The organism is Streptomyces sp. AC550_RSS872 (genome assembly GCF_019049285.1).
Lineage (GTDB): Bacteria > Actinomycetota > Actinomycetes > Streptomycetales > Streptomycetaceae > Streptomyces.
On sequence record NZ_JAGMUL010000061.1, the window covers coordinates 1 to 41,558 of the forward strand.

The window sequence follows — 41,558 nt, forward strand, 5'->3', positions numbered from 1 at the left end:
CCCCCATCCCCCCGCCCACCCTTCCCGTCGGCGTCGGCGTCGGCGTCGGCGTCGGCTGTCAGTGGCCCATGCCATGCTTGTCGCGATGGCCAGGAAGAGTGCGAACGACGACCCCCTCGCCCCCGTGACCCTCGCCGTGGGTCAGGAGGAGCTGCTGCTCGACCGTGCCGTGCGGGAGGTGGTGGTTGCCGCCCGGGCCGCCGACGCCGACACGGATGTGCGGGAGCTGACCTCGGACCAGTTGCAGCCCGGCACGCTGGCGGAGTTGACCAGTCCCTCGCTGTTCGCGGAGCGCAAGGTCGTGGTCGTGCGGGGTGCGCAGGATCTGTCGGCCGACACGATCAAGGACGTGACGGCGTATCTGGGGGCGCCCGCCGAGGAGATCACCCTCGTGCTGGTGCATGCCGGTGGGGTCAAGGGCAAGAAGCTGCTCGACGCCGCGCGCAAGGCGGGGGCGCGGGAGGTGGAGTGCCCGAAGATGACCAAGCCGGCGGACCGGCTGGCGTTCGTGCGGAGCGAGTTCCGGGCGACCGGGCGGTCCGCGACGCCGGAGGCCTGTCAGGCGCTGGTCGATGCCATCGGGAGCGATCTGCGGGAGCTTGCGTCCGCGGTGAGTCAGCTGGTCGCGGATGTCGAGGGGACCATCGACGAGGCCGTGGTGGGGCGGTACTACACGGGCCGTGCCGAGGCGTCGAGCTTCACCGTGGCCGACCGGGCGGTCGAGGGGCGGGCCGCGGAGGCGCTGGAGGCACTGCGGTGGTCGTTGGCGACGGGCGTGGCGCCCGTCCTGATCACCAGTGCGCTCGCCCAGGGCGTCCGGGCCATCGGGAAGCTCTCCTCCGCGCGCGGCGGCCGCCCCGCCGACCTGGCGCGTGAGCTCGGCATGCCGCCCTGGAAGATCGACCGCGTACGGCAGCAGATGCGCGGGTGGACGCCGGACGCAGTGGCGGTGGCGCTGCGGGCGGTCGCCGAGGCCGACGCCGGGGTGAAGGGCGGCGGGGACGACCCCGAGTACGCGTTGGAGAAGGCGGTCGTCACCATCGCACGCGCGGCTCGGTCCAGGGGGCGTTCCTAGGCCCTGCCATTGGAATCACGCCGCGTCGTCGGTCCGGCAGGCACCGCACCACCTCGGGCGACGTGGGCGTCCCGGAGCGATCCCCCTGCTCCAGAAGACGCCCCCAGGACAACAGGGGACAATCGGGCATATCAGTCGTACAGCGTCGGATTGGGAAGGTGGCGACCGTCATGGCTGAACACCCGCACGCTGCTCTCGTCCGCAAGGGCTACGAAGCCTTTCAGCGCGGGGACATGGACACCCTGCGCGGAATGATGACCGGGGACTGTAAGCATCATGTGCCCGGTTCTCACCCGCTCTCGGGGGACTTCAAGGGGATCGACTCGATCCTCGACGGGTACTACGGCCGGCTCTACTCGGAGACGGGCGGGTCGTTCCGGGTCGAGCTGCGTGACATCTTCGTCGACGGCCGTGGGCACGCCGTGTCCGTGCACCGTTTCACCGCTGACCGAGGCTCCAAGCACATCGAGGAGAACGGCGGCATCGTCTTCCGGATCGTCGGCGACAAGATCACCGATCTCGACGAGTGTGTCGCCGACATCGACATGGCCAACGACTTCTGGTCGTGACCCAGGCCTGGACGCGGACACGGATGTGGACGTGGGCATGGGCGAAGGCCCCGGCGCCCGCCCTGGGGAAGGGCGAGGCGCCGGGGCCTTCGGATCAAGCTGCTGGATCCGCACCCGCGTGGCGAACGCAGGCCGCGTGCGGATCCGGGGTGCCGGACGGGAGCGGATGAGAGAGGGCCCGCTCGATTCCCTCCGGCGGTCAGATCAGAAAGGTGTCAGCCCTTGAGGGAGCCGACCTTCGAAGCAAGCGCCGACTTCTTGTTGGCGGCCTGGTTCTTGTGGATGACGCCCTTGGAGACGGCCTTGTCGAGCTGACGCGCGGCAGCGCGCTGGTACTCGGTGGCCTTCTCGACGTCACCCGCGGCAGCGGCCTCACGGGCCTTGCGGATCGCGGTCTTCAGGGAGGACTTGACGGCCTTGTTGCGCAGCCGGGCCTTCTCGTTGGTCTTGATCCGCTTGATCTGGGACTTGATGTTCGCCACGAATGAGCCTTTTCAGGTTCAGGCACGGGGCCAGGAGCCTCACGAGGAGACCGGGTCCCGTACCAGGTGATTTCTTGAGGATGTGCCTCGCGCTGAGAGGGCATGAGACACAGCCACCCAGACTACCAGTGGGCCGGCGGACGGCCCAAAACGGTCCCCGGTCGCTGCCCGTGGGACCATGGAACCTACGTATCGATCCGACCCGAGGCATAAGGCGCCTCAAGAGACAGGACCCTGCGTGCCCGCGACCCCAAACAATGTGCCCGAGCCGAGCCGTACCGACCCGGCTCTGATCCGCAATTTCTGCATCATCGCGCACATCGACCACGGCAAGTCCACGCTCGCCGACCGGATGCTCCAGCTGACCGGTGTGGTCGAGCAGCGGCAGATGCGTGCTCAGTACCTCGACCGGATGGACATCGAGCGCGAGCGCGGCATCACGATCAAGTCCCAGGCGGTGCGGCTGCCGTGGGCTCCCACCCACGAACCCGGCAACACGCACATCCTCAACATGATCGACACCCCGGGGCACGTCGACTTCACCTACGAGGTCTCGCGGTCGCTCGCCGCCTGCGAGGGCACCATCCTCCTCGTCGACGCCGCCCAGGGCATCGAGGCCCAGACCCTCGCCAACCTCTACCTGGCGATGGAGAACGACCTCACGATCATCCCCGTACTGAACAAGATCGACCTGCCGGCCGCGCAGCCCGAGAAGTTCGCCGAGGAGCTCGCCAACCTGGTCGGCTGCGATCCGAGCGACGTGCTGCGGGTCTCCGCCAAGACGGGTGTCGGCGTCGACGCCCTGCTCGACCGGGTGGTCAAGGAGGTCCCCGCGCCGGTCGGCGTCAAGGACGCCCCCGCCCGCGCCATGATCTTCGACTCCGTCTACGACTCCTACCGGGGCGTGGTCACCTACGTCCGTGTCATCGACGGCCAGCTCAACAAGCGCGAGCGCATCAAGATGATGTCGACGGGTGCCACGCACGAGCTGCTGGAGATCGGGACGAACTCGCCCGAGATGCTGAGCGCCGACGGCCTCGGTGTCGGTGAGGTGGGTTACCTCATCACCGGCGTGAAGGACGTCCGCCAGTCCAAGGTCGGTGACACCGTCACCAGCCAGCAGAAGGGGGCGACGGAGGCCCTCGGCGGGTACAAGGACCCGAAGCCGATGGTCTTCTCCGGGCTCTATCCGCTGGACGGCTCCGACTACCCCGAGCTGCGCGAGGCCCTCGACAAGCTCCAGCTCAACGACGCCGCGCTGGTCTACGAGCCGGAGACCTCCGCCGCGCTCGGCTTCGGCTTCCGCGTCGGCTTCCTGGGGCTCCTGCACCTCGACGTGATCCGTGAGCGCCTGGAGCGCGAGTTCGGGCTCGACCTGATCGCGACCGCGCCCAACGTGGTCTACCGGGTCGTGATGGAGGACGGCACCGAGCACACCGTCACCAACCCGAGCGAGTTCCCCGAGGGCAAGATCAACGAGGTGTACGAGCCCGTCGTACGCGCCACCATCCTCGCCCCGACCGAGTTCATCGGCTCGATCATGGAGCTGTGCCAGACCCGGCGCGGCACCCTGCTCGGTATGGACTACCTGTCCGAGGACCGGGTCGAGATCCGCTACACGCTGCCGCTCGCGGAGATCGTCTTCGACTTCTTCGACCAGCTGAAGTCCAAGACCCGCGGCTACGCCTCGCTCGACTACGAGCCCACCGGCGAGCAGACCTCCAGCCTGGTCAAGGTCGACATCCTGCTGCACGGCGACAAGGTGGACGCCTTCTCCGCCATCACCCACAAGGACGCGGCCTACGCGTACGGCGTACGGCTCGTCGCCAAGCTGCGCGAGCTCATCCCGCGGCAGGCCTTCGAGGTGCCGATCCAGGCCGCCATCGGCTCCCGGGTGATCGCCCGCGAGACCATCCGCGCCATCCGCAAGGACGTCCTCGCCAAGTGCTACGGCGGCGACATCTCCCGTAAGCGCAAGCTGCTGGAGAAGCAGAAGGAAGGCAAGAAGCGGATGAAGATGGTGGGTTCCGTGGAGGTTCCGCAGGAGGCCTTCATCGCGGTGCTCTCCAGCGATGACAGCGCGGGGTCGGGCAAGGGCAAGAAGTAACCGCCGGTAACAGGCGGTGACCCGGCAAACCGGTGCAACAGGGGCTCGTCGTACGCAAGTGCGGCGGGCCTCTGCGCGTACGGGCTCGTACCGGCGGGACTCTCTGGTGGAAGTGACAGGCCGCGGACCCTTACGCGTCGGCCGGTCGGCCTTTACTCTGATCCCTGCTCGATAGTTACTCGCGAGTTAAACAACGGCACGCGAGTGAAGACCGCCGTAATGAGCCGGCCGCACCAGCCGGCTGTTGAGCCAGCCGCACAGTCGCGGGCCCCCGGAGGATGTCGTGAGCGACACACAGACACTGATCGAGAACCGTCCGCCGAGCGTGGCGGCCCTCTTCCTGGAGCGTGTGGCGGCCACACCGGACGCCGAGGCATATCGCCATCCCGTGGCCCCGGTCTCGGGCGAGGGCCCGGACGACTGGAAGTCGCTGAGCTGGGCGCAGGCCGCCGAGCGGGTCTATGCCATCGCGGCCGGGCTCATCGAGCTGGGGGTCCAGCCCGAACAGCGCGTCGCCCTCGCCTCCTCGACCCGGATCGAGTGGATACTGGCCGACCTGGGCATCATGTGCGCCGGCGCGGCCACCACCACCGTCTATCCGCAGACCAACGCCGAGGAGTCGGCGTTCATCCTCTCCGACTCCGAGAGCCGGGTACTGATCGCCGAGGACGCGGCCCAGCTGGCCAAGGCGGTCGAGAAGCGCGCAGAGCTGCCGAACCTCACCCATGTCGTCGTCATCGACCCGGCCGGCGTCGAGACCGCCGACTGGATCCTCACCCTCGACGAGCTGGAGAAGCGCGGCGCGGCCCGGCTGGAGAAGGACCCGGAGCTGATCGAGCAGCGGGTCGGCGCGATCACCAGGGACCAGCTGGCCACCCTGATCTACACCTCCGGCACCACCGGCCGCCCCAAGGGCGTACGGCTGCCGCACGACAACTGGGCGTACATGGCGAAGGCCATCGCCGCGACCGGCCTGGTCGGCCCGGACGACGTGCAGTACCTGTGGCTGCCGCTCGCGCACGTCTTCGGCAAGGTGCTCACCTCCGGGCAGATCGAGGTCGGTCACGTCACCGCCGTCGACGGCCGCGTCGACAAGATCATCGAGAATCTGCCGGTCGTGCAGCCGACGTACATGGCGGCCGTCCCGCGCATCTTCGAGAAGGTCTACAACGGGGTGGCCGCCAAGGCCCGTGCGGCCGGCGGCGCCAAGTACAAGATCTTCCAGTGGGCCGCCGAGGTCTCCCGCGAGTACGCCAAGGTCACCCAGGAAAACTTCCGGCGCACCGGCACCCACTCCGCGCCCTTCGGCCTCGCCGCCAAGCACAAGGTCGCCGACACGCTCGTGTACGCCAAGATCCGCGAGGCCTTCGGCGGCAACCTGCGCGCCTGCGTCTCGGGCAGCGCCGCGCTCGCCCCCGAGATCGGCTACTTCTTCGCGGGTGCCGGCATCCACATCCTCGAGGGCTACGGCCTCACCGAGTCCTCGGCCGCGTCGTTCGTGAACCCGGGCGAGGCCTACCGCACCGGCACGGTCGGCAAGCCGCTGCCCGGCACGGAGGTGCGTATCGCGGACGACGGGGAGATCCTGCTGCGCGGCCCCGGCATCATGGAGGGCTACCACGGGCTGCCCGACAAGACCGCCGAGGTGCTGGAGTCGGACGGCTGGTTCCACACCGGTGACATCGGTGAGCTGTCGCCCGACGGGTACCTGCGTATCACCGATCGCAAGAAGGACCTGATCAAAACGTCGGGCGGCAAGTACATCGCGCCGGCCGAGGTCGAGGGGCAGTTCAAGGCGGTGTGCCCGTACGTCTCCAACATCCTGGTGCACGGCGCCGACCGGAACTTCTGCACGGCGCTGATCGCGCTGGACGAGGTCGCGATTGTCGCCTGGGCCGAGGAGAACGGGCTCTCCGGGAAGTCGTACGCGGAGATCGTGGCGGCGCCGCAGACGGTCGAGATGGTCGACGGGTATGTGAAGAAGCTCAACGAGGGGCTTCAGAAGTGGCAGACCATCAAGAAGTTCCGGTTGCTGCCCCGGGATCTCGATGTGGAGCACGGGGAGATCACGCCGAGTCTGAAGTTGAAGCGGCCGGTTGTGGAGCGGGAGTACAAGGGGCTTATTGAGGAGATGTACGCCGGTACGCGGGAGGCGTAGCGCCGTAGGGGAGGGTGGCGGGGACTGCTGGCGGCTGCGGGTGGTACGTGGTTGCTCGCGCAGTTCCCCGCGCCCCTTGGGGTTGGTCGGCTCACCCTTTGCCGATAAGTCGACGTATCTCGTGGACCCTTGCGCGGAGGTCCGTCAGGTCCGGGGGGACGTCATCGGAGAGTCGCTCCTCAAGGGATGCCACCTGCGCACTCAGCTCCTTGCTGTGGACGTGCTCGCGGCTCAGCAGGTGCTCCAACTGCCTGTTCTTGCGGTACAGGTCCAGGAAAACCGTCACCTTCGCGCGTAACACCCACGGATCGAACGGCTTGGTCAAGTAGTCCGCGGCGCCGGTCGCGTAGCCGCGGAAGGCATAGGCCGGCTCGTCCTCCGCGCCGGTCAGGAAGATGATCGGGACGTCCTTGGTCTGGTCGAGCCGTTTGATGTTGGTGGCGGTCTCGAAGCCGTCCATGCCCGGCATGCGGACATCGAGCAGGACCAGGGCGAAGCGTTGCCGGAGCAGCGCCTTCATCGCCTCCTCGCCCGAACGCGCGCGGACGAGCGGTTCGTTGAGGGACCCCAGGACGGCCTCCAGCGCGATCAGGTTGTCCTCCATGTCGTCGACCAGGAGGATGCCGGCACGCTCGTCGGTCGTTGCCTCAGCGCTCATGATGAAGTGGCCTCATTCGGTGATGGTCGGCGGGACCTCTTCCCCCTCGGAAGCGTCCGGTCCCGGTCCTACGGTGTTCTTCGGCTCCGCGGCCTCGGGGTCCAGGAGGTCGCAGACGACGGTCAGCAGCTGATCCACGTCCACCGGTTTCGGTACGTAGTCGTTGGCGCCCCGCGCGATGGACTTCTCCCGGTCGCCGGGCATGGCCTTCGCGGTCAGGGCGACGATGGGAAGGTCAGCCCAGCGCGGGGTGCGGCGGATGGCGGAGATCGTCTCGTAGCCGTCCATCTCCGGCATCATGATGTCCATCAGGACGAGTTCGACGTCCGGGTTGCGCTCCAGGGTCTCGATGCCCTCGCGGCCGTTCTCCGCGTACAGGACCGGCATGCCGACCCGGCCGAGGACATGGGTGAGCGCGAAGACGTTGCGGATGTCGTCGTCCACTATCAGCACCCGTCGGCCCGGCAGGACCTGGCCCGCCCGGCCCGTCTGCCACGCCTCCAGCTTGGTCGGCGTCGGCCATGACTCGTCGGCGTCGTGCGCGGCCGGGTACGTCTCGGCCGACAGCTGCTCCGGCACCGGCAGCGGACGGCCCTCGGGCGTCGGGCCGGTGGCCGCGTGGCCGGGGCTGACGACCGGGACGTACAGCGTGAACGTGGAGCCCTCGCCGGGCTCGCTCTCGGCGACGATACGGCCGCCCAGCAGGCCCGCGATCTCGCGGCTGATGGACAGGCCGAGGCCGGTGCCGCCGTACTTGCGGTTGGTCGTGCCGTCGGCCTGCTGGAACGCCTCGAAGATCACCGGGAGCTTCTCCGCCGCGATGCCGATGCCGGTGTCGGACACCGCGAACGCGATCACCTCGTCGCTCTCGCGGACGTAGTGGTGCTCGGGGTCCTTCACCCGGTTCACGCGCAGCTCGACCCTGCCGGTCGCGGTGAACTTGATCGCGTTGGAGAGGAGGTTGCGCAGGATCTGCTGGAGGCGCTGTTCGTCCGAGTACATCTCGCGCGGCACGTCCTCGCCGACCGCCACCTCGAAGGCGAGCCCCCGGTCCAGGGTGAGCGGGCGGAACGTGGCGTGGACGTAGTCGAGCAGCTTGATGAGAGGCAGCTTCTTCGGGCGTACGTCCATCCGGCCGGCCTCGATCTTCGACAGGTCCAGGATGTCGTTGATCAGCTGGAGCAGGTCCGAGCCCGAGCGGTGGATCGTCGCCGCGAACTGGACCTCCTGGTCGGTGAGGTGGCCGTCCGGGTTGTCCGACAGCAGTCTCGCCAGGATCAGCAGGGAGTTCAGCGGGGTGCGGAGTTCGTGGGACATGTTCGCCAGGAACTCCGACTTGTACTGGGAGGAGGTCGCCAACAGGGCCGCCTTCTCCTCCAGTTCCGCGTTCGAGCGCTGTAGCTCCGCCTGCTGCATCTGGAGTTCGTCCGAGCGTTCCTGGAGCTGCATGGCCAGGCGCTGGGACTCGCCGAGCAGGGACTCCGTACGGGAGTTGGCGATGATCGTGTTGATGGCGACGGCGATGGTGTTCACGAACTGGTCGAAGAACGCCAGATGCACATCGGAGAAGCGGGAGAACGACGCCAGCTCGATCACGCCGAGGAGCTTGTCCTCGAAGAGGATCGGGATGATGACGACGCTCGTGGGCGCCGCCTCGCCCAGCCCGCTGTTGATCTTGATGTAGTCCGGCGGGGCCTCCTCGACCAGGATCCGCTTCTTTTCGCGGGCCGCCTGCCGGACCAGTCCGTGCACCGGAAGGCCACCGGTCTCGACGGTCGCGCCCTGCGCCGAGCCGTACCCGGCGATGAAGGCCAGCCCCTTCGCGGGAACCGTGGTGCGCAGCGCGGCGCTCTCCTCGTCCGGGTCGGCCAGGAAGAACGCGCCGTACTGGGCGTTGACCAGTGGTGTCAGCTCGCGCAGCAGCAGGTCGGCGACCTCCATCAGATCGCGGTGGCCCTGCATCAGCGCGGCCAGGCGGGCCAGGTTGGACTCCAGCCAGTCCTTGGCTCGGGTCGTCTCGCGCAGGTTGGCCACCATCAGGTTGATGTTGTCCTTCAGCTCGGCGACCTCTCCGCGCGTCTCCACGGTGATCGAGCGGGACATGTCGCCCTGGGCCACGGCTGAGGCGACCTCGGCGATGGCGCGGACCTGGGTGGTCAGGTTCGACGCCAGCTCGTTCACGTTCGTCGTCAGGCGCTTCCAGGTGCCGTACACGCCCTCCACCCGCGCCTGGCCGCCCAGCTGACCCTCGGAACCCACCTCGCGGGCCACCCGGGTCACCTCGGAGGAGAAGGAGGACAGCGTGTCGACCATCGTGTTGATGGCGGTCTTCAGCTCCAGGATCTCGCCGCGCGCGTCCACGTCGATCTTCTTGGAGAGGTCGCCGTTGGCGACAGCCGTGGTGACCTGGGCGATGTTGCGCACCTGTGAGGTGAGGTTGTCGGCCATGTAGTTGACGTTGTCCGTCAGGTCCCGCCAGACGCCGGAGACGCCCAGTACCTGCGCCCGGCCGCCGAGCCGTCCGTCGGTGCCGACCTCGCGGGCGACGCGGGTGACCTCGTCGGCGAAGGCGCGCAGCTGCTGCACCATCGTGTTGACGGTGTCCTTGAGTTCGAGGATCTCGCCGCGTGCGTCGACGGTGATCTTCTTCGACAGATCGCCGTTCGCCACGGCCGTCGTCACCTGGGCGATGTTGCGGACCTGGGAGGTCAGGTTCAGCGCCATGAAGTTGACGTTGTCGGTGAGGTCCTTCCAGACGCCGCTGACGCCGCGCACCTGGGCCTGACCGCCGAGGTTTCCCTCGGTGCCGACCTCGCGGGCGACGCGCGTGACCTCGTCGGCGAAGGCGGAGAGCTGGTCGACCATCGTGTTGATCGTCGACTTCAGCTCCAGGATCTCTCCCTTCGCCTCGACCGTGATCTTCTTGCCGAGGTCGCCCTGGGCGACGGCGGTGGAGACGAGGGCGATGTTGCGGACCTGGGAGGTCAGGTTGTCCGCCATGAAGTTGACGTTGTCGGTGAGGTCCTTCCAGACGCCGGAGACGCCGCGCACCTGGGCCCGCCCGCCCAGGTTTCCTTCCGTACCGACCTCGCGGGCGACGCGCGTGACCTCGTCGGCGAAGGCGGAGAGCTGGTCGACCATCGTGTTGATCGTCGACTTCAGCTCCAGAATCTCTCCCTGGGCGTCGACGGTGATCTTCTGGCTCAGGTCGCCGTTGGCGACGGCCGTGGTCACCTGGGCGATGTTGCGGACCTGGGAGGTCAGGTTCGACGCCATGAAGTTGACGTTGTCGGTGAGGTCCTTCCAGACGCCGGACACGCCCCGCACCTGGGCGCGGCCACCCAGCTGGCCTTCCGTACCGACCTCGCGGGCGACCCGCGTCACCTCGTCGGCGAAGGCGGAGAGCTGGTCGACCATCGTGTTGACGGTCAGCTTGAGTTCGAGGAGTTCGCCGGTCGCCTCGACGGTGACCGTGCGGGTCAGGTCGCCGCGGGCCACCGCCGTGGTCACCAGGGCGATGTCGCGGACCTGGGCGGTCAGCCGGGCCGCCATCGTGTTGACGGCCTCGGTCACGTCCCGCCAACTGCCGGACAGGCCCTGCACCTTGGCCCGCCCGCCGAGCCTGCCCTCGGTACCCACCTCACGGGCCACACGGGTGACCTCGCCGGTGAACAGGGAGAGCTGGTCGACCATCTTGTTCACGGCCCGGCCGAGTCGGCGCAGGTCACCGCGTAACTGACGGCTGCCGTCGTGCAGGTCGACGCGCTGGGTGAGGTCGCCGCCGGCCACCGCGTCCAGCACGCGCGTCGCGTTCGCCGCCGGGGCCACCAGGGCGTCGAGCACCTGGTTGACGTCGTTGACCCGGGTCGTCCAGTCGCCCTGCCCCGGGCTCGCCGAGAGCCGCTCGTCGAGGCGGCCGTGGCGCACCAACTCCCTTTTGACCCGCTGCACTTCACCGTTGAAGTGGGTGCTGCGGTCCATGATCTGGTTGAAGACGGCCGTCAGCTCGGCCACCACTCCCTCACCGGTCTCCGGGAGCCTGCGGAAGTCGCCATCCCGGGCCGCGGTCATCGCGGCGAGCAGGGGGCGCAGTTCCGATGCTCGAATCTGAACGATTTTCTGTCCGTCTTCGAGCACACGCGTAGCACTGTTCTCACTCATGGCGGCCCACTTCGGTAACTCGGTGCTTATGGGCGTGGCCAGTCTGTCACTCTGTCGGCGTCGACTGAGGCGTATTCGTCCGAACCGTTCGGGGAGCTGTCCATGGGGGCCATTCCGGCGCAACGGGAGACCGTTACCCGTGCCTCTGGTGTGCCTGTGCACGGGGGCGTGGGCGCGGAAACCCGCACCACCCTCCCCGGCAGCGCGCTCTCCCCGGGCTCCGCACGCTCCGTCGTGCGCGGGGCCCTCACCGAATGGGCCGCCTCCGGTCTCCCCGGCACCGAACACCTCACCGACCGTCTCGTCGACGACGCCGTCGTGGTCGTCAGCGAACTCGTCACCAACGCCGTCGTGCACGCCGGTACCGATGTCGAGCTCGCCTGCCGGCTGGAGGACGGGACCGGCGACCTGCTCGTCGAGGTCCTGGACCACCACCCCTCGCGCGCCCCGCGCGACGGCGAGGTCGAGGCGCCGTACGAGACGCCGGAGTACGGCCGCGGCCTGCGCCTGGTGTCCCGGCTCGCCGAGTCCTGGGGCGTCACCTATCGCACCGGCTCCAAGACCGTCTGGGCGCGGCTGCCCGCAGAAGACCCCATGGTGGCGGCCAGGGACGACATCGAGGCGTACGCGCAGGAGTGCGCGCTGGAGCGCGGGCTGCGCGTCGCCGAGATCCTCGCGCCCGAGCCCCAGCGCGCCGAGCGGGATCGGGACTGGCTCAACCGGGGCGCCCTGTCGTTCCTCGCCGAGGCCTCCGACCTGCTCGCCGGACAGCTCGACGAGAACCTGGTCGCCGCGCTCGCCGGCCAGCTGATCGTGCCGCGGCTGGCGGACTGGTGCGCGGTGTGGCTGGAGGACGAGGTCGCCGGGCGCTGGGGATACCCGCGATCGGGCGAGGCGGAGGGCGGCTGGGCGGTCGACGGCACCGCGGGCACGGGGCCCCGGCTGGCCCGCGTCTGGCACGGCTCCGAGAACCTCATCGAGGAACTGCGCCGCGCCCTGGAGAAGGAGCCGCCGCTTCCGCCCGAAACCCACCGCACCGGACCCGTCCCCTACCCCTGGCCCGGTGAGGCGCTCGGCGCGCGCGGGGTGCACGGCACGGCACTCGCGTACCGCCTGATCGCCGGCGGCCGCCCGCTGGGCACGCTGGTCATCGGGCGGGCCGACCTCATGCGCTTCCCCGACGAGGTCACCGGGCTCGTCGAGGACCTCAGCCGCCGGGTGGCCCTCGCCATCGGCGCCGCCCGCCAGTACGCCCGGCAGGCCACCATCAGCCGGGTCCTGCAACGCGGACTGCTGCCCGGCGCGGTCGCGGAGATCCCCGGGGTGGTCAGCGCCCTGGTGTACGAGCCGTGCGACAAGGGCGGCCCGAGCGGCGACTTCTACGACCTCTTCCCGGCCGGTGACGGCCGCTGGTGCTTCGCCATCGGCGACGTCCAGGGCAAGGGCCCCGAGGCGGCCGTGGTGATCGGCATCGCCCGCCCCTGGCTACGGCTCCTCGCCCGCGAGGGCTACCGCGTCGCCGACGTCCTCGACCGGCTCAACCAGCTCCTCCTCGACGACGCCACGGAGGCCGCCGACGCCGCCGCCCGCGCCCTCGTCGGCCCGGTCGCCCCCGGCGACGGCCCTCAGACCCGCTTCCTGTCCCTCCTCTACGGCGAGCTCACCCCCTTCGACGGCGGCATCCGCTGCACCCTCGCCTCCGCCGGCCACCCGCTGCCCCTGCTGCTGGGCGCGGGCGGCGAGGTCCACACCGCCGCGCACCCGCAGACCCTCCTCGGGGTCATCGAGGACGCCACGTACACCTCCGAGACCTTCGAACTGCGCTCCGGCGACACCCTGCTCTGCGTCACCGACGGGGTCACGGAGCGGCGCAGCGGCTCCCGCCAGTTCGACGACGGCGACGGCCTCGCGACCGCCCTCGCCGGGTGCGCGGGGCTGAACGCCCAGCTGATCGCGGAACGGATCCGCAGGCTGGTGCACGAGTTCAGCGGCCGCCCGCCGGAGGACGACCTGGCGCTGCTGGTGCTCCAGGCCGAGTAGCGAGTTCCGGGTTCCGGGGAGTACGCGCGCGTGCTGGACAATAGAACCCATGCCCTCCGCACTCCCCGACGGCGAACCCGTCCCCACCGACGGCGCGCTCCCCGCGTCCGCACTCGCCGCCGCGGCCGACCGCCCCCTCGGCTTCTACCTGCACGTCCCGTACTGCGCGACCCGCTGCGGCTACTGCGACTTCAACACCTACACCGCGACCGAGCTGCGCGGCACGGGCGGAGTACTGGCGTCCCGCGACAACTACGCCGAGACCCTCGTCGACGAGATCCGCCTCGCCCGCAAGGTCCTCGGCGACGACCCGCGCCAGGTCCGCACGGTCTTCGTCGGCGGCGGTACGCCCACCCTGCTGGCCGCCGACGATCTCGTACGGATGCTGGGGGCGATCCGCGCCGAGTTCGGACTGGCGCCGGACGCGGAGATCACCACGGAGGCGAACCCGGAGTCGGTCGACCCGGCCTATCTGGCCACGCTCCGCGAGGGCGGCTTCAACCGGATCTCCTTCGGCATGCAGAGCGCCAAGCAGCACGTACTGAAGATCCTCGACCGCACGCACACCCCCGGCCGCCCCGAGGCCTGCGTCGCGGAGGCCCGCGCGGCGGGCTTCGAGCACGTCAACCTGGACCTGATCTACGGCACCCCCGGCGAGTCGGACGACGACTGGCGGGCCTCGCTGGAGGCGGCGATCGGCGCCGGACCCGACCATGTGTCTGCGTACGCCCTCATCGTCGAGGAAGGCACCCAGCTGGCCCGCCGGATCCGCCGGGGCGAGGTCCCGATGACGGACGACGACGTCCACGCGGACCGGTACCTGATCGCCGAGGAGACGTTCACGGCGGCCGGTTTCGACTGGTACGAGGTCTCCAACTGGGCGACCTCGGAGGCCGCCCGCTGTCTGCACAACGAGCTGTACTGGCGGGGTGCCGACTGGTGGGGCGCGGGGCCGGGAGCCCACTCGCACGTGGGCGGGGTGCGCTGGTGGAACGTGAAGCATCCGGGGGCGTATGCGGGGGCGCTGGCGGCGGGGAAGTCGCCGGGGGCGGGGCGCGAGCTGTTGTCGGAGGAGGACCGGAGGGTCGAGCGGATCCTGCTGGAGCTGCGGCTTCGGGAGGGCGTGCCGCTGGAGCTGCTGCGGGAGGAGGGGCTCGCGGCTTCTCGGCGTGCGCTGGGGGAGGGACTGCTTCAGGAGGGGCCGTATGCGGAGGGGCGTGCGCTGCTGACGTTGCGGGGGCGGTTGCTGGCGGATGCCGTGGTCAGGGATTTGGTGGACTGATCACTCGGGCGGGTGAATCGGTGCGGAACGCCGGTTCGATCCCTAACCTGATTCGTAGGCTGCCCCCGTAATTGCACGGTGGCGGAAACCGGAGGGTTGCGGAGATGACCGCTGTGGACGACCGACCGATGACCACCGGCATGGTGAAGATCTTCGAGGAACTTGAGCCTCCTGAGGGCGTCAAGATGGAGCTCCTCCGGGGGGTAATCGTGATGATGGCCAGCCCTGACATCGTGCACAACATGATCGTTGCCGATGTGCAGGACCAGATCCCGCGACAGCGCTGGTCTCGCCTTCAGACCCAGGACGTGGACATCCTGGACGAGGCCAGCGAGCCGGTACCGGACCTAGTGGTAGTGGCGCGAGACGCGCTACCCGACTCGGGCCGTCTGCTGCCCTCCAAGCTGGTCACGATGGCCGTGGAGGTCGTATCCAAGTCCAGCGTTCATCAGGACTACGTGATCAAGCGCTCGATCTACGCCGCCGGGAAGATCCCCGCCTACCTCGTCCTCGACCCGATCATGGCGCAGTGTGTCCTGCTGACGAAGCCCGCAGGCCAGGGCGAGGACGCCGACTACCTCAGCCAGGAGATCATCAAATTCGGGGACCCAGTCCCGGTGGAGCACCTGGGGCTCGAACTGGACACCACCGAGTTCGGAACGTTCCCCAACGTCAAGCCCCACCGCTACCCGTAACGAAGTCGATCAACTCCTCCACCCTTCCCAACAACTCCGGCTCCAGGTCCTTGTAAGACCCCACCCGCTTCAGAATCGCCTGCCACACCGCCCCGGTGTTCTCCGACGGCCACCCCAGCGCCCGGCACACCCCCGTCTTCCAGTCCTGCCCGTGCGGGACCTTCGGCCACCCGGCGATCCCCAGCGACGACGGCTTCACCGCCTCCCAGATGTCGATGTACGGGTGGCCCACGACCAACGCGTGCTCACTGGTCACCGACTCGGCGATCCGCCACTCCTTCGTGCCCGGCACCAGGTGGTCCACCAGAACCCCCAGCCGCGCATCAGGACCCGGCGCGAAATCGGCCACGATCGACGGCAGGTCGTCGACGCCCTCCAGGTACTCCACGACCACGCCCTCGATGCGCAGATCGTCGCCCCACACCTTCTCGACCAGCTCGGCGTCGTGCCGGCCCTCCACGTAGATGCGGCCTGCGCGGGCCACGCGTGCGCGTGCGCCGGGGACGGCGACCGAACCGGAGGCGGTACGGGTGGGTTGTACGGGAGCCGCCCCGGACGGGCGGACCAGGGTCACCACCTTGCCCTCCAGCAGGAACCCCCGCGGCTCCAGCGGGAACACCCGGTGCTTGCCGAAGCGGTCCTCCAGCGTCACGGTGCCCGCCTCGCAGCGGATCACCGCGCCGCAGAAACCCGTGCCCGGCTCCTCCACCACCAGGCCCGGGTCCGCCGGGACCTCGGGGACGGGCTTGGGCTTCTTCCAGGGCGGGGTCAGGTCGGGGGAGTACTGGCGCATTCGGATGACGATAGGAGAAGCGCGGGCCGCGCGTCCCGCCGTTCAGCCCGACACGCCGAAACGGGCGGCCAACGCGTCGCGTTGGCGTCGTACGAACTCCGCGTCCACCACCGCTCCGTGACCGGGCACGTACAGTGCGTCCTCGCCGCCCAGGTCGAGGAGGCGGTCCAGGGCCGCCGGCCAGCGAGACGGTACGGCGTCCCGGCCGGCCTGGGGTTCGCCGGACTCCTCGACCAGGTCGCCGCAGAAGACCACCTCCCGGTCCCCGGCGGCCGTGCCCGGCACGAGCACGACCAGATCGTGGGCCGTGTGGGCCGGGCCCAGGTTCGCCAGGAGGACCTGACGGCCGCCGTCCAGGTCGAGGGTCCACTCGCCGCTCACCTGGTGACGGGGGTGGACCAGGGCGTCGATCGCCTCGTCGGCCGCGTCCTGGTCCAGGCCGTTGTGTACGGCGTCCGCGCGCAGTTCCGCCCGCTCGTGCGCGAACACCGTGTCCATGCCCACCGCCCCGTACACCTCCGCCCCCGCGAACGCCGCCGCCCCGAAGACGTGATCGAAGTGGGGGTGGGTAAGCGCGAGATGAGTCACACGGTGACCGGCGAGCCACTGCGCCTGCGTCCGCAACCGCGAGCCCTCCCCGAGGCTCGACCCGGCGTCGACGAGCAGCGCGCCACCGTCCCCGACGACCAGCCCCGCCGTGCAGTCCCAGCCCGGAAGCCGGCACCGTCCGACGCCGGCCGCCAGCCGTTCCCACCCCAGCTCTTCCCAAGTCACCGTCATACCGCGACGCTAAACGACATCACCGTCGGGCACGGTGGTGCGTGACCGGCCTTGCCCGGGGCGTACCCCACCGCCGTACACTGGCCGGGGACGGTTGGCACTCACCAGCGCAGAGTGCCAGGCGAGGCGCCGAGTGGACGACTTCTGGAGGTGTGCGCGATTGCTGAGTGAACGCAGGCTTCAGGTGTTGCGTGCCATCGTCCAGGACTACGTCGGGACCGAGGAGCCGGTGGGCTCGAAGGCCCTGACCGAGCGGCACAACCTCGGTGTCTCCCCGGCGACCGTCCGTAACGACATGGCGGCCCTGGAGGACGAGGGTTTCATCGCCCAGCCGCACACCAGTGCGGGGCGTATCCCGACCGACAAGGGCTACCGGCTGTTCGTCGACAAGCTCGCCGGCGTCAAACCGATGACCCCGCCGGAGCGGCGCGCCATCCAGAACTTCCTCGACGGCGCCGTGGACCTCGACGACGTCGTGGCGCGCACCGTGCGGCTGCTCGCGCAGCTCACCCGGCAGGTCGCCGTCGTGCAGTACCCGTCGCTGACCCGGTCCACCGTCCGCCATGTCGAGCTGCTGTCCCTCGCGCCCGCGCGTGTGATGCTCGTACTGATCACGGACACCGGACGGGTCGAGCAGCGGATGGTCGACTGTCCGGCCCCCTTCGGCGAGGGGTCGCTCGCGGATCTGCGCGCGCGGCTGAACAGCCGGGTCGCCGGGCGGCGCTTCACCGATGTGCCGACCCTCGTCGAGGACCTCCCCGAGGCCTTCGACCTGGAGGACCGCGGCACCGTCTCGACCGTGCTCTCCACCCTTCTGGAGACACTCGTCGAGGAGAACGAGGAGCGGCTGATGATCGGCGGAACCGCCAATCTCACCCGCTTCGGACATGACTTCCCCCTCACCATCCGGCCCGTTCTGGAAGCCTTGGAGGAGCAGGTCGTGCTCCTCAAACTCCTTGGCGAGGCCGGGGATTCGGGCATGACCGTGCGCATCGGGCACGAGAACGCCTATGAGGGACTCAACTCCACGTCTGTCGTGTCGGTGGGCTACGGTTCGGGCGGCGAGGCAGTCGCCAAGCTCGGCGTGGTCGGACCGACCCGCATGGATTACCCGGGAACGATGGGAGCGGTACGCGCAGTGGCACGGTACGTCGGACAGATCCTGGCGGAGTCGTAAGTGGCCACGGACTACTACGCCGTTCTCGGCGTGCGTCGCGACGCGTCGCAGGAAGAGATCAAGAAGGCCTTCCGGCGGCTCGCGCGCGAGCTGCACCCGGACGTCAATCCGGATCCGAAGACCCAGGAGCGGTTCAAGGAGATCAACGCCGCTTACGAGGTGCTGTCGGACCCGCAGAAGAAGCAGGTCTACGACCTCGGTGGCGATCCGCTGTCCCAGGCGGGCGGCGCGGGAGCCGGCGGCTTCGGCGCGGGCGGCTTCGGGAACTTCTCGGACATCATGGACGCGTTCTTCGGTACGGCGTCGCAGCGCGGTCCGCGCTCGCGTACGCGCCGGGGCCAGGACGCCATGATCCGCCTGGAGATCGAGCTCGACGAGGCGGCCTTCGGTACGACGAAGGACATCCAGGTCGACACGGCCGTCGTCTGCAACACCTGTAACGGTGAGGGGGCCGCTCCCGGCACCTCCGCCCAGACGTGTGACATGTGCCGCGGTCGCGGCGAGGTGTCGCAGGTGACGCGGTCCTTCCTGGGCCAGGTCATGACGTCTCGGCCCTGCCCGCAGTGCCAGGGCTTCGGCACCGTGGTCCCGACGCCGTGCCCCGAGTGCGCGGGCGACGGGCGCGTACGGTCCCGCCGGACCCTGACCGTCAAGATCCCGGCCGGCGTCGACAACGGCACGCGGATCCAGCTCGCCGGTGAGGGCGAGGTCGGTCCGGGCGGCGGTCCCGCCGGTGACCTGTACGTCGAGATCCACGAGCTGCCGCACTCGCAGTTCCAGCGGCGCGGCGACGATCTGCACTGCACGGTGACGATCCCCATGACGGCGGCGGCCCTCGGCACGAAGGTGCCGCTGGAGACGCTGGACGGCATGGAGGAGGTCGACATCCGGCCCGGCACGCAGTCCGGCCAGTCGATCCCGCTGCACGGGCGGGGTGTGACGCATCTGCGGGGCGGCGGGCGCGGCGATCTCATCGTGCACGTCGAGGTGCAGACGCCGACCAAGCTGGATCCCGAGCAGGAGCGGCTGCTGCGCGAGCTGGCCAAGCTGCGCGGCGAGGAGCGCCCGCAGGGACAGTTCCAGCCGGGGCAGCAGGGGTTGTTCTCGCGGTTGAAGGACGCGTTCAACGGGCGCTGACGAGGTGGCTGCGGGAGGCTGATCTCGCCCCCGCCGCCCCTACCCGTCCCATCCTGAAGGGGCGCTGCCCCTTCGACCCCGCCAGGGGGCTCTGCCCTCTGGACCCCCGCTCCTCAAACGCCGGAGGGGCTGGGTTCCAGCGCCGGTGGGGCCTGGATTTCGTTGGCCTACGCCAAGGGGAAGGGTCGATTCGGACTTGTTCGGAGGACGTGACAACATGCCGTCATGTCCTCCGCGCTGACCGATCTCTTCCCCCATCCGATCGTGCAGGCCCCCATGGCAGGCGGCGTCTCCGTGCCGCAGCTCGCCGCTGCCGTGGCCGAGGCCGGTGGGCTGGGCTTCCTCGCCGCCGGGTACAAGACCGCCGACGGCATGTACCAGGAGATCAAGCAGCTCAGGGGGCTGACCGGGCGGCCCTTCGGGGTCAATCTGTTCATGCCGCAGCCCGAGTACGCGGATGCCGCGGCCGTGGAGGTCTACGCCCATCAGCTCGCCGGTGAAGCCGCCTGGTACGAGACCGAGCTGGGGGACCCGGACAGCGGGCGGGACGACGGCTACGACGCCAAGCTGGCCGTGCTGCTCGACAACCCGGTGCCGGTCGTCTCCTTCCACTTCGGCGTGCCCAGCAGCGAGGTGCTGGAGTCCCTGCGCCGCGCCGGGACCCTCACCCTCGTCACCGCCACCACCCCGGACGAGGCCCTCGCCGTGCAGCGGGCCGGCGCCGACGCCGTGATCGTGCAGGGCGTCGAGGCCGGCGGGCATCAGGGGACGCATCGCGACAACCCCGAGACCGACGGGTCCGGCATCGGGCTGCTCTCCCTCATCGCACAGGTCCGGGAGACCGTGAGCCTGCCCCTCGTCGCCGCCGGCGGCATCATGCGAGGCAGCCAGATCGCCGCCGCCCTCGCGGCCGGGGCGAGCGCCGCACAGCTCGGCACCGCCTTCCTCGCCACCCAGGAGTCCGGCGCGAACGCCGTGCACAAGCAGGCGCTGACCAACCCGCTGTTCGTCCGGACCGAGCTGACGCGCGCGTTCTCCGGACGGCCCGCCCGTGGCCTGGTCAACCGCTTCATGCGTGAGCACGGCCCGTACGCCCCCGCCGCCTACCCCGAGATCCACCACCTCACCTCCCCGCTGCGCAAGAAGGCCGCCTCCTCCGGTGACCCGCAGGGCATGGCGCTGTGGGCGGGGCAGGGGCACCGGATGGCGCGTGAACTGCCCGCCGGGCAACTGGTCGAGGTCCTGGCCGCCGAACTGGCCGAGGCGTCGACAGTGTTGTCGGCCTTCCCGCAGGGCGGTGCCGGCCGATGACCGCGCCGGTGTTCGTCGTCGAGTCGCTGGAGCGGGGCGTCGGTCCCTCCGGTGGCGAGTACGTCCTCGACGGGCCCGAGGGGCGGCACGCCGTCTCGGTGAAGCGGCTGCGGGCCGGCGAGGACGTCGTCCTCACCGACGGGCTCGGACGCTGGGCCGACGGCGTCGTCAAGGCGGCCGAGGGCAAGGACCGGCTGGTGGTGGAGCTGGGGGCGGTCGCGCAGGAGGCGCCCTCGCAGCCCCGGATCACCGTCGTCCAGGCCCTGCCCAAAGGCGACCGGGGTGAGCTCGCCGTCGAGACCATGACCGAGACCGGCGTCGACGCGATCGTGCCGTGGGCGGCCGCCCGGTGCATCACCCAGTGGAAGGGCGAGCGGGGCGCGAAGGCCCTCGGCAAGTGGCGGGCCACCGCGCGTGAGGCGGGCAAGCAGTCGCGCCGGGTGCGATTCCCCGAGGTCGCGGAGGCGGCCACGAGCAAGCAGGTCGCGGCGCTGCTCGCCCAGGCCGACTTCGCCGCCGTACTGCACGAGGACCGCGACTACGGCAGCGAGCCGCTGGCCACCGCCGAACTGCCCACCGAGGGTGACATCGTGCTCGTCGTAGGACCCGAAGGCGGCGTGAGCCCCGAGGAGTTGGCCCTCTTCGAGGAGGCGGGGGCGAAGGCGTACCGTCTGGGCCGTACCGTCCTGCGGACCTCCACCGCCGGAACCGCGGCGACGGCACTGCTCCTCGGCCGCACCGGCCGCTGGTCCTGACCCGGGAGGAACGTACGCCGTGGAACTCGCCCAAGTACGGCTGCTGGTCGGCGACTTCCCGGCCTGCTACCGGTTCTACGCCGATGTCCTCGGCCTCAAGCCGCAGTCGGGCGCGGCGAACGGGCCGTACGAGAAGTTCAGCCCCGCCACCGGCTCCGCGGGCATCGCCCTCCAGGACCGGGCGATGATGGCCGAGGTCCTGGGCGAACTCGGCGACGCGGCCACCGGCCACCGCTCCCTGGTCGTGCTGCGGGTCGACGACCTGGACGCCTACTGCGCCCGGATCACCGCCCGCGGCGCCACCCTCCTGCACGGCCCCGCCCCCATGACCGACCGCATGCGCGTCGCCCACCTCAAGGACCCGGAGGGCAACCTGGTGGAACTCCAGGAGTGGCTGCTGCTGCGCGCCTGATCCGGGTGGGGGAGTGGCCGTATGCGCTCTACCGCGGCGGCCGGGACAGTGGCAGGCTGCCCTCTCATGGGGGCTTTCAGCAGGGTTTGGGGTCGTGTCGGCCGGCGCCCGCGCGTGGCGGGTGCGGTGGGAGTGGCCGTGCTCGCCGTCGGAGGGATGACCGCCTGTGATCCCGGCGGGCTCAACAGCGCGACCGTGGCGTTCACCACCGACCAGACCGTGACCGCGGAACTGGAGCGGCAGAAGGCCGACGTGCAGTGGCTCAACTGCACCGGCTCGTACGACGAAGGCGACGGCGACGGCAAGTCCGGTGGGGCCACGGCCAGTGCGAAGACCGTCGTCAAGGTCGACTGCGAGGGCGAGACCGCCGACGGCAAGGATATCGTCGTCACCGGCAGGATCACCCGGGCCGTCAGCGGTTCCTGTGTGCGCGGTGACCTCGTCGCCAAGGTCGGCGGCAAGGAGTGGTTCCACGTCAACGGGCTGGGCAACTGCGATGCCAAGCCCTCGCCGGTCAACCCGTCCGGCGGCGGCGGACAGCAGCCCGGGCCCACGGTCACCGTGACCGTCACCAAGACCGTCTACTGCAAGCAGCACCCGAACTGCTGGCCGGAAGGCAAGTGAGCGCATTCGGGCGGGAGTTGGACAAGTGATCCAAAGGCCTGTCCCCGGACGCCGCCCCTGCTTATGGTGATCGGGTGACTCAGCCCGCGACGCCCGGATCGTCTTCCTATCTCCGGTATCCGCATCTCCACGGTGACCTGGTCGCCTTCACCGCCGAGGACGACGTGTGGCTCGCCCCGCTCGACGGCGGCCGGGCCTGGCGGGTCAGCGCCGACAACGTGCCGGTCACCCTGCCGCGCATCTCGCCCGACGGTACGACCGTCGCCTGGACCTCCGGCCGCGACGGCGCCCCCGAGGTGCACATCGCGCCGGTGGACGGCGGCCCCGCCAAGCGCCTCACCCACTGGGGCAGTTGGCAGACCCGGGTCCGCGGCTGGACCCCGGACGGCCGGATCCTCGCCATCAGCACCCGGGGCCAGGCGGGCAGCCGCCGCACCTGGGCGCACACGGTCCCGCTCGACGGCGGCCCGGCCACCACCCTGCCGTACGGCCCCGTCGCCGATGTCGTGTACGGGCCGCAGCTCGTGCTCGCGTCCGCGCCCATGGGACTGGAGGCCGCACGCTGGAAGCGCTACCGGGGCGGTACGGCGGGGAAGCTGTGGATCGACCTCGCGGGCGACGGCGACTTCGTACGGCTGCACGAGGACCTGGACGGGAACATCGAGTACCCCGTGTGGGTGGGGGACCGGATCGCCTTCCTCTGCGACCACGAGGGGGTGGGCGCGCTGTACTCGTCCCACGCGGACGGGTCGGATCTACGACGGCACACCCCGGTCGACAGCTTCTACGCCCGGCACGCCGCGAGCGACGGCACCAGGGTCGTGTACGCCTCAGCCGGAGAACTGTGGCTCCTGGACGACCTCGACGGGGCCGAGCCGCGCCGGCTCGACATCCGGCTCGGCGGCCAGCGCACCGACCGGCAGCCGTACCCGCTGAACGCCGCCCGCGCCTTCGGGGAGGCGGCGCCCGACCACACCGCGCGCGGCAGCGCGGTCTGCGTCCGGGGCGCCGTGCACTGGGTCACCCACCGCTCAGGACCCGCCCGCGCACTCGCCGCCGAGCCCGGCGTACGGGCCCGGCTGCCGCGCACCTTCCGGGCGGAGGGCGAGGAGTGGGTGGTGTGGGTGACGGATGCGGAGGGCGACGACGCGCTGGAGTTCGCCCCGGCGACCGGGCTCGCCCCGGGGGCCACGCCGCGCAGGCTCGGTGCCGGACAGCTGGGGCGGGTCCTGGAGCTCGCCATGGCGCCCGACGGAAGCCGGGCGGCGGTCGCCGCGCACGACGGGCGGCTGCTGCTCGTCGAACGGGAGTCCGGCGAGGTCCGCGAGGTCGACCGCAGCGCCGACGGCGACGTGTCGGGGCTGGTCTTCTCGCCCGACTCGGCCTGGCTCGCCTGGTCGCACCCCGGCCCGCGCCCGCTGTCCCAGCTGAAGCTCGCCAACACCACCGACCTGTCCGTCTCCGAGGCGACCCCCCTGCGCTTCCAGGACTACGCGCCCGCGTTCACCCAGGACGGCAAGCACCTGGCCTTCCTGTCGGCGCGGGCCTTCGACCCCGTCTACGACGAGCATGTCTTCGACCTCGCCTTCGTCGTCGGCTCCCGCCCCCACCTGATCACCCTCGCCGCGACCACCCCGTCCCCCTTCGGCCCGCAGCGGCACGGCCGGCCCTTCGACGCGCCGGACAAGGAGGAGACTCCCGACAGCGAGGGCACCCCGACCACCCGCATCGACCTCGAAGGCCTCGCCGACCGGATCGTGCCGTTCCCCGTCGAGGCCGCCCGCTACACCAACCTGCGGGCGGCGAAGGACGGCGTGCTCTGGCTACGGCACCCCGTGCGCGGCGCACTCGGCGCCACCCGGGCCACGCCCGACGACCCCGAGCCCAAGACCGAGATGGAGCGCTACGACCTCGTCCAGCGGCGGATCGAGCATCTCGCCGACGACGCCGACCACTTCGAGGTCAGCGGCGACGGCAAGCGTGTCCTGCTGTGGACCGACAGCCGGCTCAGGGTCGTCCCCAGCGACCGGCGGGCCTCCGGCGACGACGAGAGCGACTCGAACATCACCGTGGACCTGACGCGGGTACGGCAGACGGTCGACCCGTCGGCGGAGTGGCGGCAGATGTTCGACGAGACCGGCCGCATCATGCGCGACCACTTCTGGCGGCCGGACATGAGCGGGGTCGACTGGACGGCCGTACTGGACCGCTACCGCCCCCTGCTCGACCGGGTCGCGACCCACGACGACCTGATCGACCTGCTCTGGGAGGTCCAGGGCGAGCTGGGCACCTCGCACGCGTACGTCGCACCGCACGGCGGATACGGCGGCGGGACCCGGCAGGGCCTGCTCGGCGCCGACATCTCCCGTCACGAGGACGGAAGTTGGCGTATCGACCGCATCCTGCCGTCGGAGACCTCCGACCCCGACGCCCGGGCACCGCTCGCCGCACCCGGGGTCGCGGTGCGGGCCGGGGACGCGATCGTGGCGGTGGCCGGGGTGCCGGTGGATCCGGTGACCGGGCCCGGGCCGTCACTCGTCGGCACGGCGGGCAAGGCGGTGGAGCTGACGGTCTCACCGGCCGGGGGCGGGGAGGTACGGCACGCGGTCGTCGTACCGATCGCCGACGAGCAGCCGCTCCGCTACCACGCGTGGGTGGCCGACCGGCGGGCGTACGTCCACGAGAAGTCCGGTGGCCGGCTCGGCTACCTGCACGTCCCGGACATGCAGGCGCCCGGCTGGGCCCAGATCCACCGTGACCTGCGGGTCGAGGTGGCCCGCGAGGGCCTCGTCGTGGACGTCCGCGAGAACGGCGGCGGGCACACCTCGCAGCTGGTCGTGGAGAAGCTGGCCCGGCGCATCGTGGGCTGGGAACTGCCGCGCGGGATGCGACCGTACAGCTATCCGGCGGACGCTCCGCGCGGTCCCGTGGTGGCGGTGGCGAACGAGTTCTCCGGGTCCGACGGGGACATCGTCAACGCGGCCATCAAGGCACTGGGGCTCGGTCCGGTCGTGGGAACCCGCACCTGGGGCGGCGTGATCGGCATCGACAGCCGCTACCGCCTGGTCGACGACACACTGATCACACAGCCGAAGTACGCCATCTGGCTGGAGGGCTACGGCTGGGACGTGGAGAACCACGGCGTCGACCCGGACGTGGAGGTGGCGCAACGTCCGCAGGACTGGGCAGCGGGGGTGGACGCCCAATTGGACGAGGCGATCCGAATCGCGCTGGAGGGATTGGAGAACAGTCCCGCAAAAACGCCGCCCACTTTGCCAACCTGAAAAGGGGCGCGGGGAACTGCGCGACCAGCCACGAAACACCCGCACCCGACGACGATACGATGCCCCCCGTAAACCACGCCGCCCAACCCCCGGAGGGACCATGGCAGGGGAGCCGCAGGACGACTGTCTGTTCTGCAAGATCGTCGAAGGGCACGTCCCGGCGACGATCGTGCGGGAGACGGACACCACGGTCGCGTTCCGGGACATCAACCCCCAGGCACCCACCCACGTCCTGGTCATTCCGAAGGCGCACTACAGGGACGCCGCCGCCCTCGCCGCCGCCGACCCGGCCCTCGCCGCGGACGTGCTGCGCGAGGCCCAGGCCGTGGCCGACGAGGACAAGCTGGAGAGCTACCGCGTCGTCTTCAACACCGGTGCCGGCGCGGGCCAGACCGTCTTCCACACGCACGCCCACGTCCTCGGCGGCCGCGGCATGCAGTGGCCTCCCGGGTAACTCGCCGTGTCCGTACGTGAACTGGTCGTCCTCGGCACAGCCAGCCAGGTCCCGACCCGGCACCGGAACCACAACGGGTACCTGCTGCGCTGGGACGGCGAAGGGATCCTCTTCGATCCCGGCGAGGGCACGCAGCGACAGATGCTGCGGGCCGGAGTCGCGGCGCACGACCTGAACCGGATCTGCGTCACCCACTTCCACGGGGACCACTCGCTCGGCCTCGCCGGCGTCATCCAGCGGATCAACCTCGACAAGGTCCCGCACCCCGTCACCGCCCACTACCCGCTCTCCGGACAGCGCTTCTTCGACCGGCTGCGGTACGCCACCGCCTACCGGGAGACCGTCGACCTCACACAGGCACCGGTCAGCGCGGACGGGGTCATCGCCGACACCGGTGGCTACACGCTGGAGACCGCCCGGCTTTCGCACCCCGTCGAGTCGTACGGCTACCGCCTCGTCGAGCCCGACGGCCGCCGCATGCTGCCCGAACGCCTCGCCGCGCACGGCATCAAGGGGCCGGACGTGGGGCGGCTCCAGCGGGAGGGGGCACTGGGCGGGGTCTCCCTCGCGGACGTGAGCGAGGTGCGCCGCGGGCAGCGTTTCGCCTTCGTCATGGACACACGGCTGTGCGACGGGGTGTACGCCCTCGCCGACGGCTGCGACATGCTCGTCATCGAGTCGACCTTCCTGGACGACGACGTCGAACTCGCCGCCGAGCACGGTCATCTGACCGCCGGTCAGGCCGCCCGCGTCGCGGTCGACTGCGGCGTACGCCATCTCGTGCTCACCCACTTCAGCCAGCGCTACACCGAGCCGGACGAGTTCGAGCGGCAGGCGCGGGACGCCGGTTTCGGCGGGGAGCTGACCGTGGCGCACGACCTCTTGCGGGTGCCTATGCCGAAACGTCGGTAATACCGCCGTACGATGCTTTGATGCCCCTACCGAAAGCAGAACTGCACCTCCATGTCGAAGGCACCCTCGAACCCGAGCTCGCCTTCGAACTGGCCGCGCGCAACGGCGTCGAGCTGCCGTACGCCGACACCGACGAGCTCCGCAAGGCGTACCAGTTCGAGGACCTCCAGTCCTTCCTGAACCTGTACTACGAGCTCATGGCCGTCCTGCGCACCGAGCGGGACTTCGAGGACCTCGCGAACGCCTACCTCGCCCGTGCCGCAGCGCAGGGCGTACGGCACGCGGAGATCTTCTTCGACCCGCAGGCGCATACGAAGCGGGGCCTGGAACTGGGCACGGTGGTCGAGGGGCTGTGGCGGGCGCTGGGGAACAGTGCGGCCGGCCACGGGGTCTCCACCCGGCTCATCATGTGCTTCCTGCGCGACGACTCCGCCGAGTCGGCCATGGCGACGCTCCGGGCGGCCGAGCCGTATCTCGACCGGATCGTGGGCATCGGCCTCGACTCCGCCGAGGTCGGCCACCCGCCGGTGAAGTTCCGCGAGGTCTACGAGGCCGCCGCCGCGCTCGGCCTGCGGCGCGTCGCGCACGCGGGCGAGGAGGGGCCGCCGGAGTACATCACCGAGGCCCTCGACATCCTCGGCGTCGAACGGGTCGACCACGGGTTGCGGTGCATGGAGGACCAGGCGCTGGTCGAGCGGCTGGTCCGGGACCGGGTGCCGCTGACGCTGTGTCCGCTGTCGAATGTGCGGCTGCGCACCGTCGACGTCCTCGCCGACCACCCCCTGCCCGCGATGCTCGATGCCGGGCTGATGTGCACCGTCAACTCCGACGACCCGGCGTACTTCGGTGGCTACGCGGGCGACAACTTCGACGCGGTGCGCTCGGCGCTGGGCCTTGACCGGGAACGGCTCCGGGAGCTGGCCCGCAACTCGTTCCTCGCCTCCTTCCTGGAGGACGACGAGGAGCTGCGGGGGCGGTATCTGGCCGAGGTGGAGGCGTACGAGTTCACGTAGCCCCGGTCAGGTGGCCCGGGTGAGGTGGCCGGGGGCGGCCGGGGTGGCTTCCGCGGTGTCCAGGGGGATCTCGACGACCTCCATGACCTCCATGACCTCCACGCTTTCCGCGACCTCGACCGTCTCCTGCGGTCGGCGGGCCAGCGCCACGGCCGTCATCGGTACGGCGACGATCAGCAGACCGGTCGCGAGAACCGTGCCCATGGCCGGGAAGCCGGCCTGGGTGGACAGGATGCTGCCGGTCAGCGGGCCTGCCGCCGTGCCCAGGGAGGACGCCGAGCCGACGAGGACCGCCCAGCGGCCGCGCGGGTCGAGGGAGGCGGCGAGGCCGATGACGTACGACAGGACGATCGGGTAGAGCGTGTTCCAGGCGATCTCGCCGGTCGCGAAGGCCGTCAGGTCGGTGGCGGACGCGCTGAGCGCGATGCACGCGGCGATGAGGGCCGTACCGGCGCCGATGGGAAGCGCGCGGCCGAGTCGCGGGCCGAGCGCGCCCGCCCCGCTCACGCCCAGCAGCCCGGCGCCGAGCCCCACGGCGAACACCGCCCCGACCGTGGTCTCGGTCAGCTGCGCCTGGGTCAGGCCGATCCGGCCGCTGACGCCCCACAGGGAGTTCTGGGCGAGGGACCAGCACAGCATGCAGGCGGCGAGGGCCAGGCCGTGGCGGAGGTGGGGGAGGCGGGCGGTGGACCGGGTCCGTGGTCGCGGGGCGGCGTCCGAGGGCAGACGGCCCGTCAGCGGCCATACGGCGAGTGAGGTGAGGGCGATGGCGGCCAGCGGCTGGCCGTGGCCCGGGCCGAGGTGCGGCACCGTCAGATAGACCGCGCCGGCGAGGGCGGAGACGCCGAGCAGACCGACCGTGGTGGCCCGGTGCGGGTCCCGCTGGGCGGCGATACGGGTGGCGGCGACCGCGGTGGCCGTACCGGATCCGAAGCCGCCGAGCAGCACGCCGAGGACGACGGCCGGTACGGCGTGGGCGAGCGCCGCGCCGCCGTAGCCGAGCAGGGCCAGGGTGAGGCCGAACCGGGCGAGCCGACGGGCGCCGATCCGCTCCACCCGCGATGCCAGCAGGAAGCCGGCCGACGCCGAACTCAGCAGCAGCGCACTGCCGACGGCGCCCGCCTGGGTGGGGGTGAGCGGAAGTCCGGAGTCGAGTCTGCCGACGACGGTCGGCAGCAGATACGGAGCGAGGTACCCGGCCGTGAAAAGGGCGACGAGGGGCCAGGGGGTGGTGCGAGGGGCGAACACGGGCGTTCCCAGGGCATGCGAAAGGAGCGGCTCAAGACGGGGAGGAGCGCAGGCCGTCGACGGACAGGAACGCGCGGGCAATTTGTATCAAGCGGGGGGAGGGGGGAAGAAGCGCGGGGGGTGTGATCTGGGGCACGTTCTGTTTGGGGTGGGTGAACGCGGGTAGAAGGCGCCCTCACCTGCGCCAGTGCACCGAGCCGCTGCCGCCGCTCCCGCCGGGAACCGTCGCCTCGATCTTCGCCCTGATCTCCCGCATCACCGCCACGATCCGCTCCTCATGGCCGGCCGTCAGCCGCGCCACCGGCACCGAGCAGCTGATCGCGTCCTGGGCAGGGCTGTCGTAGCGCAGGGCGAAGCCGAAGCCGACGATGCCGGGGACGCCCTCCTCGCGGTCGGTCGAGTAGCCGCGTGCCCGCACTTCGGCGAGATCGGCGGCGAGGGCCTCGCGGGTGGTGTGGGTGTGGGCGGTGAGGGGCTCGTACGGGCCGTCGGGGAGGCCGGTGTCGGGGCGTTCGGCGAGCAGGGCCTTGCCCAGGGCGCCCGCGTGCGCGGGGAGGCGCCGGCCCACCCGGCTGATCGTCCGCAGGTATTCGTGCGACTCCCGCGTCGCCAGATACGCCACGTCCCGGCCGTCCAGCCGCGCCATGTGGATCGTCTCGCCGAGCGCCTCCGACGCCTCGTCGAGATACGGGCGTACGACGCGGACGCGCGGGTCGGAGTCCAGATAGCTGGTGCCGGTGAGCAGGGCGTGGATGCCGATGCCGTAGAGGGAACCGGTGACGTCCGTGCGGACCCAGCCGCGTGAGATCAGGGTCTGTAGCAGCGCGTACATGGAGCTGCGCGGCACGTCCAGCGCCTCGGCCAGCTCCTGGAGGCGGGCGGGGCGGTCGCCGCGCGCGGCGAGGAGCTCCAGCAACTCCACCGTGCGCGCCGCCGACTTCACTTCGCGGACGCCGCCTGTCTCTGACATGGGCCGATCGTAAGCGTCGCACCTCGGATGGACCGCGCCATTGACGGCCGTGGTTCGCGTACCTAATCTCGATTCTCATACATGGACGACGTCTATATGGGGAGATGGGGAGAGATGGCGAGGGCGAGCCTCGACACGGATACCGATGCCCGTACGGTCACGATCCGGCGCTTGCGGGACGGCATGGCCGAGGGCGTGCTGTCGTTCCCGCTCACGAGCTTCCACGACGACGGCACGCTGGACCCGGACGGCTTGCGCACCCATGTCGCCGCCCAGCTCGCCACCGCTCCCGGCGCGGTCTTCCCCGCCTGCGGCACCGGTGAGTTCTTCTCGCTGGACGAGGACGAGTACCGGCAGGTCGTCTCCGTCGCCGTCGAGGAGTCGGGCGGGCGTGTCCCCGTCGTCGCCGGGGTCGGGTACGGCTGGGCGCAGGCCGCGCGGTTCGCCCGGATCGCCGAGGAGGCCGGCGCGGACGCCCTCCTCGTCCTGCCGCACTACCTCGTCGCCGCCCCGCAGGACGGCCTGGTCGCCCAGCTGGAGCAGCTCGCCGCCCGGACCCGGCTGCCCCTCATCGCCTACCAGCGCGGCCAAGTCGCCTACACCGCCGAGTCGTTGAAGCGTATCGCCGGTATCCCGAACGTCGTCGGGCTCAAGGACGGCCACAGCGACCTCGACCGCCTCCAGCGTCTCACCCTCGCCGCCCCCGAGGACTTCCTCTTCTTCAACGGCGCCTCCACCGCCGAGATCCAGGCGCGCGCCTACGCCACCGTCGGCGTCCCCGCCTACTCCTCCGCCGTCCACGCCTTCGCCCCCGAGATCGCGAACGCCTTCTTCGCCGCACTCCGGCGCGGCGACCACGGCACGGTCGACAAGCTGCTGCGCGACTTCTACGTCCCGCTCGTCGAGATCCGCGACCGGGTGCCCGGATACGCCGTGTCCCTGGTGAAGGCGGCGGCCCGGCTGCGCGGCCGCCCCGTCGGCCCCGTACGCGCCCCGCTCACCAACCCCTCGGCCGCCGACCTGGCCGACCTGCGCACCCTCCTCGCCACCGGCCTCGACCTCGTGGGAGCCGCACTGTGAACCTCACGATCACCGAGGTCCGCCTGACGCCCGTCCTGGTCGCCGACCCGCCCCTGCTGAACACCCAGGGCGTCCACCAGCCGTACACACCCCGGCTGATCGTGGAGGTCGTGACGGCCGACGGGACCACGGGCGTCGGCGAGACGTACGGCGACACCAAGTACCTGGAGCTCGCCCGGCCGTTCGCCGACAAGCTGGTCGGGCGCCAAGTCAGCGATCTGAACGGCCTGTTCGTCGTCGCCGACGAGGTGACCGTCGATCAGTCCCGGGTCCAGGGGCAGGTCGACGTCGGCGGGCTGCGCGGCGTCCAGACCGCCGACAAGCTGCGGCTGTCCGTCGTCTCCGGCTTCGAGGTCGCCTGCCTGGACGCCCTCGGCAAGGCGCTCGGGCTGCCCGTGCACGCGCTGCTCGGCGGCAAGGTGCGGGACGCGGTCGACTACAGCGCGTACCTGTTCTACAAGTGGGCCGGGCATCCGGAGGGCGTGGCGGCCGAGAAGGACGACTGGGGTGCCGCCGTCGACCCGGCCGGGGTCGTCGAGCAGGCCCGGAAGTTCACCGAGCGGTACGGCTTCACCTCCTTCAAGCTCAAGGGCGGGGTCTTCCCGCCGGACGAGGAGATCGCGGCCGTCCGGGCGCTCGCGGAGGCCTTTCCCGGGCATCCGCTGCGGCTGGACCCCAACGGCGCCTGGTCCGTGGAGACCTCGCTGAAGGTGGCGCGGGAACTCGGGGAGGTCCTCGAGTACCTGGAGGATCCGGCCCTCGGTACGGCCGCGATGGCCGAGGTCGCCGCGCGGACCGGGGTGCCGCTGGCGACCAACATGTGCGTGACGACGTTCGCGGAGATCAAGGAGGCGTTCACCAAGGACGCCGTACAGGTCGTCCTCTCCGACCACCACTACTGGGGTGGGCTGCGCAACACGCAACAACTTGCCGCGATCTGCAACACCTTCGGCGTCGGGGTGTCCATGCACTCCAACACCCACCTGGGCATCTCCCTGGCCGCGATGACCCATGTGGCCTCGACGGTCCCGAACCTCCACCACGCCTGCGACTCCCACTACCCCTGGCAGTCCGAGGACGTCCTCACCGAGCGCCTCACCTTCGAGGGCGGCAAGGTCACCGTGTCCGACTCGCCCGGCCTCGGTGTCGAGCTGGACCACGAGAGGCTGGCGGAGCTGCACCGGCGGTGGCTGGACGACGACGGCTCGCTGAGGGACCGCGACGACGCCGCCGCGATGCGGGTCGTCGAACCGGGCTGGGTCACGCCTGCGATGCCACGCTGGTAGCGGCTCGGGGAGGATCGCGGTGGCGTTGTCGGTGGTGTGGTGCAGACTGGCCAGATCAGCACCACGTCAGGGAGCGCACCGTGACCACGCCCACCGCGCCGACCGGAAAGGGAGCCTCGCCCCAGAGGCCGTCGTCCCGAGCAGGGGGGCCGTACCGCCGGGCCCAGGTCGACCCCCTCGCCGCCCTGCGCACACCCGCCGACCCGTCCTGGGACGTGTACCTCACGGGCACGGTCTTCCTCGACATCGTCTTCACCGGCCTCGACTCGGCCCCGGTGCGCGGTACCGAGTCCTGGGCCCGGGGGATGGGGTCGAGCCCCGGCGGGGTCGCGAACATGGCGACGGCCTTGGCCCGCCTCGGCCTGAAGACATCTCTCGCGGCGGCCTTCGGCGACGACCACTACGGCGAGTACTGCTGGGACGCGCTGGAGCACGGCGAGGGCATCGACCTCTCGCCCTCGCGCACGGTGCCCGGCTGGCACTCGCCGGTGACCGTCTCGATGGCCTACGAGGGGGAGCGCACGATGGTCTCCCACGGCCACGAGCCACCCCCGGAGGAGCCCGCCCCCGACTGCCCGCCACGCGCGCGTGCCGCCGTGGCCTCCCTCGTCCCGGGCCGGCGGGCCTCCTGGATCGCGCAGGCCGCGAGCAAGGGCGCCCGGATCTTCGCCGACGTCGGCTGGGACGACACGGGGGCGTGGGACCTGGCCGGGCTGGCCGACCTGGAGCACTGCGAGGCGTTTCTGCCGAACGCCGAGGAGGCCATGCGGTACACCGGCGCCGACTGCCCGCGCGAGGCGGCCCACGCCCTCACCGCGTACGTCCCGGTCGCGGTGGTCACCCTCGGCGCGGAGGGCGCGTACGCGGTGGACGGGCGGACCGGCGAGACGGCCGTGGTGCCCGCCATCGCCGTGGAGGCCCTGGACCCGACCGGCGCCGGGGACGTCTTCGTGGCCGGCTTCGTCACCGGCACTCTGGCCGACTGGCCGCTGGCCGACCGCCTCGCCTTCGCCGGCCTCACGGCCGCCCTCTCGGTCCAGGAGTTCGGCGGCTCCCTCTCGGCCCCGGGCTGGGCCGAGATCGGCGCCTGGTGGCGCAAGGTCCAGTCCCTCGACCGGCAGGATCCCGAGGCCCTGCGCCGGTACGCGTTCCTGGCGGAGCTGGTGCCGGAGGAGCAGGGGAGACCCTGGCCGCTGCGGCGGGCCGTGCCGACGATCGGGTTCAGACGGTCGGCGTGACGACCGTGCCGACGACGAGCTACGGGTGCTCAGCTCTCGTGTCCAGTTCTGGTGTTCAGTTCCGGTGCTCGCTCTGGCGTTCAGCTCGGGGTCGCGGGGGTCAGGACCACGAAGTCCGCGTTCGACGGGTCCACGCACACGGCCAGGCGGCCGACGCCCTCCGCGTCCTCCGGACCCATCTGCACACTGCCGCCGTTCCCGGTGACCTTCGCGACCGCGGCGTCGCAGTCGGTGACATTGAAGACCGGGTGCCAGTACGGCCGCCCGTTCGCCAGCGCGAGGTTCTCCGCCGGGAGCTCCATCAGGCCGCCCTGCATGCGCTCCTCGGGCAGCCCGGCCGGGGTGATCAGGGTGTACACGCCCCCGCCGCCCGGCAACGGCATATCGCTGAACTGCCAGCCGAAGACACCGCCGTAGAACTCCCGCGCGCCCGCGGCGTCGCTCGTGTACAACTCGGTCCACGACAGCGAGCCCGGCTCGTCCGCCAGCTCGAAGCCCGAGTTCTTCCCCGGCTGCCAGACGGCGAACTGGCCGCCCAGCGGATCGTTGAACTGCGCCATCCGCCCCCAGTCGTCGAGGTCCCGCGGCGCCACCCGCACCGTGCCGCCCGCGCGCTGGACGGCCTGGGTCGTCGTGTCCGCGTCGTCGACGGTGTAGTAGATCATCCAGGCCGAGCGCGCCCCCTCCTCGGTGAGCTTGCCGATCCCGGCGACGGTCTTGCCGTCCTTCTTGAACACTCCGCCCTCGAAGTCCTCCGTCCCGCCCATGGACTCGTACTCCCAGCCGAGCACCGCACCGTAGAAGGCCGCGGCGGCGCGGACGTCGGGGGCGCCGAGATCGAGCCAACAGGGGGAGCCGGGAGCGAGGTCAGTGGTGATCATGGCGATTCCCTTCGCAGATCCTCTCTGCCCTCAGCCTGACACCCGGCACTGACACTCGCCCGTCGGACGCACTCCGGGCGCCCCGGGTGCCGCGCCGGCCGCCTCTGGTTACCATCCGGCCATGAGCGACGACGCGACCGCGGCCGGGCTCACCGCCACCGCGCACGACTGGGCCGCGGCGATGGTCTCCGACGACCCTGCCCGCATCGCCGACTTCATGGCCGACGACTGGGTCATCGTCTCCGAGTCGGGCATCTCCACCAGGGAGCAGTTCCTCGCCCTCGTCGAATCCGGCGACCTGACCCACTCGGCGTTCCAACTCGTCGGCGACCCCAGGATCCGCGTCCACGGCGACTCGGCGGTGGTGACGGCACGGGTGACGAACACGGCCCACTACCGAGGCGAACGCTTCGACGCCGACGAGTGGACGACCGACGTGTTCGTACGCCGGGAAGACGGCTGGCGCTGCGTGCTGAGCCACATCACGGCGGCGCGCCCCCAGACCCCCGCTGTCGGCCCTTCGGGCCTCGTCCTCAAACGCCGGACGGGCTGAAATTCAGCCCCTCCGGCGTTTGAGGAGCGGGGTCTGGGGCGGAGCCCCAGAAGGATGGGACGGGTAGGGGCGGCGGGGGCGAGAAACGGACCGGGCCTCAGCCCGCCGTCACCGTCGTCCGCACCGCCCCGTCCGGCCCCGCCACCAACACCGGCGTCCCCGGCCCCCCAAGATCCCGCACAGCAGCCCGATCCTCCGCGGACGCGCCCTCCGCCTCCGTCACGACCGCCGCCGCCTCCAGCGAAGTCGCCCCGGACGCCACCGCCATCGCCACCGCCGTCCGCAGGGCGCTCAGCTTCAGGGAGTCAAGGGCCACGGTCCCGGCGACATAGGTACGGCCCGTCTCGTCCCGTACGGCCGCGCCCTCGGGCACACCGTTGCGGGCCCGCGCGGAACGGGCCAGGGTGACGATCTTGCGGTCCTCGGGGTCAAGCGCGCTGTTGTCGGTCATGCCCCGAGCATACGAAGCGCGCCACGACGTGCGGCGACGGCGGTCGGCTCAGGGGCGGTCGAGACGGAGCCGGTCGGCTCTCGGCAGGCCCGCCACGACCAGGTCGTACGAGTCCTCGATGAGCTCCCGGACAAGCCGGTCCGGGAGTTCGCCGTCGACCGTCACGGTGTTCCAGTGCCGCTTGTTCATGTGGTAGCCGGGGATGATCAGGCCGGGATGCTCGTCGCGCAGCCGGATCGCGTCCTCCGGGTCGCACTTGAGATTGACGGTGAGAGGGCGGGCGTCCATCCAGCTCAGGGCGAACATCTTGCCCAGCACCTTGAAGACGGAGATGTCCGGGTTGAAGGGGAAGTCCTCCACGGCGGCGTTGAACGAAAGACAGAAACCGCGCAGTTCCTCGGGGCTCACTCCGCCTTCGCCTCCCGTTCCTCCGCCCCCGGCACCGGGCCCACCGGCTCCACCAGCACCGTCACGATCTTGTTCCGCCGGCCGGCCGCCGCCTCCGCCGTCAGCCGCAGCCTCCGGCTGTCGGGCAGCTCGACCACGGACGACGCCCCGGCGATCGGCACCCGGCCCAGCGCCTTCGCCAGCAGCCCGCCGACCGTTTCCACGTCCTCGTCGTCGTACTCGTCGAGGCCGTACAGCTCGCCGAGGTCGGTGATGTCCAGACGGGCGGTGACCCGGTAGCGGTCCTCGCCCAGGTCCTCCACCGGCGGCAGCTCACGGTCGTACTCGTCGGTGATCTCGCCGACGATCTCCTCGAGGATGTCCTCGATGGTGACGATGCCGGCGGTGCCGCCGTACTCGTCGATGACGACGGCGACGTGGTTGCGCTCCTTCTGCATCTCGCGCAGCAGGTCACCGGCGTTCTTGGTGTCGGGCACGAAGAACGCGGGCCGCATCGCCGTCGACACCAGCTCGCTCTCCGCCTCCCGCGAGATGTGCGTCCTGCGGGTCAGGTCCTTCAGATACACCATCCCGACCACGTCGTCCTCGCTCTCCCCGACGACCGGGATCCGCGAGAAACCGGAGCGCAGGGCGAGGGTGAGGGCCTGGCGGATGGTCTTGTAACGCTCGATGACGACCAGGTCGGTCCGCGGGACCATGACCTCCCGTACGAGGGTGTCGCCCAGCTCGAAGACCGAGTGCACCATCCGGCGCTCCTCGTCCTCGATCAGCGACTCCTTCTCGGCGAGGTCGACCAGCGCCCGCAGCTCCGCCTCGGAGGCGAAGGGGCCCCGGCGGAAGCCCTTGCCGGGAGTGAGCGCGTTGCCGATGAGGATCAGCAGATACGGGATCGGACCCATGATCCGGGCGAGCGGCAGCAGCACGTACGCCGCCGCCGTCGCCGTGTTCAGCGGGTGCTGGCGGCCGATCGTGCGCGGGGAGACCCCGACGGCTACGTACGACACCAGCACCATGACCGCTATCGCGACCAGCAGCGCCTCGGTGGTGCTGTCGAACTCCTTCAGGCAGGCGTAAGTGACCAGCGCGGCGGCGGCCATCTCGCAGGCCACGCGCACCAGCAGCGCCACGTTCAGATAGCGCGTCGGGTCGGCGGCGACCAGCGCGAGCTTCTCGCTGCCGCGGCGCCCGCTGCGTACGGCCTCCTCGGCGCGGAAGCTGGAGACGCGGGCCAGGCCGGCCTCCGCGCAGGCGGCGAGCCAGGCCACCACCACCAGGGCGATGGCGCCGGAGACGAGGGGAAGGCTCATGACACGGTCGGGGCCGGCGACGGACCCGTCAGACCCTTCTCCGTGCGCCAGCCGTCCACGATGGCGGCCTGGAGACCGAACATCTCGGCCTTCTCGTCGGGCTCCTCGTGGTCGTACCCGAGCAGATGCAGCACGCCATGGACGGTGAGCAGCTGGAGCTCCTCGTCCATGGAGTGCTGCGTGGGCGCCTCGGCCCCCTGCTTGGCGGCGACTTCGGGACACAGCACGATGTCACCGAGCAGCCCCTGGGGCGGCTCGTCGTCGTCCTTCGACGGCGGCCGCAGCTCGTCCATCGGAAAGGACATGACATCCGTCGGGCCGGGCAGGTCCATCCACTGGATGTGGAGCTGCTCCATGGCGTCGGCGTCCACGACGATCACCGAGAGCTCGGAGAGCGGGTGGATGCGCATCCGCGCGAGCGCGTAGCGGGCGATGTCGAGGATCGCCTGCTCGTCGACCTCGGTTCCGGACTCGTTGTTGACGTCGATCGACATGGTGCTGCTCGGTCTCTACTTCCCTTTGTGCCCGGACTTGCCCCGGCCCTGCCCCTTGTGCGCGCCGTTCTCGGTGCCGTGCTTGTTGTCGAACTTCTCGTACGCGTCGACGATACGGCCGACCAGCTTGTGCCGGACGACATCGTGGGACGACAGTCGCGAGAAGTGGACGTCCTCGACGCCCTCCAGGATGTCCTGCACCTGCCGCAGACCGGACTTGGTGCCGTCCGGGAGGTCGACCTGGGTGACGTCACCGGTGATGACTATCTTCGAGTCGAAGCCGAGGCGGGTGAGGAACATCTTCATCTGCTCGGGGCTGGTGTTCTGGGCCTCGTCGAGAATGATGAAGGCGTCATTGAGAGTCCTTCCGCGCATGTACGCCAGCGGCGCGACCTCGATGGTCCCGGCGGCCATCAGCCGCGGAATCGAGTCGGGGTCGAGCATGTCGTGCAGCGCGTCGTACAGCGGGCGCAGATACGGGTCGATCTTCTCGTAGAGCGTGCCCGGCAGGAAGCCGAGCCGCTCACCGGCCTCGACCGCGGGCCGGGTCAGGATGATGCGGTTGACCTGCTTGGATTGCAGGGCCTGCACCGCCTTGGCCATGGCGAGGTAGGTCTTGCCCGTACCGGCGGGACCGATGCCGAAGACGATCGTGTGCTTGTCGATCGCGTCGACGTACCGCTTCTGGTTGAGGGTCTTGGGGCGGATCGTGCGGCCACGGGAGGACAGGATGTTCTGGGTCAGCACCTCGGCCGGGGTCTCCTGGCCGTCCGTCTCCCCGTTCTCGCTGGCTCTGAGCATGGCGATCGAGCGTTCCACTGCGTCCTCCGTCATCGGCTGTCCGGTGCGGAGCACCAGCATCATCTCGTCGAACAGGCGCTGGATGAGGGCGACTTCAGCGGCGTCGCCGACCGCGCTGATCTCGTTTCCCCGGACATGGATGTCGGCCGCCGGGAAGGCCTTCTCGATCACACGCAGCAGGGAGTCGCCGGACCCCAGCACGGTCACCATGGGGTGCTGGGCGGGGACGGTGAACTGTGCTCTCGCCTGCCCCTGCGCGGGTGTGTGAGCTGTGGGTGTCTGAGTCATGGGCCGGCTCGTAGGCCTTGCTCGTCCTCCTCGATACGACTCGCCCGCCACATGGGCGGCCTGGCGATTTCCAGGGTACGCCGGGCCACTGACAAGGCCGTAGGGCTTTTCGGCAGGGACATTTCACGGGGTTGCGGGTCTCGCTTTCGGTGCCCGCATTGTGGCGCTGTGTCACGTTCGGCGCCCGGTAGTTGACCCGTGGGTAGTTGAGGCCGGAAATCACCCTTGCCGACCCACGCCCCTCGCGCATCAATGGGATCGGCAGTTCCGACGGACCGTCAGATTCGTCGGAGCCGTCGGAACCGTCAGGTTCAGCTCTCCACCGCAGTGTGTCCGCATCCACCTGCCGAGCAATTCCCCCACCCCCACATCAGGAATTCCCCCACCTCGAAAGGGAGCGGATCCCCATGAGACGCATGCGCATGTCAGCAGGCGCGACCCTGGCGGCCGGGGCCCTCGCGGTCACCGCACTGGCCTTCGCACCCGCCGCCCTCGCGGTCACCCCCCAGACGGCGACGATCACCGCGGACTGCGGCAGCTTCGGCGGTGGCGAGGCCACCCTCACGGCGACGCAGAACGGCACCGCCGCCACCATCACCGTCAACTCCTCCGCGATCACCGCGCCGATCGCCCTCGGGGAGGACTCGATCGCCTCGACGCTCACCCTGGTGAAGGCGAGCGGCGGCACCACCAGCTTCACCGGCACGGAGAACCCGGCGATGGCCGCCGGCGACCCCGTCCAGGTCGGCCCGCTCAGCGGCACAGTCGCCGCCGGGGACAGCCTGGAGGCCTTCGGCGGCTCACTGAAGATGACCGTCCTCGGCATCACCATCACCTGCACGGCGACCGGGCCGCAGTCGCCGGGCCCGTTCGTGTTCGACTGACCCGCGTGACGTGCTGACGTACTGAATGCCGACGTACTGAAGGAGGGGGCGCGGTCCCGGCGCCGCTAAGGCTTCACAGCGCGTCGGGGCCGCGCTCGCCCGTCCGCACCCGTACGACCGTGTCGACCGGCAGCGCCCAGACCTTGCCGTCGCCGATCTTGCCGGTCTGCGCGGCCTTCACGACGGCGTCGATGACGTCGTCGGCCGCCGCGTCGTCGACGACGACCTCGATCCGCACCTTCGGCACCAGGTCGACCTGGTACTCCGCGCCCCGGTACACCTCGGTGTGGCCGCGCTGGCGGCCGTAGCCGCTCGCCTCGGTCACGGTCAGACCGTGCACACCGATCTCCTGGAGGGCGGTCTTGACCTCGTCGAGCCGGTACGGCTTGACGATCGCGGTGATCAGCTTCATGCCTGCTTCTTGACCTTCTGCGCGGTGGGGACGGCGGAGGAGAGGGACGAGTCGACCGGGGCGCCGTGCCCCAGGACCCCGTGATCGTAAGCGGTCTCGGCGTGCACCGTAAGGTCCAGGCCGGCGTACGCCGCCACGACCACGACGGCCACCGCCTGCTTGCCGAACCGCGCGAGTCCGCCACCGTGGAGCAGGCCCTCGGCGCCGCCCGTCACGGTGGCCGTCGGCAAGGCGCGGGTCAGCAGGGTGCCGGAAGCTCACCGGGCGGGGAGCGGTCGGGCGCATGTGCGGCAGGGCTCTGTGGATCAGGGAGAATGGGCGCCATGAGCGTTCGCAGTAAGTCATCCGAGCCGTCCGAGGCGCCCCACCGCGCCGGCTTCGCCTGCTTCGTGGGCCGCCCCAACGCGGGCAAGTCCACGCTGACGAATGCTCTGGTCGGCCAGAAGGTGGCGATCACCGCGAACCAGCCGCAGACGACGCGGCACACCGTGCGCGGGATCGTGCACCGTGAGGACGCCCAGCTGATCCTGGTCGACACCCCCGGTCTGCACAAGCCGCGCACGCTGCTCGGCGAGCGGCTCAACGACGTCGTCCGGACGACCTGGGCCGAGGTCGACGTGATCGGCTTCTGCCTGCCGGCGAACGAGAAGCTCGGCCCCGGTGACCGCTTCATCGCCAAGGAACTCGCGTCGATCAAGAAGACGCCGAAGATCGCGATCGTCACGAAGACCGATCTCGTGGACAGCAAGACCCTCGCCGAACAGCTCATCGCCATCGACCAGCTCGGCAAGGAACTCGGCTTCGAGTGGGCCGAGATCGTCCCCGTCTCGGCGGTCGGCGACAAGCAGGTGGGCCTGCTGGCCGACCTGATCGTCCCGCTCCTCCCGGAGGGCCCCGCGCTCTACCCCGAGGGCGACCTCACGGACGAGCCCGAACAGGTCATGATCGCCGAACTGATCCGCGAGGCCGCGCTCGAAGGCGTCCGCGACGAGCTCCCCCACTCCATCGCCGTCGTCGTCGAGGAAATGCTCCCCCGCGAGGACCGCCCCGCCGACAAGCCCCTGCTCGACATCCACGCCTTCGTCTACATCGAGCGCCCCAGCCAGAAGGGCATCATCATCGGCCCCAAGGGCAAGCGCCTGAAGGACGTCGGCATCAAGTCCCGCAAGCAGATCGAGGCGCTGCTGGGGACCCCCGTGTTCCTGGACCTGCACGTCAAGGTTGCCAAGGACTGGCAGCGGGATCCTCGGCAGTTGCGGAAGCTGGGGTTCTGAGCCGGGTGGGTGGGGGTGTGGCGGGGGCGCTGTAGCGAGGGTCTGAAGGGCGTCGGTATCAGGTCCCGTATGCAGATCGAGGCGCTGTTGGGGACCCCTGGCCG

General features: G+C 70.6%; 37 protein-coding genes and 1 pseudogene. 23 read left to right on the forward strand and 15 right to left on the reverse strand.

Annotation, left to right across the window (positions count from 1 at the left end):
* The first annotated feature begins 85 nt into the window (after positions 1-85).
* Positions 86-1,075 carry a DNA polymerase III subunit delta gene (gene holA / locus KUM44_RS24850; protein ID WP_217211223.1) on the forward strand — a complete coding sequence of 330 codons (990 nt, stop codon included), beginning with the start codon at positions 86-88 and terminating at the stop codon, positions 1,073-1,075.
* A 170-nt stretch (positions 1,076-1,245) separates the two neighbouring features.
* Positions 1,246-1,644, forward strand: coding sequence for a nuclear transport factor 2 family protein (locus KUM44_RS24855; protein WP_217211224.1), 399 nt, complete (start codon positions 1,246-1,248; stop codon positions 1,642-1,644).
* A gap of 215 nt (positions 1,645-1,859) precedes the next feature.
* On the opposite strand, the gene rpsT is transcribed toward KUM44_RS24855, so the two are convergent.
* The gene (gene rpsT / locus KUM44_RS24860; RefSeq protein WP_217211225.1) at positions 1,860-2,126 is read right to left on the reverse strand and encodes a 30S ribosomal protein S20; all 267 of its coding nucleotides are present in this window, start codon (positions 2,124-2,126) and stop codon (positions 1,860-1,862) included.
* 238 nt (positions 2,127-2,364) lie between these two features.
* On the opposite strand from rpsT, the gene lepA reads away from it, so the two are divergent.
* Positions 2,365-4,233 carry a translation elongation factor 4 gene (lepA, locus tag KUM44_RS24865; protein ID WP_217211228.1) on the forward strand — a complete coding sequence of 623 codons (1,869 nt, stop codon included), beginning with the start codon at positions 2,365-2,367 and terminating at the stop codon, positions 4,231-4,233.
* Positions 4,234-4,516: 283 nt separating this feature from the next.
* Positions 4,517-6,391, forward strand: coding sequence for a long-chain fatty acid--CoA ligase (locus KUM44_RS24870; protein WP_217211229.1), 1,875 nt, complete (start codon positions 4,517-4,519; stop codon positions 6,389-6,391).
* Positions 6,392-6,482: 91 nt separating this feature from the next.
* On the opposite strand, the gene KUM44_RS24875 is transcribed toward KUM44_RS24870, so the two are convergent.
* Both KUM44_RS24875 and KUM44_RS24880 read right to left on the reverse strand, forming a co-directional pair.
* Positions 6,483-7,049, reverse strand: coding sequence for a two-component system response regulator (locus KUM44_RS24875; protein WP_217211233.1), 567 nt, complete (start codon positions 7,047-7,049; stop codon positions 6,483-6,485).
* A gap of 12 nt (positions 7,050-7,061) precedes the next feature.
* A complete protein-coding gene (locus tag KUM44_RS24880; protein ID WP_217211235.1) occupies positions 7,062-11,210 on the reverse strand; it encodes a HAMP domain-containing protein in 4,149 nt (1,382 codons plus the stop codon).
* Positions 11,211-11,312: 102 nt separating this feature from the next.
* Between KUM44_RS24880 and KUM44_RS24885 the strand changes: the two genes are divergently transcribed.
* From KUM44_RS24885 to KUM44_RS24895, 3 genes are all read left to right on the forward strand, one after another.
* Positions 11,313-13,250 (forward strand): ATP-binding SpoIIE family protein phosphatase, encoded by a 1,938-nt coding sequence (locus KUM44_RS24885; protein ID WP_217211241.1) that lies wholly within the window; start codon positions 11,313-11,315, stop codon positions 13,248-13,250.
* 49 nt (positions 13,251-13,299) lie between these two features.
* Entirely contained in the window at positions 13,300-14,532 is a 1,233-nt protein-coding gene (gene hemW, locus KUM44_RS24890) for a radical SAM family heme chaperone HemW (protein ID WP_217211247.1), read from the forward strand.
* A 104-nt stretch (positions 14,533-14,636) separates the two neighbouring features.
* Complete coding sequence (locus tag KUM44_RS24895; protein ID WP_217211249.1) at positions 14,637-15,227, forward strand: Uma2 family endonuclease; 591 nt, start codon at positions 14,637-14,639, stop codon at positions 15,225-15,227.
* Here KUM44_RS24895 and KUM44_RS24900 read toward each other — a convergent pair.
* Together KUM44_RS24900 and KUM44_RS24905 are read right to left on the reverse strand one after the other, a co-directional pair.
* On the reverse strand, positions 15,205-16,020 hold the full coding sequence (locus KUM44_RS24900) for a DUF3097 domain-containing protein (protein ID WP_217211251.1): 816 nt from the start codon (positions 16,018-16,020) through the stop codon (positions 15,205-15,207). The two genes, KUM44_RS24895 and KUM44_RS24900, sit on opposite strands and share 23 nt — an antisense overlap.
* A 42-nt stretch (positions 16,021-16,062) precedes the next feature.
* Positions 16,063-16,800 carry an MBL fold metallo-hydrolase gene (locus KUM44_RS24905; RefSeq protein WP_217211252.1) on the reverse strand — a complete coding sequence of 246 codons (738 nt, stop codon included), beginning with the start codon at positions 16,798-16,800 and terminating at the stop codon, positions 16,063-16,065.
* Between the two features lie 160 nt (positions 16,801-16,960).
* Here KUM44_RS24905 and hrcA point away from each other — a divergent pair, with 160 nt between their 5' ends.
* The 10 genes from hrcA to KUM44_RS24955 all read left to right on the forward strand — a co-directional run bounded on the left by hrcA (position 16,961) and on the right by KUM44_RS24955 (position 27,879).
* Positions 16,961-17,977: a heat-inducible transcriptional repressor HrcA gene (gene hrcA, locus KUM44_RS24910; protein ID WP_217211254.1), complete on the forward strand. Its 1,017-nt coding sequence runs from the start codon at positions 16,961-16,963 to the stop codon at positions 17,975-17,977.
* Complete coding sequence (gene dnaJ, locus KUM44_RS24915) at positions 17,978-19,114, forward strand: molecular chaperone DnaJ (RefSeq protein ID WP_217211256.1); 1,137 nt, start codon at positions 17,978-17,980, stop codon at positions 19,112-19,114.
* A gap of 225 nt (positions 19,115-19,339) precedes the next feature.
* Positions 19,340-20,425 (forward strand): nitronate monooxygenase, encoded by a 1,086-nt coding sequence (locus tag KUM44_RS24920; protein ID WP_217211258.1) that lies wholly within the window; start codon positions 19,340-19,342, stop codon positions 20,423-20,425.
* Positions 20,422-21,180 carry a 16S rRNA (uracil(1498)-N(3))-methyltransferase gene (locus tag KUM44_RS24925; RefSeq protein ID WP_217211260.1) on the forward strand — a complete coding sequence of 253 codons (759 nt, stop codon included), beginning with the start codon at positions 20,422-20,424 and terminating at the stop codon, positions 21,178-21,180. Before KUM44_RS24920 ends, KUM44_RS24925 begins: the two co-directional genes overlap by 4 nt.
* A gap of 19 nt (positions 21,181-21,199) precedes the next feature.
* Positions 21,200-21,592 (forward strand): VOC family protein, encoded by a 393-nt coding sequence (locus KUM44_RS24930; protein ID WP_217211261.1) that lies wholly within the window; start codon positions 21,200-21,202, stop codon positions 21,590-21,592.
* Positions 21,593-21,658: 66 nt separating this feature from the next.
* Positions 21,659-22,216 carry a hypothetical protein gene (locus KUM44_RS24935; protein ID WP_217211262.1) on the forward strand — a complete coding sequence of 186 codons (558 nt, stop codon included), beginning with the start codon at positions 21,659-21,661 and terminating at the stop codon, positions 22,214-22,216.
* Positions 22,217-22,290: 74 nt separating this feature from the next.
* On the forward strand, positions 22,291-25,500 hold the full coding sequence (locus KUM44_RS24940) for a S41 family peptidase (protein WP_217211263.1): 3,210 nt from the start codon (positions 22,291-22,293) through the stop codon (positions 25,498-25,500).
* Between the two features lie 100 nt (positions 25,501-25,600).
* Positions 25,601-25,954 carry a histidine triad nucleotide-binding protein gene (locus tag KUM44_RS24945; RefSeq protein ID WP_217211264.1) on the forward strand — a complete coding sequence of 118 codons (354 nt, stop codon included), beginning with the start codon at positions 25,601-25,603 and terminating at the stop codon, positions 25,952-25,954.
* A gap of 6 nt (positions 25,955-25,960) precedes the next feature.
* The gene (locus tag KUM44_RS24950) at positions 25,961-26,866 is read left to right on the forward strand and encodes a ribonuclease Z (protein ID WP_217211265.1); all 906 of its coding nucleotides are present in this window, start codon (positions 25,961-25,963) and stop codon (positions 26,864-26,866) included.
* Positions 26,867-26,886: 20 nt separating this feature from the next.
* Positions 26,887-27,879 (forward strand): adenosine deaminase, encoded by a 993-nt coding sequence (locus tag KUM44_RS24955; protein ID WP_217211266.1) that lies wholly within the window; start codon positions 26,887-26,889, stop codon positions 27,877-27,879.
* A gap of 6 nt (positions 27,880-27,885) precedes the next feature.
* Here the strand turns inward: KUM44_RS24955 and KUM44_RS24960 are convergent, their stop codons facing one another.
* Complete coding sequence (locus KUM44_RS24960) at positions 27,886-29,127, reverse strand: MFS transporter (RefSeq protein WP_217211267.1); 1,242 nt, start codon at positions 29,125-29,127, stop codon at positions 27,886-27,888.
* Between the two features lie 175 nt (positions 29,128-29,302).
* The gene (locus KUM44_RS24965; RefSeq protein WP_217211271.1) at positions 29,303-30,097 is read right to left on the reverse strand and encodes an IclR family transcriptional regulator; all 795 of its coding nucleotides are present in this window, start codon (positions 30,095-30,097) and stop codon (positions 29,303-29,305) included.
* Positions 30,098-30,211: 114 nt separating this feature from the next.
* Here KUM44_RS24965 and KUM44_RS24970 point away from each other — a divergent pair, with 114 nt between their 5' ends.
* The 3 genes from KUM44_RS24970 to KUM44_RS24980 all read left to right on the forward strand — a co-directional run bounded on the left by KUM44_RS24970 (position 30,212) and on the right by KUM44_RS24980 (position 33,701).
* On the forward strand, positions 30,212-31,177 hold the full coding sequence (locus KUM44_RS24970) for a 5-dehydro-4-deoxyglucarate dehydratase (RefSeq protein ID WP_217211273.1): 966 nt from the start codon (positions 30,212-30,214) through the stop codon (positions 31,175-31,177).
* A complete protein-coding gene (locus KUM44_RS24975) occupies positions 31,174-32,463 on the forward strand; it encodes a glucarate dehydratase family protein (protein ID WP_217211275.1) in 1,290 nt (429 codons plus the stop codon). Before KUM44_RS24970 ends, KUM44_RS24975 begins: the two co-directional genes overlap by 4 nt.
* 80 nt (positions 32,464-32,543) lie before the next feature.
* Positions 32,544-33,701 (forward strand): PfkB family carbohydrate kinase, encoded by a 1,158-nt coding sequence (locus KUM44_RS24980; protein ID WP_217211277.1) that lies wholly within the window; start codon positions 32,544-32,546, stop codon positions 33,699-33,701.
* Positions 33,702-33,781: 80 nt separating this feature from the next.
* Here the strand turns inward: KUM44_RS24980 and KUM44_RS24985 are convergent, their stop codons facing one another.
* On the reverse strand, positions 33,782-34,582 hold the full coding sequence (locus KUM44_RS24985; RefSeq protein WP_217211278.1) for a VOC family protein: 801 nt from the start codon (positions 34,580-34,582) through the stop codon (positions 33,782-33,784).
* A 121-nt stretch (positions 34,583-34,703) separates the two neighbouring features.
* On the opposite strand from KUM44_RS24985, the gene KUM44_RS24990 reads away from it, so the two are divergent.
* On the forward strand, positions 34,704-35,135 hold the full coding sequence (locus KUM44_RS24990; protein WP_217211281.1) for a nuclear transport factor 2 family protein: 432 nt from the start codon (positions 34,704-34,706) through the stop codon (positions 35,133-35,135).
* Between the two features lie 97 nt (positions 35,136-35,232).
* On the opposite strand, the gene KUM44_RS24995 is transcribed toward KUM44_RS24990, so the two are convergent.
* Genes KUM44_RS24995 through KUM44_RS25015 form a run of 5 tightly spaced genes read right to left on the reverse strand, consistent with a single transcriptional unit; the run spans position 35,233 to position 38,884 of the window.
* Complete coding sequence (locus KUM44_RS24995; protein WP_048585650.1) at positions 35,233-35,586, reverse strand: cytidine deaminase; 354 nt, start codon at positions 35,584-35,586, stop codon at positions 35,233-35,235.
* Positions 35,587-35,634: 48 nt separating this feature from the next.
* Positions 35,635-35,994, reverse strand: coding sequence for an MmcQ/YjbR family DNA-binding protein (locus KUM44_RS25000; protein ID WP_217211283.1), 360 nt, complete (start codon positions 35,992-35,994; stop codon positions 35,635-35,637).
* On the reverse strand, positions 35,991-37,301 hold the full coding sequence (locus KUM44_RS25005) for a hemolysin family protein (protein WP_217211285.1): 1,311 nt from the start codon (positions 37,299-37,301) through the stop codon (positions 35,991-35,993). The genes KUM44_RS25000 and KUM44_RS25005 overlap by 4 nt, the downstream gene beginning before the upstream one ends.
* Positions 37,298-37,795 (reverse strand): rRNA maturation RNase YbeY, encoded by a 498-nt coding sequence (gene ybeY / locus KUM44_RS25010; protein ID WP_004001382.1) that lies wholly within the window; start codon positions 37,793-37,795, stop codon positions 37,298-37,300. Before ybeY ends, KUM44_RS25005 begins: the two co-directional genes overlap by 4 nt.
* A 15-nt stretch (positions 37,796-37,810) precedes the next feature.
* Complete coding sequence (locus KUM44_RS25015) at positions 37,811-38,884, reverse strand: PhoH family protein (protein WP_217211287.1); 1,074 nt, start codon at positions 38,882-38,884, stop codon at positions 37,811-37,813.
* A 407-nt stretch (positions 38,885-39,291) separates the two neighbouring features.
* Between KUM44_RS25015 and KUM44_RS25020 the strand changes: the two genes are divergently transcribed.
* Positions 39,292-39,768: a hypothetical protein gene (locus KUM44_RS25020; protein WP_217211289.1), complete on the forward strand. Its 477-nt coding sequence runs from the start codon at positions 39,292-39,294 to the stop codon at positions 39,766-39,768.
* A 73-nt stretch (positions 39,769-39,841) separates the two neighbouring features.
* Here the strand turns inward: KUM44_RS25020 and KUM44_RS25025 are convergent, their stop codons facing one another.
* Positions 39,842-40,180, reverse strand: a complete 339-nt coding sequence (locus KUM44_RS25025; RefSeq protein ID WP_217211290.1) for a P-II family nitrogen regulator — start codon at positions 40,178-40,180, stop codon at positions 39,842-39,844.
* Positions 40,177-40,431 (reverse strand): annotated as a pseudogene (locus tag KUM44_RS25030) (ammonia channel protein); the annotation flags it as partial. The pseudogene KUM44_RS25030 and the gene KUM44_RS25025, both read right to left, overlap by 4 nt.
* 72 nt (positions 40,432-40,503) lie before the next feature.
* On the opposite strand from KUM44_RS25030, the gene era reads away from it, so the two are divergent.
* Positions 40,504-41,454 (forward strand): GTPase Era, encoded by a 951-nt coding sequence (era, locus tag KUM44_RS25035; RefSeq protein ID WP_217211291.1) that lies wholly within the window; start codon positions 40,504-40,506, stop codon positions 41,452-41,454.
* The last annotated feature ends 104 nt before the right edge of the window (positions 41,455-41,558 follow it).

What these genes read in the sequence shown, in the direction of transcription:
- holA (WP_217211223.1), top strand. Translation starts at nt 86, where the DNA reads ATGGCCAGGAAGAGTGCGAACGACGACCCCCTCGCCCCCGTGACCCTC.
- KUM44_RS24855 (WP_217211224.1), top strand. Translation starts at nt 1,246, where the DNA reads ATGGCTGAACACCCGCACGCTGCTCTCGTCCGCAAGGGCTACGAAGCC.
- KUM44_RS24875 (WP_217211233.1), bottom strand. Translation starts at nt 7,049, where the DNA reads ATGAGCGCTGAGGCAACGACCGACGAGCGTGCCGGCATCCTCCTGGTC.
- KUM44_RS24880 (WP_217211235.1), bottom strand. Translation starts at nt 11,210, where the DNA reads ATGAGTGAGAACAGTGCTACGCGTGTGCTCGAAGACGGACAGAAAATC.
- KUM44_RS24885 (WP_217211241.1), top strand. Translation starts at nt 11,313, where the DNA reads ATGGGGGCCATTCCGGCGCAACGGGAGACCGTTACCCGTGCCTCTGGT.
- hemW (WP_217211247.1), top strand. Translation starts at nt 13,300, where the DNA reads ATGCCCTCCGCACTCCCCGACGGCGAACCCGTCCCCACCGACGGCGCG.
- KUM44_RS24895 (WP_217211249.1), top strand. Translation starts at nt 14,637, where the DNA reads ATGACCGCTGTGGACGACCGACCGATGACCACCGGCATGGTGAAGATC.
- KUM44_RS24900 (WP_217211251.1), bottom strand. Translation starts at nt 16,020, where the DNA reads ATGCGCCAGTACTCCCCCGACCTGACCCCGCCCTGGAAGAAGCCCAAG.
- KUM44_RS24905 (WP_217211252.1), bottom strand. Translation starts at nt 16,800, where the DNA reads ATGACGGTGACTTGGGAAGAGCTGGGGTGGGAACGGCTGGCGGCCGGC.
- KUM44_RS24920 (WP_217211258.1), top strand. Translation starts at nt 19,340, where the DNA reads ATGTCCTCCGCGCTGACCGATCTCTTCCCCCATCCGATCGTGCAGGCC.
- KUM44_RS24925 (WP_217211260.1), top strand. Translation starts at nt 20,422, where the DNA reads ATGACCGCGCCGGTGTTCGTCGTCGAGTCGCTGGAGCGGGGCGTCGGT.
- KUM44_RS24935 (WP_217211262.1), top strand. Translation starts at nt 21,659, where the DNA reads ATGGGGGCTTTCAGCAGGGTTTGGGGTCGTGTCGGCCGGCGCCCGCGC.
- KUM44_RS24945 (WP_217211264.1), top strand. Translation starts at nt 25,601, where the DNA reads ATGGCAGGGGAGCCGCAGGACGACTGTCTGTTCTGCAAGATCGTCGAA.
- KUM44_RS24955 (WP_217211266.1), top strand. Translation starts at nt 26,887, where the DNA reads ATGCCCCTACCGAAAGCAGAACTGCACCTCCATGTCGAAGGCACCCTC.
- KUM44_RS24965 (WP_217211271.1), bottom strand. Translation starts at nt 30,097, where the DNA reads ATGTCAGAGACAGGCGGCGTCCGCGAAGTGAAGTCGGCGGCGCGCACG.
- KUM44_RS24970 (WP_217211273.1), top strand. Translation starts at nt 30,212, where the DNA reads ATGGCGAGGGCGAGCCTCGACACGGATACCGATGCCCGTACGGTCACG.
- KUM44_RS24985 (WP_217211278.1), bottom strand. Translation starts at nt 34,582, where the DNA reads ATGATCACCACTGACCTCGCTCCCGGCTCCCCCTGTTGGCTCGATCTC.
- KUM44_RS24990 (WP_217211281.1), top strand. Translation starts at nt 34,704, where the DNA reads ATGAGCGACGACGCGACCGCGGCCGGGCTCACCGCCACCGCGCACGAC.
- KUM44_RS24995 (WP_048585650.1), bottom strand. Translation starts at nt 35,586, where the DNA reads ATGACCGACAACAGCGCGCTTGACCCCGAGGACCGCAAGATCGTCACC.
- KUM44_RS25005 (WP_217211285.1), bottom strand. Translation starts at nt 37,301, where the DNA reads ATGAGCCTTCCCCTCGTCTCCGGCGCCATCGCCCTGGTGGTGGTGGCC.
- ybeY (WP_004001382.1), bottom strand. Translation starts at nt 37,795, where the DNA reads ATGTCGATCGACGTCAACAACGAGTCCGGAACCGAGGTCGACGAGCAG.
- KUM44_RS25015 (WP_217211287.1), bottom strand. Translation starts at nt 38,884, where the DNA reads ATGACTCAGACACCCACAGCTCACACACCCGCGCAGGGGCAGGCGAGA.
- KUM44_RS25020 (WP_217211289.1), top strand. Translation starts at nt 39,292, where the DNA reads ATGAGACGCATGCGCATGTCAGCAGGCGCGACCCTGGCGGCCGGGGCC.
- KUM44_RS25025 (WP_217211290.1), bottom strand. Translation starts at nt 40,180, where the DNA reads ATGAAGCTGATCACCGCGATCGTCAAGCCGTACCGGCTCGACGAGGTC.
- era (WP_217211291.1), top strand. Translation starts at nt 40,504, where the DNA reads ATGAGCGTTCGCAGTAAGTCATCCGAGCCGTCCGAGGCGCCCCACCGC.